Origin of the sequence: Arthrobacter sp. ISL-85 (assembly GCF_018613675.1) — a bacterium.
GTDB lineage: Bacteria > Actinomycetota > Actinomycetes > Actinomycetales > Micrococcaceae > Arthrobacter.
This window is the reverse complement of the sequence record NZ_JAGGPQ010000012.1, coordinates 54,983-110,214: the sequence shown is the minus strand read 5'-3', so window position 1 is coordinate 110,214 and position 55,232 is coordinate 54,983. Positions and strand designations below refer to the sequence as shown.

Genomic DNA, 55,232 nt, shown 5'->3' with positions numbered 1-55,232 from the left:
GAGCGCGCCACCTACGCACCGGTCCGGGACCGCTACAAGATCTTCATCATTGACGAAGCCCACATGGTCACCTCTGCCGGGTTCAACGCCCTGCTGAAGATCGTGGAAGAGCCGCCGGAACACATCAAGTTCATCTTCGCCACCACGGAACCGGACAAGGTCATTGGAACCATCCGTTCCCGAACCCATCACTACCCGTTCCGGCTGGTGCCGCCCGAACCCTTGATGGCCTACCTCGAGTTGCTGTGCCGCCAGGAAAACGTTCCCGTCGCCCCGGGCGTCCTGTCACTTGTCATCCGGGCCGGCGGCGGCTCCGTCCGTGACTCGCTCTCCGTCCTGGACCAGCTCATGGCAGGCGCCGGACCCAACGGACTGGACTACGAGCTTGCCGTGGCGCTGCTCGGCTACACGCACGCATCGCTGCTGGATGACGTCGTGGAGGCCGTGGCTGCTTCCGACTCCGCCACCGTTTTCCGCGCCGTGGACAGGGTCATCCAGACGGGCCACGATCCCCGCCGGTTCGTTGAGGACCTGCTGGAGCGCTTCCGTGACCTGATCATTGTCCAGGCGATGCCCGAAAGCGCCCACGCCATCCTTCGCGGGATGCCGGCGGACCAGATCGCCCGCCTGCAGAACCAGGCCCACAACCTTGGCGCCGCGGAACTTTCCCGGGCCGCGGACGTCACCAACACGGCCCTGACCGAAATGACCGGGGCCACGTCTCCCCGCCTGCACCTGGAACTGCTGTGCGCCCGGATCCTGCTGCCCAGCTCCGAGCAGAGTGAGCGCGGCATGGCGGCGCGGATCGACCGGGTGGAGCGGCGGCTGAACTACGCAGGGAACGACGTCGGCGCTCCCGCAACGGCGGCGCCGGCAGCGCCGGCGAAAGCTCCAGCTGCCACTCCTGCCACCTCCTCCCCGGAACCCCAGCGCGCGCAGGAGCCCGCGTCCCAAGAGTCGTCCGCCCAGGCTGCTCCAGCCGCCCAAGAGTCGTCCGCCCAGCCCGCACCGGCCGCGCCCACACCCGTCCAGTCCGCGGACCGCACGTTTGCAGCGCCCACTTCAGCAGCGACCATGCCGGTGAGTCCGGCTCCAGCCGGACCGGCTGTCTCCGCGGCGCCCGGGTCCGGAGACGGACAGGCTGCTCCCTCCGCTGACGGACCCCGCAGCCCCCTTACACCGCCCCGGGTCAGCACCAGCGACTGGCCCGTCGAGGAACCTGCCCGGGCACGGACTCCGCAGGCTTCCGCTGCTGCGGGAACCAATAACGCGGCCCACCAAACCTCTTCGGCGCCGGAAACCAATGCATCGCCTCAGGAAACCCCTTCGCCGCAAGCCAATGCAGCGCGCCAATCCAATGCATCGCCTCAGGCAACGGAAAACCAACAGAGGCCGGAAGCGCAGGCGCCTTCCCATCAGGCCCCGGCGCCCCACCGGGAGGTACCCGGCGTGTCCGCCCCAGCCACTCCCCCGGCCATGGGCGATGTGGAGGTCCTTCGCAGGGCCTGGCCGGACGTCCTGCAGGCACTGTCCAAAATCAAGCGCAGCACCTGGGCCCTCGTTGAGCCCAATGCGCAGGTCCACACCTTCGACGGCAATGTTTTGACTCTGTCCTTCACCACGTCCGGGCTTGCCGGTGCCTTCGGCAGGGCGGACCACTCCGACAATTTGCGCCAGGCCATCCACAGGACCGTCGGCATCGACTGCCAGATCCAAGCAGTTGCCGGCGGCGCTAGCCACGCGAGCTCTGAGCCAAACCCAAAAGTGCCCGCCAGCCCGGTGGTTCCGGCCACTTCAGCTGACGTTGCATGGGGGCTTGCTCCTGCGACCACACAGGCAGCCCCTCCGGAGCAGGTACCCGCAGCCGCGGCAGCCCCCGGGCCACCGCTGGGAGGGAGCCCCGGGCGCTCCGGGAGCACCGCCGTTGCCGCCAGTTCCGCCACTGCGGGCAGCACACCCCCTGCCGGCAGTGGCGGGACTTCCACTGTTGCCGGAAGTCCGTCGGACGCACCCACGGTTACAGCGGCGGCTGCCACTTCTCCAGGGGCACGTCCTGTGGCCGGCGCCGACCCGCGCGGCGGCAACCATGGGATGGTGGAGCCCGGCCGCGCCGCTGCCAACGGCCCGGGAACCCCTGCCGGCGCGTCCGGCACGGACCCCGTCCAGTCGACGTACCCGGCGGCGGGAGGCGATTACTCCTACTCGGATGACGACTGGGGGCCGCCGCGGGATGAGGACGCTCCCCCTTTGGATGAGGAGCCCCCAATGGACTGGGAGCCCTCTGCAAGTACCGGCAACCGGGCGGTGCCGTCAACCCCTGGCGCCGGTGGCCGTCAACCCGTGGGCGGCGGCGACACTGACGCTGCCGCACGGCCCCAGGGGCCTGCAGCCGATGGCCCCCACCCTGGCACCGCTACCCAACCCGCTGCCCAGCCTGCTTCTGCTGCCCACGACCCCTGGACCCGGGCTGTGGAACAGGCACCCGGCGTATGGGTGGTCGGAGACGAGAGCAATGTCGGCGCCAAAACCGCACCTGCTTCCGGGAACGACAACATCGGCGCATCGGCGGCCGTCCCCCATTACGCGCCCGCAACGGCCCAGGTGCCGCCCTCCATCCCTGTGGCACCGGCGTCCGCGGCTACTGCCGCCTCAGGACCCGGCTGGTCCCCTGGGGTGGTTTCCGGCCCCGGCCAAGCGGAACCTGCTGCGGGAACCTACCAGCCGGCGTCCCCCGACCGCGTTCCGGTACCGGAGTTCGCCATGGCGGCCGCCGCGCCCGCCCCATTTGCCCAAGCCCCGGTCACCCAGGCCTCGGCTCCGCACGCCGCGGTTGCCCAGGCAACGGTTACACAACCCCGCCCCCAGCCGGGGACTGCTGCTCCGGCTTCCGCACCGGCGGCCGGACGAACGGAATCGCGGCAAAGCCTTTACCAGCGGCTGTCCAACAGCCCTGAGGCTGAGGCTGGACGGGCCAAGGCACCGGCCAGGGCCGCTGCTGCCCCGAGTTCCTATGTCCAGGACATACCAAGCGCGGATGATGAAACCATCGAAGAGTCGGGCGTGTTCGGCCGGGCCGCCGTCGAACGCATATTGGGCGGAAAGCTGATCGAGGAGCGGTCCCTGGACGGGAGCCCTGTCACGCCACGTTATTGACGGCCGGGGCTGCCGCCGGGGCCTGCCCAATTTTCTTGATTCATCTGCTATTCACACCAAACTAAAGAGGGAAACGTGTACGAAGGTGCTGTCCAGGAGCTGATTGATGAGCTCGGACGCCTTCCTGGAGTGGGGCCCAAGTCCGCACAGCGGCTGGCGTTCCACATCCTTGAAGCCGACCCCCAGGACATGAAGCGGCTGGTTGAGGCCATCACCACCGTCAAGGAACGGGTGAAGTTCTGCACCGTCTGCGGCAACGTCACGGAACAGGAGCTGTGCAACATCTGCCGCGACCCGCGCCGCGATCCCGCCGTCATCTGCGTCGTTGAGGAGTCAAAGGACGTCCTGGCGGTGGAGCGCACCCGTTCGTTCCGCGGCCGTTACCACGTGCTGGGGGGCGCCATCAACCCCATCGCCGGAGTGGGACCGGAACAACTGCGGATCCGCGAATTGCTCACCCGGCTGAACGACGGCGAAATCCAGGAAGTCATCATCGCCACCGACCCCAACCTGGAGGGTGAGGCGACGGCCACATACCTGGCCCGCATGCTCAAGACGATCGGCATCGCAGTCACCCGCCTTGCCTCAGGCCTCCCCGTGGGCGGTGACTTGGAGTATGCCGACGAGGTCACTTTGGGCCGCGCCTTCGAGGGCCGCCGAAACGCTTTGGGCTGAGGCACCCCGGCGGCCTCCCGCCGTCGTACTTCAACCCGGGCCGGGCCTTCCGCCGCCCCGTCTTGCGCACCAACTCACGCTCGCGCCACAGCGCACCAGGGCCGGAATATGGTCACAATTCAACGTCCCTTTGGACGCGGCGATAAACTGTCGGAGGAAAGCCGCGCCGTCCAGCGTCAGGCTGCCTGGCCTCCAGAACTCCAATTGACCCGATGAAGGTACGCGCATGAGTACGCCCACCACCGAAGTGCACAACGCAACACTGCCTCAGGCGGCACCCGCCTCCGGCGCGGTGACCAAACAACTCATTGTGCAGAAGTTCGGCGGCTCCTCGGTAGCGGACGCTGACGGGGTCAAGCGCGTGGCTGCGCGTGTAGTGGCTGCGCAGCAGGCGGGCAACGAAGTGGTGGTGGTCGTTTCGGCAATGGGCGACACGACCGACGAACTCCTGGACCTCGCTGCTGAGGTCACCGACTCCGCGCCGGCGCGCGAAATGGACATGCTCCTTTCGGCCGGCGAGCGCATCTCGATGGCGCTGCTTGCCATGGCCATCAACAAGCTTGGCGCCTCCGCCCAGTCCTTCACGGGGTCGCAGGCGGGCATGATCACCGACGGCATCCACGGCAAGGCCCGGATTATCGACGTCGACCCGCACCGCATCCGCACCGCCCTGGATAAGGGCAACATCGCCATCGTGGCCGGCTTCCAGGGCATGAGCCGCGCCACCCACGAGATCACCACCCTGGGCCGCGGCGGTTCCGACACCACGGCCGTGGCGCTGGCGGCAGCCCTTGAAGCGGACGTCTGCGAGATCTACACCGATGTGGACGGGATCTTCACCGCCGATCCGCGTGTTGTCCCGTCAGCCCAGAAAATCGACACGATCTCCAGTGAAGAGATGCTGGAGCTCGCTGCCTCCGGCGCCAAGATCCTCCACCTGCGCTGTGTGGAATATGCCCGCCGGTTCGGCGTCCCGCTGCACGTCCGTTCCTCATTCAGCCAGCATGAAGGCACCTGGGTCATCCCCAGCGCCGACGACAAGATCACCACTCAAGAGGGAGTTGCCTTGGAGCAGCCAATCATCTCCGGCGTTGCGCATGACCGGTCCGAAGCGAAAGTCACCGTGGTCGGCGTCCCCGACATTCCCGGCAAGGCCGCCGCGATCTTCCAGGTCATCGCCGACGCGCACTCGAACATCGACATGATCGTCCAGAACGTGTCCACCCACGGCACGGGCAAGACCGACATCTCCTTCACCCTGCCCATCGTTGAAGGCGCCGACGCCCTCGCCGCCCTTCACGCTGCCCAGGACCAGATCGGCTTCGAGGCCATCGAATACAACGAGCAGATCGGCAAGCTCTCCCTGATTGGCGCGGGCATGCGGTCCCACCCCGGCGTCTCCGCCACGTTCTTCAAGGCGCTGTCCGACGCCGGCATCAACATCAATATGATCTCCACCTCGGAAATCCGCATCTCAGTGGTCACGCACGCCGATCTCCTGGATGAGGCTGTGCGCGTGATCCACAAGGCGTTCGGGCTCGACACCGAAAGTGAAGTGACCGTCTACGGCGGAACCGGCCGCTAGGAGCCAAAGAAAAGCCGGGCTGCCCCTCCATGGGAGGAGAAGGCAGCCCGGCTTTTTGTTTCTGGACGCGTCCGGTGAGGATCAGGTTTCGCGCTCCAAGTCTTCGCGCCGCACGGCGTAATGGTGGCCCGTTGAATCGGTCTCCACCACGAAATGCGAAAGGTCCTCTTCCGAGGCCTCTTCGAATTCGTCGTGTTTGTGCACCACGGGCGCATCGGCGTCCAGTCGGGTGGCAGGACCAAAGACGAAGCGGAGCCTCTCAGTCAGGCCCATGAAACTGGTAAGGACATGTGCCACTGTTTCCACCCCCTTCCCGAACATCGGGCGAAAGCGCACCCGGCTCCAGCAGGAGCCGGTGCCCTCATTTTATGCCCGTGACCTGAAAAAGGCGCCGCCGCCAGGTTGAAGGTATCGGCTACCGCAGGGACCGGTCCTCAGGGTTCCTTGGCACCACATAGGTGCTGCCGTCCGGCCTGGTGACGGTCTCCCACTGCTGTGTCTCTGCCTGGCGCTGGGCCAGGAGGCGCCGGTTCTCTTCGGTCATATCGTGCCCCAGCGCCGTGCGGCTGGCGGGACCGAATACGGCCCTCAACTTTCCGGTGGCGCGCATGAAGCGCTGGGAGGCGTTGCCCTTGTCCGCGGACCTGTCCCTGCCCATGAAGAGGTTCCTTCCACTCAGTGTTAACCTGCAATAAATGTACACTAATGATTAGGGCACTAACAGTTGGAGGGCAAATGACTGCTGCAGCGGCAACGGACTCAGAAGTAACAGACCCCGCTCATGACGAAGACCTGCTGCTTGAACATCAGCTCTGTTTTGCGCTGACGGTGGCGGCCCGCAGCGTGGTGGGCGCCTACAAGCCTGTGCTCGAAAAACTCAACCTCACCCATCCGCAGTACCTGGTAATGCTCTGCCTGTGGGAAGACAGCCCCCGCACCGTACGGAACATCAGCGAGGCCCTCGCCCAGGAACCGGCCACCATCTCCCCGCTCCTGCGCCGGCTGGAAGCAGCGGAGCTGATCACGCGGCGCCGCGCCGATGGCAACGAGCGCGCACTCGCCGTCGAACTGACTCCCAAAGGAGCCGCCCTGCGGCAGCAGGCCCTGCAGGTGCCGGGAACCATGATGGAGCGGCTGGGGTTGACCCGGGACCAGGTCACCGAACTGCACGCGTCCATGATGGGACTGATTGCCGCCACCTCCCGGTGAGTGATTGCGGCCAAACAGAAACCTGCCGGCATTGGCCAAGCGACTAGAATTACTGGACGAAGGAGAGGTGGCCCGATGCGGAAGACTCGGATGCTCGCAGCATTGCTGGCGGTTGGCGCCGGGCTGATCTCCGGTTGCAGCGGCACTCCTGACAGCGGCACGTCCCCGTCAACAGCCCCTTCCACCTCCTCGGCCAACCCTTCTCCCGCCGGCCCGGCCGCTCCCTCCCCCGATACGGAAACCTCGGTGCCGGCCCCCGCCCCCGCTACGTCCCGGCCAGGCGATGGCCCGGGGCAAGGTAATGCCGAACTCGCCATCACTGTTGTGCCGTCCCAGGGCGCACCGGAAGTGGACTACACCCTGGTCTGCACCTCAGGGACACCGGCCGCGGAAAGCAGTCATCCCAATGCCGCTGCCGCCTGCTCGGCACTGAAAGCCAACCCAGGCATCCTGGCTCCGGCGGCACCGGGAACCTCCCAGCCGTGCACGCAGCAGTACGGCGGCCCCCAGAAGGCGGCAGTCACCGGGATGGTGGACGGTGTTGCCGTGGACTCATCCTTTGCGCGGACCAACGGATGCGAGATCAGCGCGTGGGATGCCGCCAAGGACGTATTGGGCGCATCCGGTGGAGCCTCTTAGGCTGCTGGCGGCGGAGAGTGCCTGGGCAAGGGAAGAGGCCCACCTGGAGCGCGTCAGCCGCTATGCCGATCCCTACTTGGCCCGGCGGTCCGCGGGCCAGAAGCACCCTGTGGAGGATTTCCTCTTCACCTATTACACCCAAAAGCCCGGCCAGCTGAAGCGCTGGCATCCCGGCGCCAGGGCAGTCCTTACCGGCCCTCCAGCCACGGAACGGCTTGGTTGGAAGCATTACCGGATGCTCGACGACGGCGAGCTTGCCTCGTTGGGGCTGGCTGCGGGAAGCACCGCGGTCACCTTCGATCGGGGCGCCTTCTTGGCCGACCGCAAGGATGCAGTGGCCTTCGCCGGCGTCATCCTTCGCGGCACTGCCGCCAGGCCGGCCCAGTTCGGCTGCTTCGGCCTCCACGAGTGGGCCATGGTCTACCGGCAGGACAAGTTCGACCTCCGTCATGAATACCTGCAACTGCGGCTGGGGCCGGCCGGTACGGACAAGGTGGTGGAGGACAACAGGATCCGCTGCACCCATTTCGACGCGTTCCGGTTCTATACGCCGGATGCCATCCCGCTCAACGAGCATTCCCCCAGCCGGGCGTCGCAGCGGCACATGGAGCAGCCGGGATGCCTGCACGCCAACATGGACCTCTACAAATGGGCGTACAAGCTGCTGCCGGCGCTGCCCAGCGAACTGGTGATGGACTGCTTTGAGCTGTCCTGGCGGATCAGGGCAATGGATATGCAGGCATCCCCGTACGACCTGGCCGACTGGGGCTATCCCGCCATCCCCATCGAGACGCCCCACGGCAAGGCTGCCTATGTTGAACACCAGCGCTCGTTCGCAGCGGAAGCGGGGGTCCTGCGCGAAAGACTGGCGGCAGAACTTGGGGCCATGTCAGAAGGAGCACCACGGTGATCGACCTGACCATCAGCATCCGTGACCACCCGGATGCCCCCGAACACGTGTTCCGGCTGGTATCCCAGGACGGGAACCCGGCTGCCGGGACCACCCTGCCGGAGCCCGTGGCGGCCCTGGCCGCTGTGGGGCGGTTCGGCGAGGACATCTTTTTCCCCAAGCCCGGACCGCCCAGGCTGTGCACGCAGCAGTACGGCGGGCCGCAGGTTGCCGTGGTCACCGGTACATTCCGTGGGCGCGCCGTCCACGCTACCTTCACCCGTACCGACGGCTGCGAAATCGCGCGCTGGAGAACCATGGGCCCCTTGCTGGGCGGGACCGCCACGTAGCTTCCTCCGGCGGCACGGAAAAGCGGAAGGAACAAAAAGGTCCCGGGCGGCCTGACGACCGCCCGGGACCTCCCCCATGCCTATCCGCTTCAGGTGCCGGGTACCGCCTGGGCCAATCCAAGCTGCGGAGCGCCGGCCGGGGCAGGGGCCGAACCCGCTCCCACCTGGACGTTCACCCAGGTCTTGATGCCGTTGCTGCCAAGGCTCAGCCTGGACAAGTAGGACCCATCAGAAAGGCCTGTCCAGTTCAGGGCGGCCGAGGTGGCCGTTCCGTTCGGCGCAACGATGGGGTTCGGGGTCACCGTCAGGTTGCCCGCGTCACCTGCGAACGTCACGGCCTGGACGGAAGCCGTGGCCGGCCCGTTGTCCGGTGTGGCGTACAGGTTGGCCACTACGTAGTAGGTCCCCGCCCGCGGCGACTCGATGTCCAGGAACTCACTGGCAGACGCGGTCGCCACCTGGGTCGCCGTCAGGCCGCCCGAACCGTTTGGTGCGTAGACCACCATGTCCCAGTCGACGTCGTTCGACTGCGCCTGGACGCCCAGCCGGGCCGACGAGGCGCCCGCCGGCACTTTCACCTGCAGCAGGGCGTTGTGCGCGTCATTGGTAGCGGCGTACGCGCCCGGCGTCTTGGTAACCGCGGTTTGGCTCACCGGCGCCAGGCCCTCCACCCCGACAGCGATGGGGCTGTCCGAGCCGGACACGAGGCCCATGGTCCCGCTGCCGGTGCCGGTGGCCGAGCTGAAGGAGAACGCCGGGGCGATCTGGGCATCCACCGGGCGGATGGCGATCGGTGACGTCACCGTCCGGGGGCCCTTCCAGGTGAGGCTGCCGGTGGTGAACTTACCGACGGGTGCGCTGACGTTCCGAATGGTCACGGTCACTTCACGGGTCTGGCCGGCCTTGGCGAAGTTCAGGGCCTTGGGTTCAACATTGACGTTGAAGCCCGGCATGTTCACCTCGGGACGGTACATGCCTGGAACCAAGGCGGTCAGCTTGCGCTTCACCTGGACTTCCCCCACCAGGCTGCCCAGGGCAATGGAGGGCAGGTTGAGGTCGCGGGCAGCAATGGTGCCTGCCTGTGGCGCTCCGGTGTCCACTCCCTGGCCGTTCAGGAAACCGAGCCAGTCCTGCATCCCTGAGTCGTAAACCAGTCCCGGGTCGAGGACACGGGTGGCATCGATGTGCCCGGCACCGCCCTGGAACGGGTCCGTGTTGGGGGTGCCGTCAGCGTTGACCAGAGGGTAGGCGGTGGTCATCATGGCGGACTTCACCATGGCGGGGGTCCACTTGGGCTGCTTGCCCAGCACCAGCGCCCCGAAGCCGGAGATGTGCGGTGCGGCCATGGACGTGCCGGACATGAATCCGAACTGGGCGCCGTGATTGCCGATGGTGGAGACGCCGGCCAGGACGTTGACGCCCGGGGCGGAGATGTCCGGCTTGAGCAGGTCACCGCCGGATGCGAGGGTAGGCCCGCGGGAAGAGAAGCCGGCAATTTGGGGTGCCGGTGCCGGGGGCAGGCCGGTCAAATCACCCTTGACCAGGCTTACAGTCAGCGCTGCGTTGCCTTCCAGCTTGGACTTCAGTTCCAGGCTCTTGGGAGCGTTGACGTGGACCGTGGGAACGACGTGGTTGTCGGCATCCTCGGAGCTGCTGGTGAGGTTCACCAGGATCATGCCCACGCCGCCCTTGTCCAGGACTTCCTTGCTCTTGGCGGTCCGGTCCACTACTCCGCGGTCGCAGACTACTACCTTGCCCGCAACTCTGGTGGCGTCGAGGGTTCCCGGGCCGCAGAGGTTGGGGTTTGCCGCCCCAGGGGCGGCGGCAGCAGCAGCCACGACGACCGGCTTGTCCACGACTTCAGACTTCATAATGGACGCGCCGCGGTACAACGATCCGTCAGATACCTTGACCGTTCCCACCAGCTCGCTGGGAAAGGTTGCCGCAGCCACCGTGGTCAGCCACGGAGAAGCGTGGTTCACGGTGGAGGCCGTGGGGCCGGAGTTTCCTGCCGAGGCCGAGACAAAGATGCCGGCGGCTGCAGCGTTCAGGAATGCCAGCGCCACAGGATCGGTAGTGCTGTCGTTGTTGCCCGAAATGGAGTAGTTCAGGACGTCGACGCCGTCCTTGATGGCTGCGTCCACCGCCTCAACCGAAGCGGAGGAGTAGCAGCCACCGGTGTCCGGGCTGGTGTCCTCCCAGCAGACTTTGTAGACGGAGACCTTGGCGGCGGGGGCCACGCCGGAGCCCTTTCCGAAGCTGGCTCCGTCGATCACCTGTTCGATATTGGCGTTGCCGGCGGCCGTGGTGGCGGTGTGGGTGCCATGGCTGCCCACGTCCACCGGGGAGATCTGCTCTTCCGGGGCCCGGTTTCCCGGTGCCACGTACTGGAGGAAGGAATCCGCGAAATAGCGCGCGCCAATCACCTTGGAGTTGCAGAGCGATCCGTCAAAGGCTGCTCCGGTCCCCTGGCCCTTTTGACATTCGCCCTCGAAAGTGGTGCCGTCCGCCTTGAGCATGGCGATCTTGCCGTCACCGGTGCGGTAGGGGACGCCGACCTGGGGGTTGCCCTGCAGCGGCTTCAGCGGTTCCCCCTGGAGGAAGGGGTTGTCCGGTGCGTAGCCGGAATCGATGACGCCTACCACTACGCCTTTGCCGGCGTTTGCCTCTCCACCGAACTGCTTGGCCCAGGCGCCGTCAGGCCCGGTGAGCTTGAGGAAGTCGGTGGTGGTGTAGTCGGGCTTGTTCTCGACGTCCGGTGCCACCGCCAGGACCCGGCTGTCCTTCGACAGGGCTCCCGCCTGCGCCGCAGTCAGTTCCGCCGTGAACCCGTTCAGGGCGGCAGTGTACTGCCTGGCTGGGGTGACTCCCTGGGCAGCTGCGACGTCACGCTGCTGTGTGCGCAGGTGGGCGTCGTAGGCCTTGTAGTTGGGACTGGCGGCGTCCAGCTTCCGGCCCTGCTGCGGTTTGGTTGCACCCAACCCGGCAGTTCCCCCCTCGTAAGCCGCGGCGGCAGGGCCGGCAAGTACCACAATGTACCGGCCGTCCTTGAATTGACTGTCCTTTGCGCTGGAGGAGGCGTTTCCCGCACCCTGGACGTCAGGCGCTGCCGAAGCGGGACCCACTGCCAGCGAACTCAGGATCAGGGGCAACCCGACGGCCAGCGCGGCCGCTTTCCGGAGTCCCCCAGCCCGCGAGGGGCTCTGTCCAGTTGATTTCACGTGCAACCCTTTCACGATGTGCCGCCCCGACTTGGTGGGCGCCCCGAACCACTGGTTGCAGCGGAAATTACAGGTTTTGTAATTTGCTGAGACCAGATTGTTCACACAGTACAGACTGAGAGCGCGATATGACATAGAGCACATTTGGAAAATTCCGCTTGTCATACGGGGGGGTCCGAAAGAATAAAGGTACAAAAAAGGGCGCCCCGAAGGACGCCCTGCAACGAGCGGTATGGTTGTGCGCGCTACTGCCGGGGCGTGCGCACCACATCACTGATCCATTGCCTGGTCTTTTCATCCACCGGGCCGGCCACCCGGGTCTCGCGGGCCAACCGGTCCGCCTTCACCTTCTGGAACACCATCCGGCCCAAGCCGGCGAACACGGCAGCAGCAACCACCGGCAACAGCACGGACTTCGAATTCTCTGCCATCCAGCAATCCTAGTGAAGGCCTACCGGCAACTCCAGAACCACACCCGCAAAACTACCCGCAGGCCCTAGGTTTTGCCCCCCTCCGCTCCATGGACCCCCGGGATGCAAAGCGATGCGCCCGGGCCGGTAGAATGGTGAAGCAAGCTCGCGGAGCGCCCCACCTCATGGTGAACCAACGCAAGGGACCCCTTGTCCCCGGACACCCGGTACGGCGTGAGACGGCACCACTCCGCTGCGCCCTTACCCAAGCTCACGCACAGGAGTTGCCGGATGCCCCGGATCGTTGTTGACGTCATGCCCAAGCCCGAGATTCTGGACCCGCAGGGGAAGGCGATCGTCGGCGCTCTCCCCCGGCTGGGCTTCACCAGCTTCAGCTCTGTCCGCCAGGGCAAGCGCTTCGAATTGACGGTCGACGGCGAGGTGACGGAGGAGATCCTGGCCCAGGCCCGCGACGCTGCCGAAACCCTCCTGTCCAACCCCGTGATCGAAGACGTCGTCAACGTCGAGGTCGTCGAGGCCTGAGATGACTGAACTTCCCCTGATTGGCGAGGCTATCGCCGTTGCGGCGGAGCCGCGCCTCGCCGGCGCCCGGATCGGCGTCGTGACCTTCCCCGGCACCCTTGATGACCGGGACGCCGCCCGCGCCGTGCGCCTGTCCGGTGCCACCGCCGTCGAACTCTGGCACGGCGACACCGAGCTCGGTGACGTGGACGCCGTCGTTATTCCCGGCGGCTTCTCCTACGGCGACTACCTTCGTGCCGGTGCCATCGCCCGCTTCGCACCGCTGATGTCCAGGATCATCGATGCCGCCAACAGTGACGCCAAGCTGCCCGTCCTGGGCATCTGCAACGGCTTCCAGATCCTCACCGAGTCGCACCTGCTGCCCGGTTCGATGATCAAGAACGACCACCTGAAATTCCTGTGCCGCGACCAGGTGCTGCGCGTCGAGAACAGCAACACCGCCTGGACGCTGGACTATGAAGCGGGCCAGGAGATCACCATCCCGCTGAAGAACCAGGACGGCCAGTACATCGCCGACGAGAAGACCCTGGACGCCCTTGAGGCCGAGGGCCGCGTGGTGTTCCGCTACGTGGGCTTCAACCCGAACGGTTCCCGCCGCGATATTGCCGGAATTTCCAACGCGGCCGGCAACGTGGTGGGCCTCATGCCGCACCCCGAGCACGCCGTTGAGCAGGGCTTCGGCCCCGAATCGCTGGACGGGATCGGCGGTTCGGACACCGACGGACTCGGCTTCTTCACCTCCGTACTGAACAAGATTGTGGGAGGCGACAAGTGACCACCGAAACCACCAAGAAGTTCAACATCGACACCGTCGAGAACGCCGCGAAGACTCCGGACACCGAGCTGCCTTGGGCCGAGCTTGGCCTGAAGCGGAACGAGTTCGACGAGATCCTCAAGGTCCTGGGCCGCCGCCCCACCGGCGCCGAGCTGGCCATGTACTCCGTCATGTGGAGCGAGCACTGCTCCTACAAGTCCTCCAAGAACCACCTGCGCCAGTTCGGCCAGAAGGTCACCGAGGAAATGAAGAAGGACATGCTGGTGGGCATCGGCGAAAACGCCGGCGTGACCAACCTGGGGGACGGCTGGGCCGTGACCTTCAAGATCGAGTCGCACAACTCGCCGTCGTTCGTGGAGCCCTACCAGGGTGCCGCGACGGGCATCGGCGGCATTGTCCGCGACATTATCTCCATGGGCGCCCGCCCTGTAGCCGTGATGGATCCGCTGCGCTTCGGCGCCGTCGACCACCCGGACACCGCGCGCGTCATGCACGGCGCAGTGGCGGGAATCGGCGGCTACGGCAACTCCCTGGGCCTGCCCAACATCGGCGGCGAGATGGTGTTCGACTCCGTCTACCAGGGCAACCCGCTGGTCAACGCCCTCGCTGTCGGCGTCATGCGACATGAGGACATCCGCCTGGCCAACGCATCGGGCAAGGGCAACAAGGTGGTCCTGTTCGGTGCGCGCACCGGCGGTGACGGCATCGGCGGCGCTTCGGTGCTGGCTTCCGAGTCCTTCGACGACACCAAGCCCTCCAAGCGCCCCGCGGTGCAGGTGGGCGATCCCTTCGCGGAGAAGGTCCTCATCGAGTGCTGCCTGGAGCTGTTCAAGGGCTCCCTGGTGGAAGGCATCCAGGACCTTGGCGCTGCAGGCATCTCCTGTGCCACCTCTGAGCTCGCGTCCAACGGCGACGGCGGCATGCAGGTTGAGCTGACTTCCGTCCTGCTGCGCGACCCCACGCTGACCCCGGGCGAGATCCTCATGTCCGAGTCGCAGGAACGCATGATGGCCGTGGTCACCCCGGAGAACGTGGAAGCGTTCCAGGCCGTCATGGACAAGTGGGCCGTGGAGTACTCCTGGCTGGGCGAGGTGACGGACACCGGCCGCCTGATCATCACTTGGGAAGGCGAGGTGATTGTCGACGTCGATCCCCGCACCGTGGCGCACGACGGCCCGGTCTACGACCGCCCGTTTGCCCGTCCCGAGTGGCAGGACGCCGTCCAGGCCGACACCTTCACCGGTTCCGTGCAGGATGCAGGCCGCCCCGCCGCTCCCGCTGAGTTGGCCAAGGCCGTGACCGAGCTCGTGGCCTCGCCGAACATGTGCTCCAAGTCCTGGATCACCAACCAGTACGACCGCTACGTGGGCGGCAACACCTCCATGGCGTTCCCCGATGACGCCGGCGTGGTCCGTGTGGACGAGGAGACCGGCCTGGGCGTGGCACTGGCCACCGACGCCAATGGCCGCTACACCTACCTCGACCCGTACCACGGCGCGCAGCTGGCGCTGGCCGAGGCCTACCGCAACGTGGCTACAGCGGGTGCCATCCCCATGGCCGTCAGTGACTGCCTGAACTTCGGCTCCCCCGAGGATCCGGATGTCATGTGGCAGCTGGCTGAGGCTATCCGCGGCCTGTCCGACGCCTGCATGGTGCTGGGCATCCCGGTCACCGGCGGCAACGTCTCGCTGTACAACCAGACGGGCAGCACGCCCATCCACCCCTCCCCCGTGGTGGCGGTCCTGGGCAAGCTCGACGACGTCGCGCGGCGCACGCCGTCGGGCTGGCGTGAGGACGGCCAGGCCATCTACATGCTGGGCACCACCGGCGCCGAGCTGGACGGCTCCGAGTGGGCCAACATGCGCGGCCACCTGGGCGGGCAGCCGCCGAAGGTTGACCTCGAGGCAGAACGCGCCCTGGGCGAGATCCTGATCAACGCCTCGCGCGACGGCATGATCGACTCCGCGCACGACCTCTCCGAAGGCGGGCTTGCGGCGGCCTTGGTGGAGTCCTCGCTGCGCTACGGCGTGGGTGCCCGGATCGCACTGCAGGACATCATGGACCGGGACGGCGTAGACCTGTTCACGGCGCTCTTCTCCGAGTCCCAGGGCCGCGCCGTCGTGGGCGTCCCGCGTTCCGAGGAAGTCCGCTTCACGGACATGTGCACCGCCCGCGGCTTCGCGCACACCCGCATCGGTGTGGTGGATGCGGCCAGCGGCGCCCTGGAAATCAACGGCGTGGAGGGCCTGTCCCTGGACGCCCTCCGGGAAGCCCACGAAGGGACGCTGCCGAAGTACTTCGGCTGATTTTCGCGCCCATCCATCGGCTGCTGCGTACTTGTCGTTTTGAACCGCCAGAACGACAAGTACGCAGCAGTCGTTTTTAACCGTTCCGTCGCCAGCCGGCCCGTGCCAAGGCAACGAGGACTTTGGCCGCCGCCGGCTTGGCGTCGTTGACCATGTGCCGCTTGGAGATCCGGACTTCGGTCCAGCCCAGGGCAGCGTACCGTTCCGATCGCGCGATGTCCCGGACAATTTGCTGGTCGTCACCATGGTGTTCGCCCTCGTATTCGATGCCGATCCGGTACTTCCGGTAGGACAGGTCCGGCTGGTGCTGCCTAATACCGTCATCCGTGATGATCGGGACATTCAGCTCGGGTTCCGGCAGTCCCGAACGGATTATGGCTAGGCGAAGCAACGTTTCCTGGGGCGAATCCGAGCCCACCCGGACCAGTTCGAGGGCCTCCTTCGCCCTCCGGAGCCCGCGTTTCCCCTTGTGCCGGTCAATCATCCGCTGAAGGTCTGCAATACTGCACAGGGGCACGTCCCTGCCCTCAAATTCCTGCCGGGGCACACGGACGCAGCTGTCCCCCATGGCCACAACTTCATCCAGGGACAGGAACTCGGCCATATCCAGCCAGGTGCGCTCGGGGGTGGTGACCGGAAGTCCGTTCATCATCATCACCTCGTCCTCGAAGAGCCTCATCCGGTGGACGATGACGTACGGACGTGCAAGATACGCTGCGCCTTCCGGCCGGATGAGGTGGTAGGCCTCCAAGGCTTCGTTTTGCCGCCGCTGCGGCAGCGCAAAAAGTTCCACCGCGGTCAGGTGCGATGCGGCGCATCGCTCATTGACCTCAATAAAAGGCCGGACCCGAACGCTTAAGGGGAGGGCCGCCATCGTAGCTTCCCTGCGGATGCCCCTGCCGAGGCGTTCCAATGAACCGTGCCGCCAGCGGCGAGGCGATACCTCGGCGACTGACGCGTCAACAAGGGTGAAGGGGAGCCCGCGGAGTTCCTTCGGAAGCGGACGTGCGGTTTTCATTTACCCATGAGAGCAGACTGCGTCCCCCGTCCGCAGAAGTTATCCACACCCCTCATCGATTGCTCCGTACTTGTCGTTTTCGCACGTGAAAACGACAAGTACTCAGCAGTCGATGACGGGGGTGGGGTTAGTCCTCGCTGTGCAGCTCGCGCTGGCGGGCACTGAGGAGTTCAATCTCAGGGCGGCCAGCCACAAAGCGTTCGACGGCGGCGAGCACCTCCACGAGGTGGGGCCGGTCCGCTGCCACCAAGCCAACGCCAAGCCGGGTGCGCCGATATTGGCTGTGGTCCCCCACCTCGGCCACCGAAACCTCAAAGCGCCGCTTGAGCTCTGCCAGGAGGGGCCTGACGACGGAGCGTTTCTCCTTGAGGCTGTGTACGTCGCCAAGGAGGATGTCGAACTCGATCCAGCCGATCCACATTGGCCAGGACCTTCCTTACTCGATGGTGAGCTCACCCATCAGGTCCCAGCCTTCGCCGTCGAGCTGGCGGCTGATGATTCTCGGAGTTTCGGCGAGGGCCTGCGGCATATCTGCCATGGCCTTCTTGAAGTGGGCGCTGTTGACGTGGTCCCCCGCGGCGTCATCCTTGAAGGCCTCAACGAGGACGTATTCGTTGGGGTCGTCCAGGCTGCGGGACCAGTCGAACCAGAGGTTGCCCGGTTCCTTTCGGGTGGCCTCGGTGAAATCCGCCACGAGGTCCGGCCAGCGCTCGGACCAATCGGGCTTGACCTTGAACTTGACGACGATAAAGATCACTGGGATTTTCCTTCCGCGGCGAGACTGCGTGCCCCTTCAATGTACCGGGAAGTAACGTAGCGCTGCGCCGCGCGGGTCACCAGGCCGCCGGCGGCGTAGAACCAGTTGGCCGGCCTGCTGAACGCCCTGATCCGCAGCCACACCTCCCCCTGGCTGTTGATCTCCACTTCGAAGGATTCCTCCCCACGGGCAGGATGGCCGGGCAACGTCCCGTAGCCAAATCCGGCGGATTGGGGAACCCCGTCCGGCGCCGGCTCACGCACCCACACCACCTGGCAGGGAGCCGGCAAGCGGAAGGGCCCGACGCCGAATCCGCTCACCACGCGTGCGCCGGGGACCGCGGTTGGCGAATCGGCCCGGACGCGAAGCCCTGCCCGCCGCTGCAGCTCCCAGGCCAGGATGCCGTCCGCCACGCGCCGGTAAACGTCCAGCCCGGTGCCCAGGCGTGCCTCCTCCAAAACACGGTCATACCCCTTGGGCGAGGTGCCTTGTTCCGTGCTGCCCACTCCCGGGTAGTCGAGCCTGACCGCTGCCCCGTCAGTCATTGCTGCCTGCCTTCCCGAGGCGTGCCCACCCCAGTTGTTCCTGCTGCTTCCGGCTCAAGCCTGACACCACAAGGTCGTATGAATCCTCCACCATGTCCCGGATCATCCCGTCCGGAAGGGAGCCGTCAAGGCGGACACCGTTCCAATGGGTTTTGTTCATGTGCCATGCCCCGGTAATCGCCGGATGGACCACCCGCAGCTGCACCGCAAGGGCCGGCTCGCACTTCAGGTTCACATAGAAGTCGTGCTCGTCCATGGATGACAAGGCAAACAGCTTGGCCTCGTGCCGGGCACCCCCGGCGATATGGGCCCGGACCTTGAAAACCGAGGTCTCCGGCCCGAAGGGAAAATCCTCATAGGCTCCAGGAAACGAAAGGCATATCTTCCGCAGCGCGTTTGGGTCCATGAAGGAAGCCTATAAAGCGGGCCTGCACGGTGCTAGTCTGCGAGGATGTCACGCGACCAGGGAGCAATACCTGTTCTGGACCTCAGTTCCGCACGGCAGCCCTATGGGTCCTTTACCCCGGAGTTCATCGAGCAGCTGCGGCACGCCACCCACGATGTTGGATTCTTCCAAATCACCGGTTACGGCGGGCGTCCGGGCCAGGCAGAAGAGCTGCTGGACCTTCTCCGGTGCTTCTTCAACTTGCCGCTTGAGGAGCGGATGAAGCTGGACAACCGTCTGTCTCCGCACTTCCGCGGCTACACCCGCATGGGCACCGAGGTGACCCAGGGCCGGGCGGACGCGCGGGAGCAGATTGACTATTCCCCGGATCGGGAGCCGGTCCAGGACTATCCGGAAGACCAGCCCTACTGGCTCTTGCAGGGGCCCAACCTATGGCCGGACGAGGCGCTTCCCGGGCTCAAGGCCGCCGCCATGGAGTGGGCGGAACTCATGTCCGAGGTAGGGATGGAGCTGCTGCGGGCCATCGCAGTTTCGCTGCAGCTGCCGGAGGACTACTTCGATGAACCGTTCCAGGACACTCCGGCCTGGATGGGCAAGCTGGTGCACTACGTGGGCGGGGTGGTGGAAGCGGCCGGTGACCAGGGCGTCGGTTCCCACGCCGATTACGGGTTCGTGACCCTCCTGCTCCAGGACGACGTGGGCGGCCTTGAAGTGCTGCCGCCCGGCACCAGCCAGTGGTTGCCCGTGGAGCCCCTACCGGGAGCGCTGGTCGTGAACCTCGGCGAGATGCTGGAAGTAGCCACCGAGGGATACCTTGCGGCCACCATCCACCGCGTCCAGGCGCCGCCGCCCGGCGTGGACCGCTATTCGGTACCGTTCTTCTGGTCGCCCCGGCTGGACGCAGTCATCGAGCCCGTCCCGCTGGCTCCTGACCTGAAGGCGGCCGCCAGGGGCATCACCGACGATCCCGCCAACCCGCTCCTGGCATCCTTCGGCCTGAACATGCTCAAGGGCCGCATGCGCGCGCATCCGGACGTCACCGAACGGCACTATCCCGATTTGCTGAAGCGCCGGAGCTGGTGAAGAGCTAAAGCTGGTACTTCCAGGCGAGCTGGGCAGGGCAGGCGTTCATCACCACATCGAGCCCAGCCGCCTTGGCGCGTTCCGCCGCTGCCTCGTCGATGACGCCCAGCTGCAGCCACACAGCCTTCGCCCCCACTGCTATGGCCTGATCCACCACGCTGCCCACCTTCTGCGAGTTCACAAAGCAGTCCACGACGTCGATGGGCCGCTTTTCCGCCGGAATGTCGCCGAGGGTGCGGTACCCCGTTTCGCCGTGGACCGGGTCGCCGGGCAGGTTGACGGGGATGATTTCCATGCCGAGCCTGTCGCGGACAAACAGCGATACCTCGTAGGCCGCGCGCCACTCATTGGTGGTCAGGCCCACGATGGCCCAGCGCCCCTTGGTTCGCATGAGGCGTTCAATGACTGCAGGATCGTTCGTATGGCCCATGGGATCAGCCTACGCGCCCTGCAGAACTCGTGCTGCGGCGAACAAATGAACAAGTGAGCGCTACGAAAAGCCCTATGAACGAATATTACGCGACGGACACGATAGTTTGCTCTCGCCGATTCATTGCGCTGTAGTGGTCTTTGACCATCCCGAGCGGCCGAGAGACCTGGATCGATGACGCCGCAGCAACCCTGGTCGCCGGACGCTCCCCAACGCCCCGGTGATAGCAAGGACCGCAGCCGCGGGTACCGGAACTGACCACTCCGGAAGGCTGCCTCCGTAGGGTGCTACTGCCAGGACCGATGGAGTGATCCTATGACTGCAGTTCTGTCGCCCCTTCCCGCCGGGGCAGGCTCCGCCCACGCACCTGCCCTCCCGGTGTCGTTCCAGGGCCTGCGCCGCACCTTCGGCAGCGGTTCAGCCGCACACACGGTCCTGCGGGACGTGACCTTCGATGTCGCGGCCGGCGAGGTCCTGGCCATCCTGGGCCCCTCCGGTTGCGGAAAATCCACTCTCCTGCGAGCCGCAGCCGGCTTGGATTACCCAAGTGCCGGCGCCGTGGTTATCGAGGACAGCCCAGTGCACGGCATCGATTCCCGGTGCGCCTTCGCCTTCCAGGAACCGCGGCTGCTTCCCTGGCACACGCTGCAGGCAAACATCGCCATCGGGCTGCCTGCCGGCTCCAGCGCGAAGGAGGGAAAAGCCAAAGTGGCGCGGCTCCTTGAACTCGTGGGGCTCCAGGATTTCGCCAAGCACCGTCCCCGCGAGGTGTCCGGCGGCATGGCACAGCGAACGTCACTGGCAAGGGCCCTGGCCCGGAACCCCGGCGTCCTGCTGCTCGATGAACCGTTCGGCGCCCTGGATGCCCTCACCCGCATCAAGATGCAGGACCTGCTCCTGGACGTCCACCGCGCAGAGCCCACCACCGTCCTGCTGGTCACCCATGATGTGGACGAAGCCCTCCAGTTAGCAGACCGCATCATCGTCCTGGGTCCTGACGCCAAAGGCCAAGGCGCCACCATCGTCAGGACCATCGAGGTGCCCGGCCGCCGGCCGCGCGAGCGCGCATCGGCCGAACTCGCCCACCTGCGCAGTTCGCTGCTGGAAACTCTGGGTGTCGTCGGGCATTAATCGCCCTGACACCCCAACGACCGCACCACCGGGACCGCCGCCGGCCCCGGTTGGCCCGTGCCGCCGTCGGACGTCCTTCGCCGGCACCGGGCCAGCCACTCTGTTCCGCACTGTTCCACCCCCCGCTTCCAAAGGAAACCCATGCCGCACGCATTGCCCATCACCCGCCGTTCAGTCCTTGGCGCAGCAGCCCTTGCCGCTTCCGCGGTCCTGGCACTCACCGGCTGCGTCGCAGGGGAAGGCTCCTCCGGCGGCGCGGCGGCGGCCGGCAGCAGCAAGGGCGGGACCCTCAACATCGACTTCGCCACGTACAACCCGCTGAGCCTGGTCATCAAGAAGCAGGGCTGGCTGGAGGCCAGCCTCAAGGACCAGGGCGTCACCGTAAACTGGGTGCAGTCCGCGGGCTCCAACAAGGCCAATGAAGCCCTGCGCTCCGGCGCCATCGACGTGGGCTCCACCGCCGGATCCGCCGCGCTGCTGGCCCGGGCCAACGGTTCGGAGATCAAAACCATTGACATCTTCTCCCAGCCCGAGTGGGCGGCCCTCGTGGCGCCTGCCGGCTCGGACATCACCTCCGTGGCGGATCTCAAGGGCAAGTCCGTGGCCGCCACCAAGGGCACCGACCCCTACTTCTTCCTGCTGCAGGCGCTCGAGCAGGCGGGCTTGAAGCCCGGCGACGTAACCGTCCAGAACCTGCAGCACGCCGAAGGCCGCGCCGCGCTGGAAAACGGCTCAGTCCAGGCGTGGTCCGGGCTGGACCCCATCATGGCAGGGGCGGAGCAGAAGGGCGCCAAGCTCTTCTACCGCAACCTGGACTTCAACACCTACGGCTTCCTGAACGCCACGGAATCGTTCCTCAAAAACAAGCCTGAACTGGCCCAGGCCGTGGTGAACGCCTACGAAAAGGCCCGCGCCTGGGCAGCGCAGAACCCGGACCAGACCGCGCAGATCCTGGCCGACGCCGCCGGCCTGGACCTTTCTGTGGCCAAGACCGTGGTACTTGAGCGCAGCAACCTGGGCGTCAATCCGGCGCCTGGTGAGGCGCAGCGCAAGGTTCTGGAGAAGATCGGACCCACCTTCGTGGACACCGGCGACGTCAAGACGCAGAAGCAGATTGACGACGCCGTGGGCTCCCTTCTCGACGACTCGCTGGTGAAAAAGGCCGATCCCTCAGCCATCAAGGCCTCCTGATGAGCCATCCAGGAGAGCCCACCATCACCGGCAGCAGTGTTGCGGACGGGCGTGCTGCAGCCGCCACCGCAACCACGGCAGACGCCGCCCAGCCGGATGCCGCCACGGCATCCGCTCCGGCACCGGGATGGTCTCCCGCCGGAGTCCGTTCCAGGAACTGGGCGCGTCTGCCCCTCGGCCTGATCATCCCGGCTGCCTTGCTGGCAGCATGGCAGGTGGCCTCCTCCAGCGGTATGTTCACCGTGGTCCAGCTGCCCCCGCCTGCCATGGTGCTGGCCGCTGCCGGCGAGCTCGTCGAACGCGGCCAGCTGGGAACCCACATCGCCATCTCCACCCAACGGGTCCTGATCGGGTTCCTGGTGGGAGCAGCCCTTGGCCTGGTCCTGGGCGCAACCGTGGGGCTGTCCAGGCTCGCCGACGCCCTGCTGGCACCCACCATCGGCGCACTGCGCGCGGTGCCGTCACTGGCCTGGGTGCCGCTGCTGATCCTGTGGATGAAGATCGGCGAGGACTCCAAAGTCACCCTCATCATCATCGGCGCGTTCTTCCCGGTGTTCACCACGGTGTCCCTGGCACTGCGCCACGTTGACCGGAACCTGGTGGAAGCCGCCCGCGCGTTCGGACTGAAGGGGATACGGCTGCTGACCACCGTGCAGCTTCCCGCGGTGGTCCCCGCAGTGTTCTCGGGGCTCCGCCTGGCCCTTGCCCAGGCCTGGCTGTTCCTGGTGGCCGCCGAGCTGATCGCCTCCTCCATGGGGCTGGGCTTCCTCTTGATCGACTCACAGAACAACGGCCGCACGGACCGGCTGCTCCTGGCCATCGTCATGCTGGCGGTCATTGGAAAGATTACCGACGCCCTGCTGGGCCTGGCCGAAAAATGGGCGGTGAAACGATGGGCTTGAGTACCACCGAAACTTTGGACCTCAACGCGGGGGTGCACCCGGACAACGTTGCCTTCTGGGAGCAGCAGGCGATGCGCCTGGACTGGGACACCCCCTGGCATACGGCGCACCGCTGGAATCCGGCAGACATTGAAGCAGACCGCGGCCCGGAGATCACTTGGTTTGAAGGCGGAAAGCTTAACGTGGCTGCCAACTGCGTCGACCGGCACGTCGCGGCAGGCCGTGGCACCAAGGTGGCTCTTCATTTCGAAGGCGAGCCGGGCGACCGCAGGTCCATCACGTACAGCGAACTGAAGCGGGACGTATCCAAGGCCGCCAATGCGCTCCTGGCCCTCGGCATCACCAAGGGCGACCGCGTGGTCATCTACCTCCCGGTGATCCCCGAGACCATCGTCATCACGCTCGCGGTGGCACGCATCGGCGCCATCCACTCCCTGGTGTTCGGTGGTTTCTCCGCGGAAGCGCTGAAGTTCCGGGTGGAGGACACCGGTGCCAAGCTCCTGGTCACCACCGACGGCCAGTTCCGGCGCGGCGCGGCGGTTCCCGTGAAGGAAAACGCTGACGCAGCCGTCGCCGGAGACAATGCCATCGAACATCTCCTGGTGGTCAACCGCACCACCCCGGCCAACGACCTGGCCGCCGTCCCCATGACGGAAGGCAGGGACGTGTGGTGGCACGACGTCGTCGGGAACGCCTCTGACGCCCACGAGCCGGAGGCGTTCGACGCCGAGACACCGCTGTTCATCATGTACACCTCCGGCACCACCGGCAAGCCCAGGGGCCTGGTGCACACCTCCGGCGGCTACCTGACGCAGGCATCGTGGAGCTTCGAGCACCTGTTCAGCAACCCTGATCCCGCGCTCCGGGACCAGGACGTGCACTGGTGCACCGCCGACCTCGCCTGGGTCACCGCGCACACCTACGAGATCTACGGCCCGCTCTCCAACGGCGTGACCCAGGTGATCTTCGAAGGCACGCCGAACACCCCGCATCCGGGCCGCCACTTCGAAATCATCGAACGCTACGGCGTGACGCAGTACTACACCGCGCCCACGCTGGTCAGGTCCCTCATGGGCTGGTTCCCGGACGGGGTACCGGACACCTACGATCTGTCCTCCATCCGCCTGCTGGGCACGGTGGGCGAAGCCGTCAATCCGGAAGCGTGGCGCTGGCTGCGGGAGAACGTGGGCGCCGGGACCGCACCGGTGGTGGATACGTGGTGGCAGTCCGAGACCGGAGCGACCATCCTGTCCCCCGCCCCGACGGACACCAGCTTCAAGCCGGGCTGCGCCGCGCGGCCCCTGCCCGGGGTCAGCACCAGGATCGTGGACGACGCCGGCACAACAGTGGCGCCTGGCGTCCAGGGATTCATCGTGGTTGACTCCCCCGGGCCCGCCATCGCGCGCACGGTCTGGGGAAACCCGCGTCGCTACTTCGATTCCTACTGGAGCAAGTACGCGAAGCAGGGCTGGTTCCTGGCCGGCGACGGCGCCAAGTACGATTCCGACGGCGACATCTGGATCCTGGGACGGGTGGACGACACCCTGAACGTCTCCGGCCACCTGCTGTCCACCATCGAAATTGAATCCGCCCTGGTTTCGCACCCGGACGTGGTGGAAGCCGGCGTCTGCCCGGTGGCGGACCCAAAGACCGGGCACGCCATCGTCGCGTTTGTAGTGCTCAAGGGCGGGGTTTCGACGGAAGTTGCCGAGGACCTCCGCCACCACGTGGCCAAGGAAATCGGCCCCATCGCCAAGCCGCGCGACATCGTCGTGGTTCCTGATGTCCCCAAGACCCGCAGCGGCAAGATCATGCGCCGGCTGCTGACCCAACTGTTCGAAGGAACAACCCTGGGCGACACCACCTCACTCCAGAACGAACCGGCCATCGCCGGCATCCAGGAAGTCCTGCGCCAGCGGGCCCTACGGAAGGAAAATCCATGACCGAGATCAGCAACGTTGCACGGCTCTCAGAACCGCTCAAGTTCGCCTATTGGGTGCCCAATGTCTCCGGCGGCCTGGTGGTGTCCACCATCGAACAGCGCACCGGCTGGGACTTTGACTACAACAAGAAGCTGGCGCGGATCGCCGAGGAATCGGGCTTCGAATACGCCCTGACCCAAACCCGCTACGCCGCATCCTACGGGGCGGACAAGCAGCACGAGGCAACCTCATTCAGCCTGGCCCTGCTCGCCGCAACCGAACGCCTCAAGGTCATCGCCGCCGTCCACCCGGGCATGTGGCACCCGGGCGTGCTGGCAAAGTACATCATCACCGCAGACCACATCTCCAACGGCCGCGCCGCCGTGAACATCGTCTCCGGCTGGCTGAAGAGCGAGTTCACCAACTTCGGCCTGGAGTGGCTGGAGCACGACGAACGCTACGTCCGTACCGAGGAATTCATCAACGTCCTGCGCGGATTGTGGACCGAGAAGGAATACAGCCAATCCGGCAAGTACTACAACATCACCGACTTCACCCTGCAGCCGGCACCGGTGGACGTGCCGGGCCGGGCGCACCCCGAGATCTTCTTCGGCGGAAACTCGACGGCGGCCCAGGCTACCGCAGGCCGCGTGGCCGACTGGTACTTCTCCAACGGCAAGGACCTCGAGGGTTTCCAGGAGAACATCGCCGGAGTGGTGGCCGCAGCCGGTGCATCCCGCCGTGGCACCGAGGGCCACCTGGCCGCCCCACGGTTCGGGTTGAACGGTTTTGTCATCGCCCGCGACTCCGAAAAGGAAGCCAGGGACACCCTCCGCGAGATCGTGGAGAAGGCGCACAAGCCCGCCGTCCAGGGGTTCCGGGATGCGGTGCAGGAAGCCGGCGCGTCCACCAAGGACGGCAAGGGCATGTGGGCCGACTCCACTTTCGAGGACCTGATCCAGTACAACGACGGTTTCAAGACCCAGCTGATCGGCACCCCGGAACAGATCGCCGAGCGCATCGTGGAGTACAAGAAGATCGGCGTAAACCTGTTCCTCACCTGCTACCTGCACTTCCAGGAGGAGGTGGCCGCGTTTGGCCGGGACATCCTGCCGATCGTCCGCGAACTTGAGGCCGACCTGGCACGGAAGAACGGCGCCGAACTGGACCTGTCCCAGACTCCGGCGGCAAAGGTGGAGGTGAACGCGTAATGGCTGACCGCACCTTCGGATTCCGCACCCGCGCCCTGCACGCCGGCGGCACCCCGGACGCCGAGCACGGCGCCCGCGCCGTTCCGATCTACCAGACCACGTCGTTTGTCTTCAAGGACACCAACGATGCAGCCAACCTGTTCGCCCTGCAGAAGTACGGCAACATTTACTCCCGCATCGGCAACCCCACAGTGGCGGCCTTCGAAGAGCGCATAGCGTCCCTTGAGGGCGGCATCGGAGCGGTCGCAACGTCGTCGGGCATGGCAGCGGAATTCATCACGTTCGCCGCGCTGACCCAGGCGGGCGACCACATCGTGGCAGCCTCCCAGCTGTACGGCGGCACCGTGACCCAGCTCGACGTGACCCTGCGCCGGTTCGGCGTGGACACCACCTTCGTCCCCGGCACGGACCCCGCCGACTATGCCGCGGCTGTCCGGGAGAACACCAAGGCGATCTTCGTGGAGGTAGTGGCCAACCCGTCGTCGGAGGTCCAGGACCTTGCGGGGCTGGCAAAGGTGGCGCACGACGCCGGGATCCCCCTGGTGGTGGACGCCACCTTGAGCACGCCGTACCTCGTGCGGCCCATCGAGCACGGCGCCGACATCGTGATCCACTCGGCCACGAAGTTCCTGGGCGGCCACGGCACCACGCTGGGCGGGGTGGTGGTGGAAAGCGGCAGGTTCAACTGGGGCAACGGCAAGTTCCCCACCATGACCGAGCCCGTGGCTTCCTATGGCAACGTCTCCTGGTGGGGCAACTTCGGCGAGTACGGCTTCCTCACCAAGCTCCGCAGCGAGCAGCTGCGCGACATCGGCCCGGCCCTGTCGCCGCAGTCGGCGTTCCAGCTGCTCCAGGGCGTGGAGACGCTGCCGCAGCGGCTCGACGAGCACCTGAAGAACGCGCGGGCCGTAGCCGAGTGGCTGGAACGCGATGACCGGGTGGCTTATGTCAACTACTCCGGCCTGCCCTCACACCCGCACTTCGACCGGGCGCGGAAGTACCTGCCGCTGGGTCCCGGATCGGTCTTCTCCTTCGGAGTCAAGGGCGGACGGGCCGCGGGTCAGAAGTTCATCGAGTCCCTGCAGCTGGCCTCGCACCTTGCCAACGTGGGTGACTCCCGGACCCTGGTGATCCACCCCGGCTCCACCACCCACCAGCAGCTCAGCCCCGCCCAGCTGGAATCCGCCGGCGTGCCGGAGGACCTGGTCCGCATCTCCGTAGGCCTCGAGGACATTGAGGACATCCTGTGGGACCTGGACCAGGCACTCACCGAGGCGTCCAAGGTGGCGGCCCCGGGCGCAACCGTCCTTGAAGAACCCGCAGAAGCCTGCACGATCGGAGCAAACGCATGAGCACCGCCGAACGCACCTGGTCCGGCCCGTCGGCACCGGAGCGGCTGGCCCTGCTCCGGCAGGCGAAATCCATTGCCATTGTTGGCGCATCGGACAAGCCGTCGCGGGCCAGCTACTTTGTGGCCACCTACCTGCTGTCCTCCACCCGCTACAAGGTGTACTTCGTCAACCCCGTGGTCAAGGAGATCCTGGGCCAGCCCACCTACGCCTCCCTGGCGGACCTGCCGGAAAGCCCGGACATTGTTGACGTGTTCCGCAAGCACGACGACCTTCCCGGAGTCCTTGACGAGGCAGTGGCCGCCGGCGCCAAGACCCTGTGGCTGCAACTGGGCTCATGGCACGAAGGAGTGGCAGCAGGCGCGGAAGCCGCAGGGCTCAACGTGGTGATGGACCGCTGCGTGAAGATCGAGCACGCGCGCTTCCACGGCGGACTCCACCTGGCCGGTTTCGATACCGGCGTTATTTCCTCCAAGCGCCAGGTCATGGCCTGACGGTAACCTGGTCAGCAACAGCGGGTCCGTCCTACGGACCCGCTGTTTCTGTCTGAACGTTATTTCGCCGGAGATGCGGGTTTTTGGACATTTCCCTGCCCAGCCCCCGGGGAGCGGGTTTGGCCCTGCGCCGGCGCTGCATTGGCTGCAGGGCCTGCCGCCTTCTGTGCAGCGCCCGCTGCATCTGTGGCTGCCGGCGGGGTGTCTGATGCGGGCAGCCCAGCCTTCGCCGAACCTGAAGCCCCTGGCCCTGCCGCCGTTCCCCCCGCCACAGCTCCGGGGTCCTCCGTGCCGCTGCCGGCACCGTTGCCGTGCGAAGCAGCCCCAGCGGCCGCAGCCGCGCACACCCCAGTGCCGGCCCCGGGGTTGACCGGACCGGCACACAGCGGGGTCCCGGTATGTGCCCGTCCTGGGGCGCCGGTGCCTGCATGATCCCGGGGGAGGCGGGCGCCAAGGTCTGCGGCATCGGCGGCTCCACCGGAAGCAGCAGGTGAACCAGCGACGGCAATTTCCCCGTCGGAGGCCACCTTCGGTGCCCGGTAGCCGTAGCCGGCGGCGGACGGTTCGCCGCCGGTACTGCTCCCCGGCGCCCAATCCTCCAGCAGGTGCTCCACGGCACTGCTTCCCGATGGGGTGGAGCTGGCGGCTACTCCGCCAACACCCAGCCCCATCCCTGCCACCAGCACCAGGCCCAGCGCGGTGGGACGGTGCCGGCGGCGGCTCCGACGGAGCCCCAGTTCATCGTCCGGCTGCCCAGCGAGCTGTTCAGTTGGGTCTTCAGCAGCCACCTCCGCCGCGTGTTCACCAGGTTGTCCAGCCCGGCTGGGGTCTTCCACGGGTGACGGGCTGCCTGCTGCCAGGAGCGCGGCAAGCTCACCGGTGGGCGCCGGTGCGGGCAGCGATGCCAGGGCGCCGAGCGAGAGCAGGGCGCCCCAAAGTTCCGTGTCCTGCCCGCAGCCTGCATCCAGGAGCATCTCGTCAACGAGGCCTGCAAGGTTATCGGAGGCGGAGGTCATGGCGCGAGGTACTCCTTCACGGCGGCAAGGTCCCGGAGTTTCAGCAAGGCGCGCCGCTGAAGTTGCTTCACCGAGCCGGCACTCTTGTCCATTGCCTCCGCCGTCTGTTCCACCGTGAGGCCTCCCACCAGCCGCAGCGACAGTACCTCCCGCTGGTCGCGGGGCAGCCCGTCCAGCAGGTTCAGGACCTCCCCGGTCGAGATGCGCTGCAGGGCTTCTTCCTCCGCCGAGCTGTCTTCGCGCTGGTCAAGCCCGGGCTCGAAGGACAGCTTGACCGGAGACCGGCTTTGGCGGCGGCGGTCGTCCACCATGCGCGCGTGCGCAACGGAGAAGATGAAGGTCCGCAGCCCCGACTCACCGCCGTGCACGGTATCGAGCCGCGGCAGCACCGAAAGAAACACTTCCTGCATGGCGGCCTCCGGATCCTCGACTCCCCGGGCCGCGAGATAGCCCAGTACCTGTGATGCGTATGTCTCGTAGACGAGGCTGAAGGCAGCGGTCCCGGATATTGGCTGGTCCGGAGCCTCGGCTGTCTGTGCATCGGTCACTGACGTGGCGCTTTCCGTCAAGGCGGGTGGTGGCAGGCAAGCGCTCAGTACATCCGGAACGCTGCCCCTACCTTACCCTCCAGTAACCACTCAGCCGGAAGCGCCGCGGGCCCGGGGTAAGGGGCCAGTGGCGGGGCAGGCGGCTACGGCTGCGGAAAGACTAAAAAGGCCGGTCTGGAACGTGATGGGGGACAGGTTCCAGACCGGCGCTTCAAAGAGGTAATCGCTCCGGCGCCCCAGGGGGTTACGCGTTTTCAAAAAAACTTTTTTGGAACGGCTCCCGGCCTGTCAGCGGGCTGCTGTCTTTGTCCAGCGCGGAGCCGCGGCGTACCGGCGCGGCGCATTTGCCAGTGGGAAGGCGTGCAGCGTGGAGGGCGTGCGTTCCTCCCTGCAGGCGGGAACGACGGCGTCGGGCAGCTCGGCGGGGACTGCGGCGGCAGCCGCAACGGGTACAGCCGCGGTACGGGATACGGTTCCGGCGGGACAAAGGTCGGTCACCAGGCCGGTCCCGGCGCATTCACGCACCGCAGCGATTCCCGCCACCACGGCGGCCTTGTCCTCAAAGGGGCCAGAGACCGCGATTACCGCCCCGTCCGGAGAAAGGAGCCGGAACCGGAAGAACGAATCAGCGTCGATGAATGCTTCAAACTTTCCGGCCATGACGATCCTTCCTTGGGCACCAGGTGGTACTGACGAGTCTGGCTGCGGCGCCGGCAGCCTTACAAGACCGTCCGCGTAAAGCCTGTGTAAATTGCTTCCCACCCCGCTAAAGAACAAGCGGCAGGCCACCCGCAAAGGTGGCCTGCCGCCGTCGTGATGCCTGCTCCGGAAATGCGCGTCAGTCGTTGATGAGGTCGTTCACCACGATGGTCTGGTCCCGGTCCGGGCCCACGCCAATGGCCGAGAAACGCGTTCCGGAAAGCTTCTCCAGCGCCAGGACGTAGTTGCGGGCGTTCTCCGGCAGGTCCGCCAGGGTGCGGGCGCCTGTGATGTCCTCGGTCCAGCCGTCGAAGTACTCGAAGATGGGCTTGGCGTGGTGGAACTCGGTCTGCGTCATGGGCATTTCATCGTGCCGGACACCGTCCACGTCGTACGCCACGCACACCGGGATCTGCTCGATGCCGGTGAGGACGTCCAGCTTGGTGACGAAGTAGTCGGTGAAGCCGTTGACGCGGGAAGCGTGGCGCGCCAGCACGGCGTCGTACCAGCCGCAGCGGCGCGGCCGGCCCGTGTTGACGCCAAACTCCCCGCCGGTCTTCTGCAGGTACACGCCCATCTCGTCGAAGAGCTCCGTGGGGAACGGTCCGGCGCCAACGCGGGTGGTGTAGGCCTTGATGATGCCGATGGAGCGGGAGATGCGGGTGGGGCCGATGCCGGAGCCAACCGAAGCGCCACCGGCGGTGGGGTTGGAGGAGGTCACGAACGGGTAGGTGCCGTGGTCCACGTCCAGGAACGTTGCCTGGCCGCCCTCCATCAGGACTACCTTGCCCTCGTCCAGGGCGGAATTGAGGACCAGGGTGCTGTCGATGACCAGCGGGCGCAGGCGTTCGGCGAAGGACAGGAAGTACTCCACGATCTCGTCCACCACAACGCTGCGGCGGTTGTAGACCTTGACCAGGAGTTCGTTCTTCTGCCTCAGCGAGCCTTCCACCTTCTGGCGGAGGATGGATTCGTCGAAGACGTCCTGGACGCGGATGCCCAGCCGGGCCACCTTGTCCATATAGGCGGGGCCGATGCCGCGGCCGGTGGTGCCGATGGCGCGGCTGCCCAGGAAGCGTTCGGTCACCTTGTCCAGCACCTGGTGGTAAGGGGCCACCAGGTGGGCGTTGGCGGAGACCCGCAGTTTTGAGGTGTCGGCGCCGCGCGCCTGGAGTCCGTCGATTTCCTGGAAGAGGGCCTCGAGGTTCACCACGCAGCCGTTGCCGATCACAGGAATGGCGTTGGGACTGAGAATGCCTGCCGGCAGCAGCTTGAGTTCGTACTTTTCACCGCCTACGACGACGGTGTGCCCGGCGTTGTTGCCGCCGTTGGGCTTGACGACGTAGTCAACACGGCCGCCCAGCAGGTCGGTGGCCTTGCCTTTTCCTTCGTCGCCCCACTGGGCTCCTACGATCACAATTGCTGGCATGGGATCCTCCCCCATTCGTTCGGGCTGCCCGGGCCCGGCCACCAGGTGGCAGGTCCATGCAGCGCCGTTCATGAGAATGCCCCGAACATACCGGCCTTCGCGCAGCCGCAGCACGGCTCAGCGAAGCAAGAGTTCCGGGGCTCTTACCACCCAAGTTTAGCCGATAGGGCACTTTGTCCACTGTTGAGGCCCGCCGGGTGGCGGCAAGGGGCGGAGGCAGCATCGTCAGCCCGGGCGCGACATAAAACGGCGCAGACTTGCCCAAGGGCAGGCATCTCGAATTAAGTGAGAGTAACCATCCGGAGCGGCCGAGAGACCTGGCTCGATGACGCCGCAGCAACCACGGCCAGGCAGGATTCCTGCCGGCCGAAGGTGCTACTGCCAGGACCGATGGAAAGGAAGATTCCAGCATGTCCCTGAACACCGACCACATCCGCGTCACCCACGCAGGTTCCTTACCCCGCACCCCGGAACTCATCGCGGCCAACGCCGCCAAGGAAACCGACGGCGTCACCCCGGAATTCCTGGAACTGCTTGAAGCCTCCGTGGTGGTTGTGGTGCAGCGCCAGAAAGACCTCGGCATCGACATTCCCAACGACGGCGAATACGGGCACACCATGTCCAGCTCCGTGGATTACGGCGCCTGGTGGAACTACTCCTTCGCCCGGCTCGGCGGCCTGGAGCCGACCAATGTGGACCGCTGGGCCGATGCGCAGGTGCGCCGCTCGTCCCCCGGCAACGTGGTCCTGACCTCCTTCCCCGACCGGCGGGACAGGCAGGCGTTCAACGAGGCCTACAACGATCCCTCCTCGGGCATCCTGGCCCACCGCAAGAGCGTCACCCAGCCCAAGATCGCCGGGCCCCTGACCTACACAGGCCAGGACCTGGTGGCATCGGACATCAGGAACCTGAAGACCGGGCTCGCTGCCGCAGGGCTTTCGGACGGCTTCGTGGCGTCCCTCTCCCCCGGCTCCTGCGCCCGCGTGGCCAACGAGTACTACGCGTCGGACGAGGAACTCGTCTACGCCTGCGCCGATGCCATGCGGGAGGAATACAAGGCGATCATCGACGCGGGCCTCACCGTGCAGCTCGACGATCCGTCCCTGGCCGAGAGCTGGGACCAGATCAATCCGGAGCCGTCCCTGGAGGACTACCTGAAGTTCATCCAGCTGCGCGTGGAGGCCACCAACTGGGCGTTGCGGGACCTGCCGCAGGAACAGATCCGGCTGCACGTCTGCTGGGGTTCCTGGCACGGCCCGCACACCACGGACATCCCCTTAGCCGACATCATCGGCTCGGTGCTGCAGGTCAACGCAGGCGCGTACTCCTTCGAAGCGGCCAACGTCCGCCACGAGCACGAGTGGCGGGTTTGGGAGGACACCAAGCTCCCGGAGGGCAAGGTGATCATCCCGGGCGTCGTGTCGCATGCCACCAACGTGGTAGAACACCCCGACCTGGTGGCAGACCGCATCGTCCGCTTCGCCGAGGTGGTGGGCCGCGAGAACGTCATCGCCTCCACCGACTGCGGTCTCGGCGGCCGGGTCCACCCGCAGATCGCCTTCGCCAAACTGGAAGCCCTCGGTGAGGGGGCCCGTCGGGCAACCACCCGCCTCTGGTAGCACCCATCTCCGCTCAACACGCCGGCTGTACCTTCCGTCACTTCGGAAGGGCCGCCGGCGTTTCGTTTCCCTTGGCTTGCTAAACTGGTCTAGGCCGACCAGGAATCGGTCCACTCCATTTTCAATCCAGCCCGGTTGCCGCGTCCCCTCGTGCGCCCTTTTCCGGCCTGGACGCAGCACCGAGCCCCACAGGAGACACCGCACTTCATGACAGCCCTGGCACCAGAATCCCTCTCCGAACAGCTCCTGAACCGCCGTTACGACCCCAGCGTTGCCGCCGTCAACGAACTGTGTGATTCCCTGCAGGGTGCCAAGCCCGGAAGCGTGGTCCCGTACGTGGATCCCATGCACGACGTGGACGAGTGCCGCATCATCAGCCTGTTCTCCAACATCGGTGAGGCGGACCCGTCCGGGTTCATCACGGCCGGGGACCAGGACGCAGCCACCCGCATGCTTGGCCTTCAGTGGAAGCTGGGCCTGCGCCCCGAGTTCGTGATGCCGTGGAACGTCCACCCCTGGCACGTCCCCGGCGAAGCCAACGGCAAGTTCACTCCGGACCAGATCCAGGCAGGCCTGAAGCCACTGCTGAAGTTCCTGGCCCTGGTGCCCCGCGCCTCGGTGATCGTGGCGCACGGCACCGAAGCGAACCGCCTGGCCAACCTGCTGCTGAAGACCGAGGTGCCCCTGCTGTGGCGACGCGGCCTGAAGACCTACAAGGTGCGGTCACTGAGCGGCCGCGCTTTCGCCGGTTCCCCGGTGCGCCAGGAGGAGTACCTCGAGGACATGCGCGCGGCCTACGCAGACGCGATGGCGCGCACGGGCATCGCCCGCAAGGCGTAGCCAGCAGCTTAAACAGACGACGACGGGTGGCCACCTTCCAGGGGTGACCACCCGTCGTCGTCGTTTAAGCGAGTGAGGCTTTACCTGGCCTCGATGGCTGCCTTCGCCGTGGGGTCGGAGTCGTTGAGGAACTTTTCGATCCGCTCCGGTTCGTCCGCCTCGCCGATGGCCGACGAAGCCCTGCCCAGGGAGTAAAGGGCCCGCAGGAATCCGCGGTTGGGCTCGTGCTCCCAAGGAATGGGGCCAACGCCGCGCCAGCCGTTGCGGCGCAGTGCGTCCAGGCCCCGGTGGTAGCCCACCCGGGCGTAGGCGTAGGAGTCGATGGTGCGGCCCTCCCTCCACGCCTCCTCAGCCAGCACGGCCCAGAGCAGCGAGGACGTAGGGTGCTTCTTGACCAGGTCCAGGGCCTCATGGCCAGCCTCGAGCTGCCCGTAAACCTCGGTTTCGGCAGGCAGGAGCGTGGGTTCCGGCCCCATCAGGTTCCTGCGGAACTCATCGGACATCTAGAAGGTCTTTCCGGCCGAGCCGAGCTGCTTGGTGGCTTCCACCACGCGGGCTGCCAGGCCGGCTTCGGCGGAGGCGCCCCAGACACGGGGGTCATAGGTCTTCTTGTTGCCCACTTCGCCATCCACTTTCAGGACGCCGTCGTAGTTCTTGAACATGTGGTCCGCCACCGGACGCGTGTAGGCGTACTGGGTGTCGGTGTCGATGTTCATCTTGATCACGCCGTAGGAGACGGCGTCGGCAATTTCCTGGTCCGAGGAGCCGGAGCCACCGTGGAACACCAGGTCGAACGGGTTGTCCTTGCCGATCTTGGCACCCACCTGGGCCTGGATGTCCTTCAGGATCTCCGGGCGCAGCTTGACGCCACCGGGCTTGTACACCCCGTGGACGTTGCCGAAGGTCAGGGCCGTGATGTAGCGGCCGTTGTCACCGGCGCCGAGGGCGTCGATGGTGGCCAAAGCGTCCTCCACCGTGGTGTAGAGCTTGTCGTTGATGGCGTTCTCCACGCCGTCTTCCTCGCCGCCGACGGTGCCGATCTCAACCTCAAGGATCATCTTGGCGGCCGCGGTGCGCTGCAGCAGGTCGCGGGCGATGCGCAGGTTCTCCTGCAGTGTCTCGGCGGAGCCGTCCCACATGTGCGAGTTGAACAGCGGATTGCGGCCGGCCTTGACCTCAGCCTCGGACGCTTCGAGAAGGGGCAGGACGAAGCCGTCCAGCTTGTCCTTGGGGCAGTGGTCCGTGTGCAGGGCGATGTTCACGCCATAGTTTTTGGCAACTTCGCGGGCAAAAGCCGCAAAGCCCAGGGAACCGGCAACCATGTCCTTGGTGGAGGCGCCGGACCAGTAGGCCGCGCCACCGGTGGAAACCTGCACGATGCCGTCGGACTCCGCCTCGGCGAAACCGCGGAGTGCCGCGTTGAGCGTCTGCGAGGACGTGACGTTCACGGCCGGGAACGCGAAGCCGCCCGCCTTTGCGCGGTCGATCATCTCGGCGTAGATCTCTGGGGTTGCAATGGGCATGCTGGCTCCTCTGCTGAGTTTTGTCTGTGGGTGGATAACCCTCAAATAGACCGCTTACGGCTTGGCACCATCCTAGCCATTCCCGGCCCATGAGTGCTCTGGGTTACGCCCCGCCCGCACCCGGACTACACATGCTGGTTGAAGACGTGCCGTCGGATCCAGGCGTGCATCGCGATGGCGGCGGCGGAAGCGGCGTTGATGGACCGGGTGGAGCCGAACTGCTCAATGGACAGTGTGGCGACGGCGGCCTGGTGGACGTCCGGGGTCAGGCCCGGCCCCTCCTGCCCGAAGACCAGCACGCAGTCGCGCGGCAGCTCGTACGTCTCCAAAGGCACCGAGTCCGGGAAAATGTCGATCCCGATGATCGCCAGCCCCTCCCCCTGCGCCCACTGGACGAAGTCCTCAACCGTGGGGTGGTGGCGGACGTGCTGGTAGCGGTCGGTGACCATGGCACCGCGCCGGTTCCACCGCCGTCGGCCGATGATGTGCACCTCTTTGGCCAGGAAAGCGTTGGCCGTGCGCACCACGGTGCCGATGTTCAGGTCGTGCTGCCAGTTTTCAATGGCCACGTGGAAGTTGTGCCGCCGCGAATCGAGCTCCGCCACGATGGCGTCGTGCTTCCAGTACCGGTATTTGTCCAGGACGTTGCGCCGGTCGCCGTCGGCCAGGAGGTCTGGATCCCAGTGGTCGCCTTCCGGCAGCTCCCCTTCCCAGGGCCCGACGCCGACCTCCACCTTCGCGGGTTCGGCCTCCCCAGGCTGGTGGTCGGGTTCGTCTGTCATGCCGGGCGTTTGGTTCACCCTTCAACACTAGACTGGACTCTTCGGGCAACCATCACAGGCGGAGGCAGGGCATGGCAGACGAGGACCAGGTAGCAGGCAACCCTGCGGTATACCGCAGCGGCCAGGAGATTGAGTGCTGGCTGACGGACATGGATGGCGTCCTGGTCCATGAGAACCAGCCCATCCCCGGGGCGGCGGAACTGATCCAGCGCTGGGTGGATACGTCCAAGCGGTTCCTGGTGCTGACGAACAACTCCATCTTCACCCCGCGCGACCTTGCGGCCCGCCTGCGCGCGTCCGGCCTGGAAATCCCGGAAGAGAACATCTGGACCTCCGCCCTTGCCACGGCCCAGTTCCTCAAGGACCAGGTGTCCGCCGGAGGTGCGGAGTCGGGCAACCGCGCCTACACCATCGGCGAGGCAGGGCTGACGACGGCGCTGCACGAGGCCGGCTTCATCCTCACCGACCAGAGCCCTGACTTCGTGGTGCTCGGCGAGACGCGCACGTACTCTTTCGAGGCAATCACCACAGCGATTCGCCTGATCCTCGCCGGCGCCCGGTTCATCGCCACCAACCCGGATGCCACGGGCCCCTCCAAGGACGGTCCCATGCCGGCCACCGGCGCCATCGCGGCCCTGATCACCAAGGCCACCGGCCGTGAACCGTACATTGTGGGCAAGCCGAACCCCATGATGTTCCGGTCCGCGATGAACCAGATCGATGCACACTCCGAAACCACCGCCATGATCGGTGACCGGATGGACACCGACATCATTGCCGGCATGGAGGCGGGCCTGCACACCGTCCTGGTCCTCAGCGGCATCACGCACAAGGACGACATCGCCGCGTACCCGTTCCGGCCCAACCAGGTGCTGAACTCCGTGGCGGACCTGAAGAACCAGATCTAGAAGATACTGACCCGCGAACCGCCCCGGGGCAGCGGGAAGTTATCGTCCAGCAGCTCCGTGACCAGGGGCCGGTAGATCTGCGGGTTCCAGCCGGGACTGGCATGGGCGGGCACGGCACCGGTGGTTTGCAGGTTGCTTGAGACCATGTTGTCCTTGAACACCACCGCCCAGGTTTCGGCTGCGGTCTCGTAGTCAACGGTCCCGTCCTTGGGGTTGCCGATGTAGGCCATCTTGGCCGTTCCCAGCTTCCCGGCGAACTGGCTTCCCTCGAAGTGGTAGATGTAGGCGGACTCCGTCTGGACCAGGACATTGGACGGGGCGATCGGTGACAGCTGCTCCAGCGTCTGGTTCAGGACCTGGCGCCAGCTCCGTTCGTCCTTGTGGATGATCCTCTCCCCCAGTTCATACCCTCCGCGCAGGGTGGAGGGGATCCTGACGCCGCTTTCGTAAAGGAACACCACGCCGTCGAACCAGCTTTGGTCCAGGACGTCGTGGGCGCTGTAGGGGCTGGAGTCCAGGAGGATGAACTGCACCTGGACGTCCTGCAGGGCCAGGAGCCGGGCCGCCACCTGGGTGGCAAGCATGCCGCCGAAACTGTGCCCGTAGAAAAAGAGTTTTGTGATCTTCTCGGCAGCGACATAGTCCGTGATCGCGTTGACCACCTCAGTGATGTTCAGCCCCAGGTTGGAGTATCCGACGGCGGCCAGCCGGGCGCGTTTGTTCAGCGCGCCGCGGAGCGTGTTCAGGATCCACTGCGCCTCTTCCCAGCTGGTTTTGTACCCGGGGAACAGGAACCAGCTGGCGTCCGGGTAATAGGCGTCGGCGAAGTCGTCGGCGACTGCCAGGATCCTGGTGCTCCGGCGCTGCGACTGCACTTCACGGGTCACCAGCATGTCAGCGGCCAGCAGCCCGGAGGCGCCGGCGCCGGCCAGGAACGTGCGTCGCGAAAAGCGTTTGAGGGCAGCCGCTTGCGCCAGCAGCCGGGCGTCGGAGACCCCGCGCCGGTTCTGCGGCTTGACCTCCCCCTCATACGGCACAGTCCTACCGTAAGCCCACCCAAAGGTGGCGCCGCAATGTGGGGGCCTATCCGATTGGTGACGCAGAGGTCAGCTGGCTGCCTGTCCTTCCGCGGCCGGGAAGGGGGACTGGGGTTCCTGCTGGCGGCGAAGGATTTCCAGGCCGATGTCGTTGTAGCGGCCCAGGAGGTCAGCGCCGTCGGCTGCCTCCGGGCTGTCCAGCAAGGCAAAGGCGGAGTCGCTGGCGCGCAGTAGCTCCTGGTCGCTGTATTCGGTCAGCGGGCGGCCGTACAGCTCCTCGATCCACATCACCGGCAACTGGGGGAACTCGCCGGCAAAATCGCCGCCGGGGAAAAGCTCCCTGACGTCGTCGTCCATCGGGAGGGGCTGGCGGCTTGAAGCGCCTTCTGTTGCCCAGTCATACGCGGCGGCCGCGAACTGGAGGGACACCCCTGCGGGCGGAACGCCCGGCACTGAGTTGCTGTCCATGGCGTTGAGGTCGCTGCGCAGTCCTGCCAGCGCGGAGGACTCAACAAGTACCGCCTGCGAAAGATCGACGCAGATGCGGCAGCGGATGCCCATCCTCCGGACGCGGCGGATGATGTGGACCAGTTCAGCACGGGAGTCGTGGTGAAGGGTCCCCCGGACTTCAATCCGGACGATGTCCGCAGGGACATCAAGGTTAACGAGTGCGTCTAATGCGCGGTCCATAGGTACTCCAAAAGAGGTCTATGGCCGACGGCTCAACCTCCGCAAGCGTAACGTGCACGGAAGCCCGTACACAAGCCGCCCTTAGGCGCTCCGCCCCGGACTCACCCTGCCCGGCTCCTGGTAGTGGGTGCGCGCACCGGCGCCGCCCACCGAATCCACTAAGGACCTGGCAATGTCCCGCAGTTTGGTGTTGCTGTTGCTGGACGCCTCGGTGAGGATCTCGACCGCGGCTTCCTGGCTGCACCGGTTCTGCGCCATGACGATGCCGATGGCAATGTCGATGATGGTCCTCGACTCCAGCGTGGCCCGGAGGTTGGACGCACTGTCTGCGTGCAGCGAGAACCGGACAGCCAGCCGCAGGGCCTCCGAGATTTCCCGGGTGAAGCCCCGGGCCCGGTCCGCGGCCTGCCCATCAAACTTGCGCGGGGCGTCGGAGTAGAGGTTCAGTGCCGCCTTGGCCTCACCCTGGAGGTTGAACGGCAAGGAAAGCACCGAGCGCAACCCGTGGGAGGCAACCGCAGAAGCGTAGTCCGGACCCCACCGGTCCTCCTGCGTAAGGTCCGGGACGTAGACTTCGCGTTCGTCCTCTGCTGCGGTCAGGCAGGGCCCCTGGGAGAGGGAGTACTGGATTTCGTCCACTTCGCGGGCCAACTCGCTGCTCCAGCCGATAGTGGCTGCCTTCCGGTCGCGGAGCAGCGTGATGCCGCACAGGGCGTCATCACCGTCGCCTGCCATCTGGTGCGCGGAAAAGCGCGCCAACTCGTTGAGGAAGTCCTCAAAATCGGCGCTTTCCAGGATGAGGTTCTGGACCTGGTCGGTAGCGCTCAAGGGCTGTTGTGGGGGGAGCAAGATGCAGGGTCTCCAAGCAACTGAAAAGTGTTAACGCATATGATATTGCAGCTTTGCTCACCGGGCCAACAGCCGGGCCCTGCGCGTCCCCGGAGCCGGACCTGGCCTGGCCGGCTCCCCTGGCGTCAGGCCAGTCCGAGTTCGTCTTTGCCGAATGCGAACAGGTAGGGAACACCGGTTTCAGCTTCGATTTTTTCCTTTGCACCGGTATCGCGGTCCACGATCACCGCCACCGCCACGACGTTCCCACCGGCTTTCCGGACGCCTTCCACCGCGGTCAGCGCTGAACCGCCCGTAGTGGACGTGTCCTCCAGGACCAGGACCTTGCGGCCCTCAACGGACGGGCCCTCCACCTGCCGGCCCATGCCGTAGGACTTCTGGGCCTTGCGGACCACGAAAGCGTCAACCGCCCGGCCGGCATCAACGGCTGCGTGCATCACCGCGGTACCAACCGGGTCGGCGCCCATGGTGAGCCCTCCGGCGCACTCGAAGTCAATGCCGGCGTCATCCGCCAAAGCCAGCATTACCTGGCCCACCAGCTTGGACGCCTCGTGGTGCAGCGTAATGCGGCGCAGGTCGATGTAATAATCGGCCTCGGCCCCGCTGGAGAGGATCACCTTGCCGCGGACCACGGCGAGTTCCTTGATCAGTTCGAGCAGTCGGGCGCGGGCAGCTGCGGTGTCTACCGCAGTGTCAGTGGGCGAAGTCATGGCCCCAAGTTTAGTGGGTGGGCGGACCGTGAGCGGGCGGGCGAACCCTGGGGCGTGCTCTGGGCGCGGTCCGATTGCGATGACGCGGGGCAGGACACGTTTGACCACGGGGTTGTGGCGCAGGATGAAGAAAAGCATGCGCTGGACGGAGAACGGGGCCTTGCCGGCGAGCATGTGACCGGACAATGTCCCTGCGAAGAGTGGAACGAACACAACCCGGTGCATGATGCGCTGCACGGCCTGGACCACTACCGTGGGCATGCGGCGGCGGCGCTGGATTGCCGCCAGGGTCCTGGTCCGCACCTTCCCTTGGCGCAGGTCAGGGGCCAGGCGTTCCGCGGCCGCCACTGCGTCCTGGATGGCAAGGTTGATGCCCACCCCGCCGGCGGGCGACATCGCGTGCGCTGCATCGCCGATACACAGGAAGCCGTCGACGTACCAGCGCCGCAGGCGGTTCAGCCTGACGTCCAGCCAGTGGAGGTCCGCCAGGCTGTGGATGGAATCAACGCGGTCGGCGAGGTCCGGGCGCAGTGCCGCCACCCGTTGGCGGAACTGTTCCACGCCGCCTTCCCGGATCCTGGCGTCAGAGCCCTTGGGGGCGAGGTAGCCCATCTGGTAGTAGTCGGTGCGGTTGAGCGCGATCATGGCGTCCCGGTCCCCCAGCGAGGGCACCACACCGGCAACCTCGCCTTGGTCGGAGGCATGCCGCGGGATTTTGAACCACCAGGTGTCGAAGGGCACCGGGTACTCCATGGCCTGCATCCCTGCTGCCCGGCGCAGCACTGAGTGCCTGCCGTCCGCGGCCACCACGACGTCGGCGTGCAGGACCTTTTCAGGGCCCGCCGCACCGTCACCGGTGGACCGGTAGCGCACACCTGTGACGCGTCCGCCGTCGAACTCCAAGCCGGTGGCCTCGGTTTCCATGAGCAGGGTAAACGTCGGCTCCGCGGCGGCAGCCGAGGCGATGAAATCCAGGAAGTCCCATTGGGGCATCATGGCCACGTAGTTGTACGGGGGTTTCAGGGAGTCGAAGGCCGCCAGGGTGACCAGGCCGGCGCCGGGGACCGGAACGGCGACGTTGTTCAGCCGGCTTTGCGGCAGCTCCCGGAATCCGGCCCCCAACCCCAGCTCGTCGATCAGCCGGATCGTGGAGGCATGCACCGTGTCACCGCGGAAATCCCGCAGGAAGTCACGGTGCTTCTCCAGGACGGCCACGTGCACTCCGGCCCGTGCCAGCAGCAAGCCCAGCATCATTCCCGCCGGGCCCCCGCCCACCACGGCACATCCCGTCCGCTCCATGCACATAAACTACGCCGCGCAAGGCCAGCCCGGAACAGTTGAGGGTTGTTGACAGTGCTGGCTAGGCTGGACAACATGCGCGAACTCCAGGCCAAGATCATTGAAGAAATGGGCGTTCAGCCCCGGATCGATCCCGCGGGGGAGGTGCGCAAGCGCGTCACATTCCTCAAGGACTATTTGAAGGCCACCCACACCAAAGGCTTTGTCCTGGGCATCTCCGGCGGACTGGATTCCTCGCTCGCCGGAAAGCTTGCCCAGTTGGCGGTTGATGAGCTTGAGGCCGAAGGCGTAGAGGCCAACTTCGTTGCCGTCCGGCTGCCCTACGGTGTGCAGCACGATGAGGAAGACGCCCAGGCCGCCCTGGACTTCATCAAGGCCAAGACGGAATGGACGTTCAACATTTCGGCGGCGGTGGACGGTTTTGAGGACGAGTTCGAGAAGACCGCGGGGTCGGAGATCTCCGACTTCCACAAGGGCAACACCAAAGCCCGCACCCGGATGATCGCGCAGTATGCGCTGGCGGGCGAGTTCAACTACCTGGTGCTCGGCACCGACCACGGCGCGGAATCCGTCACCGGCTTCTTCACCAAGTACGGCGACGGCGGGGCGGACATCCTCCCCCTCTTCGGCCTCAACAAGCGGCAGAACCGGGCCCTCTTGGCTGAGCTTGGAGCGCCGGCGCGCGTTTGGGAGAAGGTGCCCACCGCTGACCTTCTCGATGACCGGCCGGGCCGCACGGACGAGGACGAGCTGGGCCTCAGCTACGACCAGATCGACGATTACCTTGAGGGCCGTGACGTTCCGGACGAGGTCGCAGAATCGATCGAACAGAAGTACCTGCGGACCCGCCACAAGCGCACCGTGCCAGTGACCATCTTTGACACCTGGTGGAAAGGCGAAGGTCCCGTGGAGCCCCGCGCCGGACTGTAGTCACCCCGGGCACTAAACTGCCCCACCTTTGGGGCGTACGACGGCGGGCCGCACCCGAAAGCGCGGCCCGCCGTCGTCATGTCCCGGCAAAGCCACGGAAGACTTAGCGGGTCCGTCGCCCGCCGTCGGCACCGCCGCCCAGCTGCTGCGTAATCCGGTGGGCCTCCGCCATCAGCAGGCCGCCGAGTTCCTCCTGCCGCTCGCGTTTGAACCGCGGTTCGATGCCGGTCAGCGACAACGCCCAGGCGGGGCGTCCTGAACGGTCAAACACTGCGGCGCCCATCCCCCAGCTTCCCTCCAGCACCAACCCGGGGTTCACTGAGTAGCCGGCGAACCGTGTCCGCGCCAGGTTCTTCCGGACCAGGTCAACAGTGTGGTTCGCGGCGAAGGCACCGGCGTGCTCGGGCCACCGGGCCAACAATTCCTCCTGCTCGCTCCTGGGAAGGAAGGCAAGGATGGCCGTCCCGGCCGACGCGACGCCCAGCGGAAACCGGACGCCCTCGTGCAGGACAAAGGACCGGACAGGGAAGCTGCCCTCCTCACGCAGCAGGCAAACCGTCTCGGCGCCGCGGCGGATGGAGAAGAAGGCGCTCTCCCCCGTCGCCTGGGCAAGCCGGCGCAGGCTGGGGCGGGCGATGTCCTCCATAGGAAACCGGGCAGAGGCCACCGATCCCATCAGCAGGATTTCCGGACCCAGGACCCAATTGCCCGTGGCGGGATCGTGGTCCAGCAAACCTTCCGCGGCAAGCGATGTCAGGAGCCGGTGGACCGTGGGCCGGGTGAGGCCTGATTCCCGGACCAGAACTGCGGGCGGCATCCCCTCGGCGCTCCGGCCCACCAGCCGCAGCAGCCCCGCGATCCTGGCCACCACTTGGGCGCCCTGTACCGGCGTCGACGCCATCATTTCTCCTGTGTCCACAATATGGATGCTTTTCGCACTACTGTCCATACTGTAAGGCACGTGCCAGTGATTCTTGACACGTTCTGCCGCACGCCCGTAGTGTCCAAACCCAGACCCCAGGCGTCCACTAAGTGGACGGACCACCATGCTCAACGAGGAGACGACATGAAGAAACTCCAGGCTTCTGCGGCCACAGCCCTGGACGGGGTCCTGCAGGACGGCATTACCCTCGCCGTGGGCGGGTTTGGTTTGAGCGGCATCCCGGCCGACCTGATCGAAGCCGTCCGTGATTCCGGTGTGCGGGACCTCACGGTGGTGTCCAACAACATGGGCGTGGACGGCAAGGGGCTGGGCATCCTCATCGAAGCAGGCCAGGTGCGCAAGGTGATTGCCTCCTACGTCGGCGAAAACAAGCTGTTCGCTGAGCAGTACCTCGCCGGCAAGCTCGAGGTGGAGTTCACACCGCAGGGCACCCTCGCCGAGCGGCTGCGCGCCGGCGGTGCCGGTATCCCGGCCTTCTACACCAAGACCGGCGTGGGCACGCTGGTTGCCGAAGGCAAGCCGCACGAGGTGTTCGACGGCGAAACGTACGTCCGGGAGCGCGCCATCCGGGCCGACGTCGCACTGGTCCATGCCCACACCGCGGACACGGACGGCAACCTCATCTACCGCTACACCGCCCGGAACTTTAACCCTGTGGTGGCCACGGCCGGGATCCTCACCGTCGCCGAGGCCGAAGTGATCGTGGAGCCCGGCCAGCTGGACCCCAACCACATCGTCACCCCCGGCGTCTTTGTCCAGCGCCTGGTCCAGGCAACGGACCGGGTGAAGGACATCGAGCAGCGGACCGTCCGGCAGCGTGCCGGAGCAGACATGGCAGCGCTGGCTGTCTAACCCTCGCCACTTTTCGAAGGAGAACCCCCATGGGATGGACCAGGGATGAAATGGCTGCGATCGCGGCCGAGGAACTGAATGACGGCGACTACGTGAACCTGGGGATCGGCATCCCCACCCTGGTGGCCAACAACCTGCCTGAGGGCGTGCGGGTTGTCCTGCAAAGCGAGAACGGGCTGTTGGGCATGGGCCCGTTCCCTTACGAGGGCGAGGAGGACGCGGACCTGATCAACGCCGGCAAGCAGACCGTCACGGTACTGCCGGGCGGGAGCATCTTCGATTCCGCTACGTCCTTTGGCATGATCCGCGGCGGACACGTCAAAGTGGCAATCCTGGGCGCCATGCAGGTCTCCGGCAACGGCGACCTGGCCAACTGGACCATCCCGGGCAAGATGGTGAAGGGCATGGGCGGCGCCATGGACCTGGTCGCGGGAACGCCGCGCGTGGTGGTCCTCACCGAGCACAACGCCAAGGACGGCACCGCCAAGATCGTGCGCGAATGCACGTTGCCGCTGACCGGCCTCAGCTGCGTGGACCGGATCATCAGCGACCTCGCGGTCTTCGACCTTTATAAGACGGACGACGGCGGGCGGCTGCTCACGCTGACCCGGCTGGCACCAGGGGTTACTGAGGCGGAGATCTGGGAGAAGACCGACGCCGGCTTTGAGGTCCGGCTGGAGAACAAGGAAGTGGCGGCATGAGCCTGAAAGACCAGTTCGGCAAGGATGTCCTGCTCACCGGCTGGGGACACAGCCGCTTCGGCAAACTTGCCGACGAGACCTTGGAATCCCTGATCGTGGAGGTGGCTACCGAAGCGATCGGCAATGCGGGGATCGAGCCGGGGCAGATCGATGAGATCTACGTGGGGCAGTTCAATTCGGGCATGATGCCGCTGGCGTTCCCGTCCTCGCTGGCCCTTCAGGTCTCGCCGGAGCTGGCCAACGTTCCGTCCACCCGCGTGGAAAACGCCTGCGCCTCCGGCTCGGCAGCGTTCCAACAGGGCACCAAATCTCTGCTGGCCGGCACCGCCAGGACCGTCCTGGTGATCGGCGCCGAGAAGATGACCCATGCCGGCGCAGACATCGTGGGCGCGGCCCTGCTCGGCGCTGACTACGACATGGCCGGCAAGCCCTCCACCACCGGCTTCACGGGCCTCTTCGCCGAGGTCGCGAAGCACTACGAAAAGCGGTACGGGCCGGTCTCGGACGTGCTGGGCACCATCGCGGCCAAGAACCACCGCAACGGCGTGGACAACCCCTACGCCCAGCTCCGGAAGGACCTCGGCGAGGAGTTCTGCCGGACGGTCTCGGACAAAAACCCCATGGTGGCCGATCCCCTGCGGCGCACCGACTGCTCCCCCGTGTCCGACGGCGCGGCGGCCGTGGTGCTCAGCGTGGCTCCCACCGGCGGCGCCACCGCCCCGGTCCGGCTCGCGGGCTTTGGCCAGGCCAACGATTTTTTCCCCGCCGCGCGCCGGGACCCCACCGCTTTCGCCGCAACCCGCGCCTCCTGGGAGCGCGCCATGGCGATGGCCGGCGTCGGGCTGGAGGACCTGGACTTCGCCGAGGTGCATGACTGCTTCACCATCGCCGAACTGCTCATGTACGAGGCCATGGGCCTGGCCGAACCGGGCCAGGGTGCCCGCGCCGTGGCCGAAGGCTGGGTCTTCAAGGACGGCAAGCTGCCCATCAACGTCTCCGGCGGCCTCAAGGCCAAAGGCCACCCGGTAGGCGCCACAGGCGTCTCACAGCACGTCATCGCCGCGATGCAGCTCACCGGAACCGCCGGCGACATGCAGCTCGCCACTGCCCGACGGGCCGCTGTGCAGAACATGGGCGGAGTGGGGATCGCCAACTACGTCAGCGTGCTTGAAGCCGTCTAAAGTCGCAGGTTCATGGTGCTTTTATCGCGCTTACCCTTGCACCCGGGCCCCGCGCCCCGTACGTTGGGGACTGTGGGGGACTAACTCCCGCACACTCCGGGAGCATTCCCGGGGGAGAGAATCAGAGTCACATGAAGGAATGCAGCCATGGCAACAGGCACAGTTAAATGGTTCAACGCCGAAAAGGGTTTTGGCTTCATTGCCCCCGATGACGGGTCCGCTGACGTATTCGCCCACTACTCGGCAATCGCCAGCAGCGGCTACCGCTCACTGGACGAGAACCAGAAGGTCGAATTCGATGTGACCCAGGGCCCCAAGGGCCCGCAGGCAGAGAACATCCGCCCGCTCTAGTCTTCGGCGGCCTCCGGCACCTGCCGGGACCCCATCCAGCGGCTCCTCCAACCCAGGTTGGAGGAGCCGCTGTTTTTACGTGGCCGCGGCGCTGGATGTGCGCATTTGGGATAATTGATTCATGACCGGACAGGACCAGGACAGGGATCCGTGGGAGGAGTTCGACTCCCTCGGTCCCGCCGCACCGGACCGGGTGCCCGGACAGCCAGGCGGGGAGCCGCATGGCTTTGGCTTCCGCACCGGGGTACGCAGCGCCAGGGTCGCCATCGGTTTCGCCGTCTACGCCCTGGCGCTGGGAACCATCCTGGCCCTGACCGGATGCATCTTCTTCATCAGCAGGCAGCAGTGGCTGCTGATGGGCCTCATGCTGCTCATCGAGGCCATCTTTGTCTTCGCCTTCACGCGGCTGGTGGCCCAGGCCAGGCACCGGACGCCCCGCGACCGGCGGACCGGGTGACACCGCGGCGCTCCTGCCGTTGACCTTGACCTTGACCTTGACGCAGCGTCAACCCCTAGGCTCAGAGCATGAATGATTTCCCCGGCACCGGCGGGAGGGACTGGTCCATCCAGGATGTGGCCAGGATCGCCGGCATCACCAGCCGCACGCTCCGGCACTACGACGACATCGGCCTGTTAAAGCCCAGCCGGGTGGGCCACAACGGCTACCGCTATTACGACGGCGCCGCGCTCCTCCAGCTGCAGCGCATCCTTTTGCTGCGGGAACTGGGCCTTGGCCTGCCGGCCATCGCGGAGGTCTTCCACCGCCAGGCGGATCCCGTGGCGGCGCTCAGCCGCCATCTCGACTGGCTCGGCCAGGAGCAGCAACGGCTTGCGCGGCAGGCCGAGTCGGTCCGGCAAACAATCGAAACAGTAGAGGCAGGAGGCCAGCTGATGGCAGAGGACATGTTCGAGGGCTTCGACCACACCCAATACAAGGATGAGGTTGAGGAACGCTGGGGCAAGGATGCCTACGCCACGTCCGACTCGTGGTGGCGCGGCATGTCGGCGGCGGAAAAGCGGGGGTGGAAGTCCAGAGCGGAGAATCTTGGCCGGGACTGGACCGCGGCCGCGGGTTCCGGAGTTGCTGCAGACGGGCCGGAAGCCCAGGAACTGGCAGCGCGGCACGTGGCGTGGCTGAAGTCCATCCCCGGAACACCTGCGGCCGAAGGCGGCGGGAATATCCGGGGCTACGTTACCGGACTGGCGGACATGTACGTGGAAGACCCACGCTTCGCGGCCAATTACGGCGGGGCGGAAGGGGCCCGCTTCGTCCGGGCCGCGCTGCACAGCTTCGCGGAGAAGCAACTCTAGGGCGCAAGGCCGGCAGCAGGCGGCCCCAGAGCCCGCCGTCAGGGAAACCAGGCTGCTCCCCGGGTCAGCGGTGTTTGAATTCGGGCTGGCGCTTCTCGGTGAACGCCGCCATGCCTTCCTTCTGGTCCTCCGTGGCGAACAGGGAATGGAAGAGCCGACGTTCGAACACCACTCCCTGGGCCAGTCCGGTTTCGAAAGCAGCATTCACGGCCTCCTTCGCCGCCATCGCCGCAGGCTTCGACTTTTCGGCGATCACGCCGGCCACCTTGACTGCCTCGGACACCACATCTTCCGCCGGAACCACCCGGGACACCAGCCCGCACCTGTCCGCCTCCTCCGCGGCGATGAACCTGCCGGTGAGGATCATGTCCATGGCCTTGGCCTTGCCCACAGCCCGGGTGAGGCGCTGCGATCCGCCCATCCCGGGGAGCACGCCAAGGTTGATTTCCGGTTGCCCGAACTTGGCGTTGTCCCCGGCGATGATCAGGTCGCACATCATGGCCAGTTCGCAGCCGCCGCCCAGGGCAAAGCCGGATACCGCCGCGATGGTGGGGATCCGCAGGCGCGTGAAATCTTCCCAGCCGCGGAACCAGTCTGCCGTGTACATGTCCATGTAGCCCTGGTCCGCCATCTCCTTGATGTCGGCTCCGGCGGCGAAGGCCTTGCCGGAGCCGGTGATCACTACCGCGCCCACGCCGGGATCGGAATCCATGGCGGTCACGGCGGCCACCAGCTCTTCCATGGTGGCCTTGTTCAGCGCGTTCAGTGCCGAGGGCCTGTTGAGGGTCACCAGCCCTACCCTGCCCTGCTGCTCCACCAGGATGTTGGCGTACTCCGTCATTCGGGACTCCCGTCGTCGTGTGCTGTTGTGGCTGGGCGCCGGCCGGGCAACTCCGTGCCGGCTGCCTCCGCTGCATGCCCGTCTGCGGCCTGCCGCTCGGATGCGCTGCGGATGTCGGTGATGATGGCGGAGAAGTCGCGGCCCGCGCCGCCTTCCGCGGCAAACGTATCGTAGATCCGTGCGGCGAGCGCTCCCATCCGTCCCGCCACCCCGGTACTGTCCAGCGCGTTGACGGCGAGGTTGAGGTCCTTGGCCATGAGGGTCGAGTCAAAGCCCGGCTGGTAATCCCTGTTGGCGGGGCTGGTGGGAACCGGCCCGGGCACCGGGCAATTGGTGGTCAGCGCCCAGCACTGCCCTGACGCGGCGGATGCGACGTCGAACAGTGCCTGGTGGGTCAGGCCCAGCTTCTCACCAAGGACGAAGGCCTCACTGACCGCGATCATGGAGACGCCCAGGACGAGGTTGTTGCAGATTTTGGCGGCCTGGCCGGCACCGTGGTCGCCGCAGTGCACGACGCGCCTGCCCATGACCTCCAGGAGCGGCCGCACTGCCTCGAAGTCCGTCCCGTCGCCGCCGGCCATGAAGGTGAGGGTGCCTGCCTCGGCTCCGACCACACCGCCGGAAACGGGTGCGTCGACGGAACGGTGGCCGGCTTCGATGGCCAGGCGGGCGGCTTCCCGGGCCTCGTCAACGTTGATGGTGGAGCAGTCAAGGAACATGGTTCCGTTCGGGGCCGCAGCCAACAGCCCGGGTTCCCCCGGCCGTCCAGGATGTCCAGCGCCGCCCCGGTAGGCCTCCAGGACGTGCCGGCCGCTGGGGAACATGGTCAGCACCACGTCGGCGCCGGCCACGGCGTCGGCCGCGCTGGCCGCCACCGGCACACGCTGTGCCCGGGCTGCTTCCCGGGCTGCGGGCACTACGTCGAAGCCGGTCACCGCATATCCGGCACGGACCAGGTTCAGGGCCATGGGACCGCCCATGTGTCCAAGGCCCAGAAAGGCCACGCGGCTCGTTTCAGGCATGGCGCGCCTCCGTCATTTCCGGGTTGGGTCCAAGTTTCAGGTCCAGTTCGCCGCCGTCCAGCGGCTCGAAAAACCTGTCCACCTGGGCGGGCAGCACCTCGGCCAGCGTTGCCGGCTTCCACTGCGGGTTCCTGTCCTTGTCCACTACCTGGGCGCGGATACCTTCCCGGAAATCAGGGCCGGCCAGGAAACGGATTCCTGCCCGGTATTCCTGGGCCAGGGCCTCGTCAAGGGTCAGGTTTGCAGCCCGGCGCAGGGACGCCAGGGTGACTTTGACCGAGGTGGGCGACTTGGCTTCCATCGTGTTGGCGGCGTCAAGGGCATCTTCCTGCCCGGGCCCGGTCCAGGCCCGGAGACGGGTGATGATTTCCGCGGCGTCGTCGGAGTCGTAGCAGGCATCGATCCAGTCCCGCTGCCCGGACAGTGCCGAGGCCGGGGGCTGCGCAGCGTAACGGGCGACGGCGGCTTCCGGGCTTTCATCTTCCAGTGCCGCCACCAGCCGGGGCAGCGCGTCCGACGGGACGAAGTGGTCGGCAAGGCCCAGGAACAAGGCGTCCCCCGCGTCCAGGTGTGCCCCCGTCAGGGCCGCGTGGGTTCCCGTTTGGCCTGGGGCGTGGGACAGCAGGAAAGTCCCGCCGACGTCGGGTGCGAAACCAATGGTGGTTTCGGGCATCCCCATCCTGGTCCGCTCGGTGACCACACGGACACTCCCGTGCGCTGAGATGCCCACCCCGCCGCCAAGGACCAGCCCGTCCATGAGGGCAACGTACGGCTTGGGGTAGCGGGCAATCAGCGAGTTCACGCGGTATTCGACCTGCCAGAAATCGGCGGTCCGGTTTCCGCCATGCAGCATGTCCCGGTAGATGGCCACGATGTCTCCGCCCGCGCACAGGCCCCTTTCCCCGGCGCCCTGCACCAGGACGGAGGCCACGCCGTCGTCCTCTGCCCACGTGGTGAGCTGCCGCAGGAACAGGTCCACCATTCCCTCGGTGAGCGCGTTGACCGCCTGCGGCCGGTTGAGGGTGATGACGCCGAGCCGGCCGCGGCGCTCGAAGAGTACTTCCGCGGTTTGGTCTCCTGCTCTGCTGTCCGTGATGTTGCCCGTGGCTGCGGTCATCGGCTGGTGCTCCTTCACATGGCGACCGGATCTGTGATCCAGGTCATTCTGGTGCGAATATACCCGCCGTGTGCTGCCCGGGACCAACGGTCCCGGCCGGCGGGGCCGGGTCCTGCACGGGCTTTACCCGCCGCGCGGCCGCCAAGGTAAGTTAGGAACCGTGAAGATAGCTACCTGGAATGTGAATTCGCTCCGTGCCCGTGCCGACCGCGTTGAAGCCTGGCTCCAGCGCAGCGACTGCGACGTCCTGGCCATCCAGGAGACCAAGTGCAAGGACGACAACTTCCCGTGGGAGCTCTTTGAACGGATGGGCTACGAGGTGGCCCACTTCGGCGTGAACCAGTGGAACGGCGTTGCGATTGCCTCCCGTGTGGGGCTGGCGGACGTGGAGCGCACTTTCCTGGACCAGCCTGCGTTTGGCAAGGCCGGCAAGGATCCGGTCCAGGAGGCCCGGGCCATGGCTGCCACCTGCGGCGGCGTCCGCGTCTGGAGCCTTTACGTCCCCAACGGCCGCTCGCTGGACGACGAGCACATGCCGTACAAGCTCAAGTGGCTGGAAAGCCTCAAGACGCACGCCCAGGCCCTGGTCACGGATAACCCGCAGGCGCAGGTGGCCCTCATGGGCGACTGGAACATCGCACCATTCGACGACGACGTCTGGGACATCGACCTGTTCATCGCCAACCGGGCCACGCACGTCAGCCCGCCAGAGCGGGAAGCGTTCCATGCGTTCGAAGCAGCGGGCTACACCGACGTAGTACGCCCCTACACCCCCGGCCCCGGCGTCTACACCTACTGGGACTACACCCAGCTGCGGTTCCCCAAGAAGGAAGGCATGCGGATCGATTTCGTCCTGGCCTCCCCGGCCCTGGCTGCGCGCGTCACCGGCGCCTCGATCGACCGCGAGGAACGCAAGGGCAAGGGCGCCTCTGACCATGCTCCCGTGCTGGTGGAACTGGCGGACTGATGACTGCGCCCTGGACCCAGCCAAGGAGACCGTGATGACGGGCAACCTCTACCGGGGCCAGGCCGGCCTGCCTTTTTCCTCCACCCTGCGCGTCTACGAGCCCCTGGAAGCCTTCCCGGAGGAACAGCGTCCAGCCATTCAAGCCGCGGGTGCACATGCCGTCTCGCGTGCCGCCGTCGAAAACGCCGAACTGCTGGCCTCGCTGGGACGGATCACGCGGTCCGGGGGCGACCCGTTCCCCACGGGACGCACCGATCTGGTGCGCGTCACCGCGGTGCCGGCGCCGGAAGGCGGAGCGTCCGACGCCGGTGCTGACGCCGGCACGGAGCCCGTCCTCCTGTACTGCCCCAGCCAGCTTGTCCTGCGCGCCGGGCTGGCAGCCAACGCCTTGATGGAGGGAATCCACGGCCCGCTGGCCGAGCTGCTGATCCCGGAGGAACAACGGGACCGGCACCAGGAGCGGATTGATCTGGTGAAGGCACGGGACGGATCCACCCGCGTGCACACGCGGGCGTCCACCTGGGGCATCCCGTTCAGTTGGTTTTCGCTGTTCATGGAGTCCGACCGCAAGGATGTGGTGGAGGCCGCCGGGCGTATCCTCACCGTGCGCGTGTGGACACCCATCACCGATGCCCTGGAGCGCGCCCGCTACGCGGTGGCCAACCTGGCCCTCGCCGCCCCCGACCTGGATATGCTTGACGACCTGGCGCAGCTGACGGAATGGCTTGAGCTGTTCCACGTGAATTCCATGGTGGAGCTGGACTATGGTGCCGTAGCGGACAAGGTATACCCGGACGAGTCCCCCATGGACATCAGGCTGGGCATCGAATGCCTGGCGGAGGGTGACATGACCGGCGCTGCGGCCGCCTACCGGCGGCTGGCATCACGCTGGATTCCCATCCGGCAATTGGCCCGCGCGTCGTAGTTGCCTCCGGCTCCCGGGCTGCTTCAGGTTTGGGGCGGCGCTGTGGTGCGCCGGACAATCAGTTCGTGGGGCGCCACGGTGGAGCGGACAGCTCCCTCCTCGCCGTCCAGTTCATCCAACAGCATCTTGGTAGCCAGTTCGGCCTGCTCGTCCGGCCGCTGCCCCACCGTTGTCAGGCCCATGGCGTCCGCGAAGTCGTGGTTGTCGATGCCTACCACGGAAAGTTCGCCCGGAACGCTGACGCCCGCCCGGTTAGCCTCGAAAATGACACCCATGGCCATTTCGTCAGAGGCGCAAAAGATGGCCGTGGGCTTCTGGCCGGGCCGGGACCACAGACGGCGGAAGGCTTCCTGGCCGCTGTGGACCGTAAAGTCGCCCCATTCGTCCCACTCCGGCCGGGTGGACAGGCCGGCGGCGGCCATGACGTCCTTGAACGCCAGGATTCGCACGCGGGGGACATCGAAGTTCAGGTCAGTCTCGTCGTCGCCGTGCAGGAGGGCGATGTCCCGGTGGCCCAGGTCAATCAGGTGCCGGACCGCGGTGGACGCCGCAGCGTAGTCGTCGATGCCAATGTAGGGACATTCCTCGACATGGCCTCCCACTACTACCAACGGGATGTCGATCTTCTGGAGGTGCTCGATCTCTTCGTGGCTGAGCGCCATACACAGGACCAGCAGGGCGTCGATCTGTTTGTAGACCATGGTTTTGCTGAACAGCCGCTCACGGTTGCTGCCGTGGCCACCAAGGTTGAAGAGGGAGAGGTTGTAGTGCCGGGCGTGCAGCTCGCGGTCGGCACCTTCGATGGCTTTGGAGAAGAACCATCGGCTGACGAAGGGTGCCAGGACGCCGATGGTCTTGGTCCGTCCCGTGGCCAGGCCGGAGGCGGAGGAGGACGCCACGTAGCCCAGGTTTCCTGCCACCTCCAGGATCTTCTCCCTGGTGGCCGGCGAAACCCTGGGCAGTCCCCTCACGGCGCGGGAGACGGTGGCTGTTGAGACTCCGGCGGCCGCTGCCACGTCCTCGATGCTGACGCCGTTATGGCCGCCCCGCTGGGATCTTTCCGTTGTCCGTGCCACCGTGTCCCCTTTTGACTCCCTCTCGGCGTAGGGCCGGCTGGCCCTGCGTTTATCCGGCCCTGTATTTTTCCACTTCGCGCACCGGCAGCGACAACCCGGGCGGTAACAACTGCAGCCGGGACGTTGCCGATGCCGCCCGGGCTTCTACTTGCGGGCTGGAAGTTTCCGGCGCAGCCGCACCATGCCGTACAGGGCCAGCAGCGTTGCCAGCAGGCCCAGCGCCCATCCAAGGGCAGGCTGGGCAGTGATTTCCATCCACACTGTGGCCACCAGGAGGACCAGCGCCCAGAACGCGAGGAAGCCAATGATCATGTCAAAGTCTTCGCCGGAGCGGACCAACCGGCTGCGGTTTCCCGCCCCCGGGGTGCGGGGGCGGGAACCGGTGTCCGTCACTTGACTGCACCTGCCGTGAGGCCGGCGACAATCTTGCGCTGGAAGACCAGCACCAGGATCACCAAGGGGATGGTGACGATGGTGCCCGCGGCCATAATGGCCGTGTATGGGATCTGGTTGGGCTGTGCACCGGCGAAGTTGGCGATGGCCACCGTCACCGGCTGGGTTGCGTCGCTGGACAGCTGGCTGGCAATCAGGAATTCATTCCACGAGGAAATAAACGCCAGGATTGCGGTGGTGAAGATTGCCGGTGCAGCAAGGGGCATGATGACCTTACGGAAGGCCTGTCCCTGGGTGCAGCCGTCCACGCGGGCTGATTCCTCTAGTTCCCAGGGCATTTCCCGGAAGAACGAGGTCATGGTGTAGACCGTCAACGGGAGCACGAAGGAAATGTTCGGAATAATCAGCGCCTGGTAGGTGCCCATCCAGCCGATGTTGGTGAACAGCTGGAACAACGGGGTGATGAGGGCAACGCCGGG

At 66.2% G+C, this 55,232-nt stretch carries 58 protein-coding genes, 1 pseudogene and 1 riboswitch (2 of these 60 running past the window's edge); of the genes and pseudogenes, 30 read left to right on the top strand and 29 right to left on the bottom strand.

Annotated features, from left to right (window positions below; genetic code table 11):
* From J7I84_RS10145 to J7I84_RS10135, 3 genes are all read left to right on the top strand, one after another.
* On the top strand, positions 1-3,153 hold the 3' portion of the coding sequence (locus J7I84_RS10145; RefSeq protein WP_214944222.1) for a DNA polymerase III subunit gamma and tau. The gene continues 363 nt to the left of window position 1, outside the view; 3,153 of the gene's 3,516 nt are visible here — the last part of the coding sequence; its start codon lies beyond the left edge, outside the window; the stop codon is at positions 3,151-3,153.
* Between the two features lie 75 nt (positions 3,154-3,228).
* Positions 3,229-3,828, top strand: coding sequence for a recombination mediator RecR (gene recR, locus J7I84_RS10140; protein WP_141158226.1), 600 nt, complete (start codon positions 3,229-3,231; stop codon positions 3,826-3,828).
* A 226-nt stretch (positions 3,829-4,054) separates the two neighbouring features.
* Entirely contained in the window at positions 4,055-5,413 is a 1,359-nt protein-coding gene (locus tag J7I84_RS10135) for an aspartate kinase (protein WP_214944102.1), read from the top strand.
* An 81-nt stretch (positions 5,414-5,494) separates the two neighbouring features.
* On the opposite strand, the gene J7I84_RS10130 is transcribed toward J7I84_RS10135, so the two are convergent.
* Both J7I84_RS10130 and J7I84_RS10125 read right to left on the bottom strand, forming a co-directional pair.
* On the bottom strand, positions 5,495-5,710 hold the full coding sequence (locus J7I84_RS10130) for a hypothetical protein (protein WP_214944100.1): 216 nt from the start codon (positions 5,708-5,710) through the stop codon (positions 5,495-5,497).
* A gap of 118 nt (positions 5,711-5,828) precedes the next feature.
* Complete coding sequence (locus J7I84_RS10125) at positions 5,829-6,071, bottom strand: hypothetical protein (RefSeq protein ID WP_214944098.1); 243 nt, start codon at positions 6,069-6,071, stop codon at positions 5,829-5,831.
* A gap of 77 nt (positions 6,072-6,148) precedes the next feature.
* Here J7I84_RS10125 and J7I84_RS10120 point away from each other — a divergent pair, with 77 nt between their 5' ends.
* The 4 genes from J7I84_RS10120 (at position 6,149) to J7I84_RS10105 (ending at position 8,500) form a co-directional block, all read left to right on the top strand.
* On the top strand, positions 6,149-6,622 hold the full coding sequence (locus tag J7I84_RS10120; RefSeq protein ID WP_214944096.1) for a MarR family winged helix-turn-helix transcriptional regulator: 474 nt from the start codon (positions 6,149-6,151) through the stop codon (positions 6,620-6,622).
* A gap of 75 nt (positions 6,623-6,697) precedes the next feature.
* A complete protein-coding gene (locus J7I84_RS10115; protein ID WP_214944095.1) occupies positions 6,698-7,261 on the top strand; it encodes an SSI family serine proteinase inhibitor in 564 nt (187 codons plus the stop codon).
* On the top strand, positions 7,218-8,171 hold the full coding sequence (locus J7I84_RS10110; RefSeq protein ID WP_214944093.1) for a 3-methyladenine DNA glycosylase: 954 nt from the start codon (positions 7,218-7,220) through the stop codon (positions 8,169-8,171). The genes J7I84_RS10115 and J7I84_RS10110 overlap by 44 nt, the downstream gene beginning before the upstream one ends.
* Entirely contained in the window at positions 8,168-8,500 is a 333-nt protein-coding gene (locus J7I84_RS10105; protein WP_214944091.1) for a serine protease inhibitor, read from the top strand. The genes J7I84_RS10110 and J7I84_RS10105 overlap by 4 nt, the downstream gene beginning before the upstream one ends.
* Positions 8,501-8,589: 89 nt before the next feature.
* Here J7I84_RS10105 and J7I84_RS10100 read toward each other — a convergent pair whose 3' ends face one another.
* Both J7I84_RS10100 and J7I84_RS10095 read right to left on the bottom strand, forming a co-directional pair.
* On the bottom strand, positions 8,590-11,721 hold the full coding sequence (locus J7I84_RS10100) for a S8 family serine peptidase (RefSeq protein WP_214944089.1): 3,132 nt from the start codon (positions 11,719-11,721) through the stop codon (positions 8,590-8,592).
* A gap of 245 nt (positions 11,722-11,966) precedes the next feature.
* Positions 11,967-12,152 (bottom strand): hypothetical protein, encoded by a 186-nt coding sequence (locus tag J7I84_RS10095; protein WP_159633506.1) that lies wholly within the window; start codon positions 12,150-12,152, stop codon positions 11,967-11,969.
* Between the two features lie 270 nt (positions 12,153-12,422).
* On the opposite strand from J7I84_RS10095, the gene purS reads away from it, so the two are divergent.
* The 3 genes from purS to purL are packed head-to-tail and all read left to right on the top strand — an operon-like array spanning position 12,423 to position 15,755.
* Positions 12,423-12,674, top strand: coding sequence for a phosphoribosylformylglycinamidine synthase subunit PurS (purS, locus tag J7I84_RS10090; RefSeq protein ID WP_015935902.1), 252 nt, complete (start codon positions 12,423-12,425; stop codon positions 12,672-12,674).
* A 1-nt stretch (position 12,675) separates the two neighbouring features.
* A complete protein-coding gene (gene purQ / locus J7I84_RS10085) occupies positions 12,676-13,449 on the top strand; it encodes a phosphoribosylformylglycinamidine synthase subunit PurQ (RefSeq protein WP_214944087.1) in 774 nt (257 codons plus the stop codon).
* Positions 13,446-15,755, top strand: a complete 2,310-nt coding sequence (gene purL, locus J7I84_RS10080; RefSeq protein ID WP_214944085.1) for a phosphoribosylformylglycinamidine synthase subunit PurL — start codon at positions 13,446-13,448, stop codon at positions 15,753-15,755. Before purQ ends, purL begins: the two co-directional genes overlap by 4 nt.
* A 76-nt stretch (positions 15,756-15,831) precedes the next feature.
* Here the strand turns inward: purL and J7I84_RS10075 are convergent, their stop codons facing one another.
* From J7I84_RS10075 to J7I84_RS10055, 5 genes are all read right to left on the bottom strand, one after another.
* The gene (locus J7I84_RS10075) at positions 15,832-16,773 is read right to left on the bottom strand and encodes a hypothetical protein (protein WP_251046431.1); all 942 of its coding nucleotides are present in this window, start codon (positions 16,771-16,773) and stop codon (positions 15,832-15,834) included.
* 127 nt (positions 16,774-16,900) lie between these two features.
* Positions 16,901-17,194, bottom strand: a complete 294-nt coding sequence (locus J7I84_RS10070; RefSeq protein WP_214944083.1) for a DUF503 domain-containing protein — start codon at positions 17,192-17,194, stop codon at positions 16,901-16,903.
* Positions 17,195-17,209: 15 nt separating this feature from the next.
* The gene (locus tag J7I84_RS10065; protein ID WP_214944081.1) at positions 17,210-17,530 is read right to left on the bottom strand and encodes a putative quinol monooxygenase; all 321 of its coding nucleotides are present in this window, start codon (positions 17,528-17,530) and stop codon (positions 17,210-17,212) included.
* The gene (locus J7I84_RS10060) at positions 17,527-18,075 is read right to left on the bottom strand and encodes a DUF1990 family protein (RefSeq protein ID WP_214944079.1); all 549 of its coding nucleotides are present in this window, start codon (positions 18,073-18,075) and stop codon (positions 17,527-17,529) included. Before J7I84_RS10060 ends, J7I84_RS10065 begins: the two co-directional genes overlap by 4 nt.
* Positions 18,068-18,481, bottom strand: a complete 414-nt coding sequence (locus J7I84_RS10055) for an MmcQ/YjbR family DNA-binding protein (protein ID WP_214944077.1) — start codon at positions 18,479-18,481, stop codon at positions 18,068-18,070. The genes J7I84_RS10060 and J7I84_RS10055 overlap by 8 nt, the downstream gene beginning before the upstream one ends.
* Positions 18,482-18,526: 45 nt before the next feature.
* On the opposite strand from J7I84_RS10055, the gene J7I84_RS10050 reads away from it, so the two are divergent.
* Positions 18,527-19,564, top strand: coding sequence for an isopenicillin N synthase family oxygenase (locus tag J7I84_RS10050; RefSeq protein ID WP_214944075.1), 1,038 nt, complete (start codon positions 18,527-18,529; stop codon positions 19,562-19,564).
* Positions 19,565-19,568: 4 nt separating this feature from the next.
* On the opposite strand, the gene J7I84_RS10045 is transcribed toward J7I84_RS10050, so the two are convergent.
* On the bottom strand, positions 19,569-19,994 hold the full coding sequence (locus tag J7I84_RS10045; protein WP_214944073.1) for a CoA-binding protein: 426 nt from the start codon (positions 19,992-19,994) through the stop codon (positions 19,569-19,571).
* A gap of 315 nt (positions 19,995-20,309) precedes the next feature.
* Between J7I84_RS10045 and J7I84_RS10040 the strand changes: the two genes are divergently transcribed.
* From J7I84_RS10040 to J7I84_RS10010, 7 genes are all read left to right on the top strand, one after another.
* Positions 20,310-21,125: an ABC transporter ATP-binding protein gene (locus tag J7I84_RS10040; RefSeq protein ID WP_214944071.1), complete on the top strand. Its 816-nt coding sequence runs from the start codon at positions 20,310-20,312 to the stop codon at positions 21,123-21,125.
* A 141-nt stretch (positions 21,126-21,266) separates the two neighbouring features.
* On the top strand, positions 21,267-22,316 hold the full coding sequence (locus J7I84_RS10035) for an aliphatic sulfonate ABC transporter substrate-binding protein (protein ID WP_214944053.1): 1,050 nt from the start codon (positions 21,267-21,269) through the stop codon (positions 22,314-22,316).
* Positions 22,316-23,218, top strand: a complete 903-nt coding sequence (locus tag J7I84_RS10030) for an ABC transporter permease (RefSeq protein WP_214944052.1) — start codon at positions 22,316-22,318, stop codon at positions 23,216-23,218. Before J7I84_RS10035 ends, J7I84_RS10030 begins: the two co-directional genes overlap by 1 nt.
* Positions 23,209-25,161: an acetate--CoA ligase gene (acs, locus tag J7I84_RS10025; protein ID WP_214944050.1), complete on the top strand. Its 1,953-nt coding sequence runs from the start codon at positions 23,209-23,211 to the stop codon at positions 25,159-25,161. The genes J7I84_RS10030 and acs overlap by 10 nt, the downstream gene beginning before the upstream one ends.
* Positions 25,158-26,351, top strand: a complete 1,194-nt coding sequence (gene sfnG, locus J7I84_RS10020) for a dimethylsulfone monooxygenase SfnG (protein ID WP_214944049.1) — start codon at positions 25,158-25,160, stop codon at positions 26,349-26,351. The genes acs and sfnG overlap by 4 nt, the downstream gene beginning before the upstream one ends.
* On the top strand, positions 26,351-27,703 hold the full coding sequence (locus tag J7I84_RS10015; protein WP_214944047.1) for an O-acetylhomoserine aminocarboxypropyltransferase/cysteine synthase family protein: 1,353 nt from the start codon (positions 26,351-26,353) through the stop codon (positions 27,701-27,703). Before sfnG ends, J7I84_RS10015 begins: the two co-directional genes overlap by 1 nt.
* Positions 27,700-28,194 (top strand): CoA-binding protein, encoded by a 495-nt coding sequence (locus J7I84_RS10010; RefSeq protein WP_214944045.1) that lies wholly within the window; start codon positions 27,700-27,702, stop codon positions 28,192-28,194. Before J7I84_RS10015 ends, J7I84_RS10010 begins: the two co-directional genes overlap by 4 nt.
* A gap of 59 nt (positions 28,195-28,253) precedes the next feature.
* On the opposite strand, the gene J7I84_RS10005 is transcribed toward J7I84_RS10010, so the two are convergent.
* From J7I84_RS10005 to J7I84_RS09990, 4 genes are all read right to left on the bottom strand, one after another.
* Positions 28,254-29,210 (bottom strand): hypothetical protein, encoded by a 957-nt coding sequence (locus J7I84_RS10005; protein WP_214944043.1) that lies wholly within the window; start codon positions 29,208-29,210, stop codon positions 28,254-28,256.
* Positions 29,207-29,758 carry an RNA polymerase sigma factor gene (locus J7I84_RS10000; RefSeq protein ID WP_214944040.1) on the bottom strand — a complete coding sequence of 184 codons (552 nt, stop codon included), beginning with the start codon at positions 29,756-29,758 and terminating at the stop codon, positions 29,207-29,209. Before J7I84_RS10000 ends, J7I84_RS10005 begins: the two co-directional genes overlap by 4 nt.
* Before the next feature lie 288 nt (positions 29,759-30,046).
* Positions 30,047-30,418, bottom strand: coding sequence for a DUF1508 domain-containing protein (locus J7I84_RS09995; protein ID WP_214944038.1), 372 nt, complete (start codon positions 30,416-30,418; stop codon positions 30,047-30,049).
* A gap of 178 nt (positions 30,419-30,596) precedes the next feature.
* Positions 30,597-31,886 (bottom strand): adenylosuccinate synthase, encoded by a 1,290-nt coding sequence (locus J7I84_RS09990; protein WP_214944036.1) that lies wholly within the window; start codon positions 31,884-31,886, stop codon positions 30,597-30,599.
* Between the two features lie 292 nt (positions 31,887-32,178).
* Positions 32,179-32,283, top strand: a riboswitch (SAM riboswitch).
* Between the two features lie 13 nt (positions 32,284-32,296).
* Between J7I84_RS09990 and J7I84_RS09985 the strand changes: the two genes are divergently transcribed.
* Positions 32,297-33,505 carry a cobalamin-independent methionine synthase II family protein gene (locus J7I84_RS09985; protein ID WP_214944034.1) on the top strand — a complete coding sequence of 403 codons (1,209 nt, stop codon included), beginning with the start codon at positions 32,297-32,299 and terminating at the stop codon, positions 33,503-33,505.
* A 207-nt stretch (positions 33,506-33,712) separates the two neighbouring features.
* Positions 33,713-34,345 (top strand): uracil-DNA glycosylase, encoded by a 633-nt coding sequence (locus tag J7I84_RS09980; RefSeq protein WP_214944032.1) that lies wholly within the window; start codon positions 33,713-33,715, stop codon positions 34,343-34,345.
* An 80-nt stretch (positions 34,346-34,425) separates the two neighbouring features.
* Here J7I84_RS09980 and J7I84_RS09975 read toward each other — a convergent pair whose 3' ends face one another.
* The 3 genes from J7I84_RS09975 to J7I84_RS09965 form a co-directional block, all read right to left on the bottom strand.
* Entirely contained in the window at positions 34,426-34,848 is a 423-nt protein-coding gene (locus tag J7I84_RS09975) for a DUF3151 domain-containing protein (RefSeq protein ID WP_214944030.1), read from the bottom strand.
* Positions 34,849-35,868 carry a class II fructose-bisphosphate aldolase gene (gene fbaA / locus J7I84_RS09970; protein WP_214944028.1) on the bottom strand — a complete coding sequence of 340 codons (1,020 nt, stop codon included), beginning with the start codon at positions 35,866-35,868 and terminating at the stop codon, positions 34,849-34,851.
* A gap of 125 nt (positions 35,869-35,993) precedes the next feature.
* Complete coding sequence (locus J7I84_RS09965; protein ID WP_251046425.1) at positions 35,994-36,650, bottom strand: TrmH family RNA methyltransferase; 657 nt, start codon at positions 36,648-36,650, stop codon at positions 35,994-35,996.
* A gap of 71 nt (positions 36,651-36,721) precedes the next feature.
* Between J7I84_RS09965 and J7I84_RS09960 the strand changes: the two genes are divergently transcribed.
* Positions 36,722-37,558, top strand: a complete 837-nt coding sequence (locus J7I84_RS09960) for an HAD-IIA family hydrolase (protein ID WP_214944024.1) — start codon at positions 36,722-36,724, stop codon at positions 37,556-37,558.
* Here the strand turns inward: J7I84_RS09960 and J7I84_RS09955 are convergent.
* From J7I84_RS09955 to J7I84_RS09935, 5 genes and pseudogenes are all read right to left on the bottom strand, one after another.
* Positions 37,555-38,595 (bottom strand): alpha/beta hydrolase, encoded by a 1,041-nt coding sequence (locus tag J7I84_RS09955; RefSeq protein ID WP_214944022.1) that lies wholly within the window; start codon positions 38,593-38,595, stop codon positions 37,555-37,557. The genes J7I84_RS09960 and J7I84_RS09955 overlap by 4 nt on opposite strands.
* Before the next feature lie 69 nt (positions 38,596-38,664).
* On the bottom strand, positions 38,665-39,285 hold the full coding sequence (locus tag J7I84_RS09950) for a hypothetical protein (RefSeq protein WP_214944020.1): 621 nt from the start codon (positions 39,283-39,285) through the stop codon (positions 38,665-38,667).
* An 81-nt stretch (positions 39,286-39,366) separates the two neighbouring features.
* Complete coding sequence (locus J7I84_RS09945) at positions 39,367-40,113, bottom strand: GAF and ANTAR domain-containing protein (RefSeq protein WP_251046423.1); 747 nt, start codon at positions 40,111-40,113, stop codon at positions 39,367-39,369.
* A 146-nt stretch (positions 40,114-40,259) separates the two neighbouring features.
* A complete protein-coding gene (gene pyrE / locus J7I84_RS09940) occupies positions 40,260-40,844 on the bottom strand; it encodes an orotate phosphoribosyltransferase (RefSeq protein WP_214944219.1) in 585 nt (194 codons plus the stop codon).
* A 48-nt stretch (positions 40,845-40,892) separates the two neighbouring features.
* Positions 40,893-42,143, bottom strand: a pseudogene (locus J7I84_RS09935) (FAD-dependent oxidoreductase); the annotation flags it as partial.
* Between the two features lie 75 nt (positions 42,144-42,218).
* On the opposite strand from J7I84_RS09935, the gene nadE reads away from it, so the two are divergent.
* Positions 42,219-43,073 carry an ammonia-dependent NAD(+) synthetase gene (gene nadE / locus J7I84_RS09930; RefSeq protein WP_214944016.1) on the top strand — a complete coding sequence of 285 codons (855 nt, stop codon included), beginning with the start codon at positions 42,219-42,221 and terminating at the stop codon, positions 43,071-43,073.
* 103 nt (positions 43,074-43,176) lie between these two features.
* Here nadE and J7I84_RS09925 read toward each other — a convergent pair whose 3' ends face one another.
* Positions 43,177-43,974 (bottom strand): IclR family transcriptional regulator, encoded by a 798-nt coding sequence (locus J7I84_RS09925; protein ID WP_214944217.1) that lies wholly within the window; start codon positions 43,972-43,974, stop codon positions 43,177-43,179.
* Between the two features lie 165 nt (positions 43,975-44,139).
* Here J7I84_RS09925 and J7I84_RS09920 point away from each other — a divergent pair, with 165 nt between their 5' ends.
* From J7I84_RS09920 to J7I84_RS09895, 6 genes are all read left to right on the top strand, one after another.
* Positions 44,140-44,868: a CoA transferase subunit A gene (locus J7I84_RS09920; protein ID WP_214944014.1), complete on the top strand. Its 729-nt coding sequence runs from the start codon at positions 44,140-44,142 to the stop codon at positions 44,866-44,868.
* A 29-nt stretch (positions 44,869-44,897) separates the two neighbouring features.
* Entirely contained in the window at positions 44,898-45,569 is a 672-nt protein-coding gene (locus tag J7I84_RS09915) for a CoA transferase subunit B (RefSeq protein WP_214944013.1), read from the top strand.
* Complete coding sequence (locus tag J7I84_RS09910) at positions 45,566-46,750, top strand: acetyl-CoA acetyltransferase (protein WP_214944011.1); 1,185 nt, start codon at positions 45,566-45,568, stop codon at positions 46,748-46,750. Before J7I84_RS09915 ends, J7I84_RS09910 begins: the two co-directional genes overlap by 4 nt.
* A gap of 147 nt (positions 46,751-46,897) precedes the next feature.
* On the top strand, positions 46,898-47,101 hold the full coding sequence (locus J7I84_RS09905) for a cold-shock protein (RefSeq protein WP_013599688.1): 204 nt from the start codon (positions 46,898-46,900) through the stop codon (positions 47,099-47,101).
* Positions 47,102-47,222: 121 nt separating this feature from the next.
* Positions 47,223-47,558, top strand: a complete 336-nt coding sequence (locus J7I84_RS09900; protein ID WP_214944009.1) for a hypothetical protein — start codon at positions 47,223-47,225, stop codon at positions 47,556-47,558.
* A 68-nt stretch (positions 47,559-47,626) separates the two neighbouring features.
* Complete coding sequence (locus J7I84_RS09895; protein WP_214944007.1) at positions 47,627-48,412, top strand: MerR family transcriptional regulator; 786 nt, start codon at positions 47,627-47,629, stop codon at positions 48,410-48,412.
* A gap of 64 nt (positions 48,413-48,476) precedes the next feature.
* Here the strand turns inward: J7I84_RS09895 and J7I84_RS09890 are convergent, their stop codons facing one another.
* From J7I84_RS09890 to J7I84_RS09880, 3 genes are read right to left on the bottom strand one after another with little or no spacing between them, the layout of a single operon-like run.
* Complete coding sequence (locus tag J7I84_RS09890; protein WP_214944005.1) at positions 48,477-49,253, bottom strand: enoyl-CoA hydratase; 777 nt, start codon at positions 49,251-49,253, stop codon at positions 48,477-48,479.
* Positions 49,250-50,275, bottom strand: coding sequence for a 3-hydroxyisobutyrate dehydrogenase (gene mmsB, locus J7I84_RS09885; RefSeq protein WP_214944003.1), 1,026 nt, complete (start codon positions 50,273-50,275; stop codon positions 49,250-49,252). The genes J7I84_RS09890 and mmsB overlap by 4 nt, the downstream gene beginning before the upstream one ends.
* Positions 50,268-51,392 (bottom strand): enoyl-CoA hydratase/isomerase family protein, encoded by a 1,125-nt coding sequence (locus J7I84_RS09880; protein WP_214944001.1) that lies wholly within the window; start codon positions 51,390-51,392, stop codon positions 50,268-50,270. Before J7I84_RS09880 ends, mmsB begins: the two co-directional genes overlap by 8 nt.
* 160 nt (positions 51,393-51,552) lie before the next feature.
* On the opposite strand from J7I84_RS09880, the gene J7I84_RS09875 reads away from it, so the two are divergent.
* A complete protein-coding gene (locus J7I84_RS09875) occupies positions 51,553-52,359 on the top strand; it encodes an exodeoxyribonuclease III (RefSeq protein ID WP_214943999.1) in 807 nt (268 codons plus the stop codon).
* 34 nt (positions 52,360-52,393) lie between these two features.
* Complete coding sequence (locus tag J7I84_RS09870; protein ID WP_214943997.1) at positions 52,394-53,284, top strand: hypothetical protein; 891 nt, start codon at positions 52,394-52,396, stop codon at positions 53,282-53,284.
* 23 nt (positions 53,285-53,307) lie between these two features.
* Here J7I84_RS09870 and J7I84_RS09865 read toward each other — a convergent pair whose 3' ends face one another.
* From J7I84_RS09865 to J7I84_RS09855, 3 genes are all read right to left on the bottom strand, one after another.
* Positions 53,308-54,360: a LacI family DNA-binding transcriptional regulator gene (locus J7I84_RS09865; protein ID WP_214943995.1), complete on the bottom strand. Its 1,053-nt coding sequence runs from the start codon at positions 54,358-54,360 to the stop codon at positions 53,308-53,310.
* Between the two features lie 144 nt (positions 54,361-54,504).
* Entirely contained in the window at positions 54,505-54,753 is a 249-nt protein-coding gene (locus J7I84_RS09860; RefSeq protein WP_214943993.1) for a hypothetical protein, read from the bottom strand.
* Positions 54,750-55,232 carry the 3' portion of a carbohydrate ABC transporter permease gene (locus J7I84_RS09855; protein WP_214943991.1) on the bottom strand. The gene runs 417 nt beyond the window's last position, so 483 of the gene's 900 nt are visible here — the last part of the coding sequence; its start codon lies beyond the right edge, outside the window; it ends in the stop codon at positions 54,750-54,752. The genes J7I84_RS09860 and J7I84_RS09855 overlap by 4 nt, the downstream gene beginning before the upstream one ends.

Coding starts and splice junctions, on each gene's coding strand:
- J7I84_RS10135 (WP_214944102.1), top strand. CDS start 4,055: ATGAGTACGCCCACCACCGAAGTGCACAACGCAACACTGCCTCAGGCG.
- J7I84_RS10125 (WP_214944098.1), bottom strand. CDS start 6,071: ATGGGCAGGGACAGGTCCGCGGACAAGGGCAACGCCTCCCAGCGCTTC.
- J7I84_RS10120 (WP_214944096.1), top strand. CDS start 6,149: ATGACTGCTGCAGCGGCAACGGACTCAGAAGTAACAGACCCCGCTCAT.
- J7I84_RS10115 (WP_214944095.1), top strand. CDS start 6,698: ATGCGGAAGACTCGGATGCTCGCAGCATTGCTGGCGGTTGGCGCCGGG.
- J7I84_RS10110 (WP_214944093.1), top strand. CDS start 7,218: ATGCCGCCAAGGACGTATTGGGCGCATCCGGTGGAGCCTCTTAGGCTG.
- J7I84_RS10095 (WP_159633506.1), bottom strand. CDS start 12,152: ATGGCAGAGAATTCGAAGTCCGTGCTGTTGCCGGTGGTTGCTGCTGCC.
- purS (WP_015935902.1), top strand. CDS start 12,423: ATGCCCCGGATCGTTGTTGACGTCATGCCCAAGCCCGAGATTCTGGAC.
- purQ (WP_214944087.1), top strand. CDS start 12,676: ATGACTGAACTTCCCCTGATTGGCGAGGCTATCGCCGTTGCGGCGGAG.
- J7I84_RS10075 (WP_251046431.1), bottom strand. CDS start 16,773: ATGAAAACCGCACGTCCGCTTCCGAAGGAACTCCGCGGGCTCCCCTTC.
- J7I84_RS10070 (WP_214944083.1), bottom strand. CDS start 17,194: ATGTGGATCGGCTGGATCGAGTTCGACATCCTCCTTGGCGACGTACAC.
- J7I84_RS10060 (WP_214944079.1), bottom strand. CDS start 18,075: ATGACTGACGGGGCAGCGGTCAGGCTCGACTACCCGGGAGTGGGCAGC.
- J7I84_RS10055 (WP_214944077.1), bottom strand. CDS start 18,481: ATGGACCCAAACGCGCTGCGGAAGATATGCCTTTCGTTTCCTGGAGCC.
- J7I84_RS10050 (WP_214944075.1), top strand. CDS start 18,527: ATGTCACGCGACCAGGGAGCAATACCTGTTCTGGACCTCAGTTCCGCA.
- J7I84_RS10045 (WP_214944073.1), bottom strand. CDS start 19,994: ATGGGCCATACGAACGATCCTGCAGTCATTGAACGCCTCATGCGAACC.
- J7I84_RS10040 (WP_214944071.1), top strand. CDS start 20,310: ATGACTGCAGTTCTGTCGCCCCTTCCCGCCGGGGCAGGCTCCGCCCAC.
- J7I84_RS10035 (WP_214944053.1), top strand. CDS start 21,267: ATGCCGCACGCATTGCCCATCACCCGCCGTTCAGTCCTTGGCGCAGCA.
- J7I84_RS10030 (WP_214944052.1), top strand. CDS start 22,316: ATGAGCCATCCAGGAGAGCCCACCATCACCGGCAGCAGTGTTGCGGAC.
- acs (WP_214944050.1), top strand. CDS start 23,209: ATGGGCTTGAGTACCACCGAAACTTTGGACCTCAACGCGGGGGTGCAC.
- sfnG (WP_214944049.1), top strand. CDS start 25,158: ATGACCGAGATCAGCAACGTTGCACGGCTCTCAGAACCGCTCAAGTTC.
- J7I84_RS10015 (WP_214944047.1), top strand. CDS start 26,351: ATGGCTGACCGCACCTTCGGATTCCGCACCCGCGCCCTGCACGCCGGC.
- J7I84_RS10010 (WP_214944045.1), top strand. CDS start 27,700: ATGAGCACCGCCGAACGCACCTGGTCCGGCCCGTCGGCACCGGAGCGG.
- J7I84_RS10005 (WP_214944043.1), bottom strand. CDS start 29,210: ATGACCTCCGCCTCCGATAACCTTGCAGGCCTCGTTGACGAGATGCTC.
- J7I84_RS09995 (WP_214944038.1), bottom strand. CDS start 30,418: ATGGCCGGAAAGTTTGAAGCATTCATCGACGCTGATTCGTTCTTCCGG.
- J7I84_RS09990 (WP_214944036.1), bottom strand. CDS start 31,886: ATGCCAGCAATTGTGATCGTAGGAGCCCAGTGGGGCGACGAAGGAAAA.
- J7I84_RS09985 (WP_214944034.1), top strand. CDS start 32,297: ATGTCCCTGAACACCGACCACATCCGCGTCACCCACGCAGGTTCCTTA.
- J7I84_RS09980 (WP_214944032.1), top strand. CDS start 33,713: ATGACAGCCCTGGCACCAGAATCCCTCTCCGAACAGCTCCTGAACCGC.
- J7I84_RS09975 (WP_214944030.1), bottom strand. CDS start 34,848: ATGTCCGATGAGTTCCGCAGGAACCTGATGGGGCCGGAACCCACGCTC.
- fbaA (WP_214944028.1), bottom strand. CDS start 35,868: ATGCCCATTGCAACCCCAGAGATCTACGCCGAGATGATCGACCGCGCA.
- J7I84_RS09965 (WP_251046425.1), bottom strand. CDS start 36,650: ATGACAGACGAACCCGACCACCAGCCTGGGGAGGCCGAACCCGCGAAG.
- J7I84_RS09960 (WP_214944024.1), top strand. CDS start 36,722: ATGGCAGACGAGGACCAGGTAGCAGGCAACCCTGCGGTATACCGCAGC.
- J7I84_RS09950 (WP_214944020.1), bottom strand. CDS start 39,285: ATGGACCGCGCATTAGACGCACTCGTTAACCTTGATGTCCCTGCGGAC.
- pyrE (WP_214944219.1), bottom strand. CDS start 40,844: ATGACTTCGCCCACTGACACTGCGGTAGACACCGCAGCTGCCCGCGCC.
- nadE (WP_214944016.1), top strand. CDS start 42,219: ATGCGCGAACTCCAGGCCAAGATCATTGAAGAAATGGGCGTTCAGCCC.
- J7I84_RS09925 (WP_214944217.1), bottom strand. CDS start 43,974: ATGGCGTCGACGCCGGTACAGGGCGCCCAAGTGGTGGCCAGGATCGCG.
- J7I84_RS09920 (WP_214944014.1), top strand. CDS start 44,140: ATGAAGAAACTCCAGGCTTCTGCGGCCACAGCCCTGGACGGGGTCCTG.
- J7I84_RS09915 (WP_214944013.1), top strand. CDS start 44,898: ATGGGATGGACCAGGGATGAAATGGCTGCGATCGCGGCCGAGGAACTG.
- J7I84_RS09910 (WP_214944011.1), top strand. CDS start 45,566: ATGAGCCTGAAAGACCAGTTCGGCAAGGATGTCCTGCTCACCGGCTGG.
- J7I84_RS09905 (WP_013599688.1), top strand. CDS start 46,898: ATGGCAACAGGCACAGTTAAATGGTTCAACGCCGAAAAGGGTTTTGGC.
- J7I84_RS09900 (WP_214944009.1), top strand. CDS start 47,223: ATGACCGGACAGGACCAGGACAGGGATCCGTGGGAGGAGTTCGACTCC.
- J7I84_RS09895 (WP_214944007.1), top strand. CDS start 47,627: ATGAATGATTTCCCCGGCACCGGCGGGAGGGACTGGTCCATCCAGGAT.
- J7I84_RS09890 (WP_214944005.1), bottom strand. CDS start 49,253: ATGACGGAGTACGCCAACATCCTGGTGGAGCAGCAGGGCAGGGTAGGG.
- mmsB (WP_214944003.1), bottom strand. CDS start 50,275: ATGCCTGAAACGAGCCGCGTGGCCTTTCTGGGCCTTGGACACATGGGC.
- J7I84_RS09880 (WP_214944001.1), bottom strand. CDS start 51,392: ATGACCGCAGCCACGGGCAACATCACGGACAGCAGAGCAGGAGACCAA.
- J7I84_RS09870 (WP_214943997.1), top strand. CDS start 52,394: ATGACGGGCAACCTCTACCGGGGCCAGGCCGGCCTGCCTTTTTCCTCC.